This window comes from Achromobacter sp. T5-5 (assembly GCF_055397965.1).
This window is the reverse complement of sequence record NZ_AP027919.1, coordinates 3,272,779-3,329,689: the sequence shown is the minus strand read 5'-3', so window position 1 is coordinate 3,329,689 and position 56,911 is coordinate 3,272,779. Positions and strand designations below refer to the sequence as shown.

Annotated in this window: 46 protein-coding genes and 1 other annotated feature (2 of these 47 running past the window's edge); of the genes, 19 read left to right on the top strand and 27 right to left on the bottom strand. The window is 67.4% G+C overall.

Features of this window, described 5'->3' with window-relative positions; all coding sequences use genetic code 11:
* The 5 genes in view from glgX to glgA are tightly spaced (at most 15 nt apart) and all read right to left on the bottom strand, a layout consistent with a single transcriptional unit that may run on beyond the window.
* A protein-coding gene (gene glgX, locus ACZ50Q_RS15120) for a glycogen debranching protein GlgX (RefSeq protein ID WP_464078841.1) crosses the window boundary here: on the bottom strand, positions 1-1,654 show its 5' portion. The gene continues 458 nt to the left of window position 1, outside the view; 1,654 of the gene's 2,112 nt are visible here — the first part of the coding sequence; its start codon is at positions 1,652-1,654; its stop codon lies beyond the left edge, outside the window.
* A 4-nt stretch (positions 1,655-1,658) separates the two neighbouring features.
* A complete protein-coding gene (glgB, locus tag ACZ50Q_RS15115) occupies positions 1,659-3,857 on the bottom strand; it encodes a 1,4-alpha-glucan branching protein GlgB (protein WP_464078840.1) in 2,199 nt (732 codons plus the stop codon).
* Complete coding sequence (treS, locus tag ACZ50Q_RS15110; RefSeq protein ID WP_464078839.1) at positions 3,854-7,231, bottom strand: maltose alpha-D-glucosyltransferase; 3,378 nt, start codon at positions 7,229-7,231, stop codon at positions 3,854-3,856. The genes glgB and treS overlap by 4 nt, the downstream gene beginning before the upstream one ends.
* Positions 7,228-10,449 (bottom strand): maltotransferase domain-containing protein, encoded by a 3,222-nt coding sequence (locus ACZ50Q_RS15105; protein ID WP_464078838.1) that lies wholly within the window; start codon positions 10,447-10,449, stop codon positions 7,228-7,230. The genes treS and ACZ50Q_RS15105 overlap by 4 nt, the downstream gene beginning before the upstream one ends.
* Positions 10,450-10,464: 15 nt before the next feature.
* Positions 10,465-12,033 carry a glycogen synthase GlgA gene (glgA, locus tag ACZ50Q_RS15100; protein WP_464078837.1) on the bottom strand — a complete coding sequence of 523 codons (1,569 nt, stop codon included), beginning with the start codon at positions 12,031-12,033 and terminating at the stop codon, positions 10,465-10,467.
* A gap of 298 nt (positions 12,034-12,331) precedes the next feature.
* Between glgA and ACZ50Q_RS15095 the strand changes: the two genes are divergently transcribed.
* From ACZ50Q_RS15095 to ACZ50Q_RS15075, 5 genes are all read left to right on the top strand, one after another.
* Complete coding sequence (locus tag ACZ50Q_RS15095) at positions 12,332-12,532, top strand: hypothetical protein (RefSeq protein ID WP_076520922.1); 201 nt, start codon at positions 12,332-12,334, stop codon at positions 12,530-12,532.
* A gap of 103 nt (positions 12,533-12,635) precedes the next feature.
* Entirely contained in the window at positions 12,636-12,977 is a 342-nt protein-coding gene (locus tag ACZ50Q_RS15090) for an ElaB/YgaM/YqjD family protein (RefSeq protein WP_464078836.1), read from the top strand.
* Between the two features lie 164 nt (positions 12,978-13,141).
* The gene (locus ACZ50Q_RS15085; RefSeq protein ID WP_464078835.1) at positions 13,142-13,582 is read left to right on the top strand and encodes a PRC-barrel domain-containing protein; all 441 of its coding nucleotides are present in this window, start codon (positions 13,142-13,144) and stop codon (positions 13,580-13,582) included.
* Between the two features lie 22 nt (positions 13,583-13,604).
* On the top strand, positions 13,605-14,306 hold the full coding sequence (locus ACZ50Q_RS15080) for a PIG-L deacetylase family protein (protein ID WP_464078834.1): 702 nt from the start codon (positions 13,605-13,607) through the stop codon (positions 14,304-14,306).
* A gap of 180 nt (positions 14,307-14,486) precedes the next feature.
* Positions 14,487-15,632, top strand: coding sequence for a DUF748 domain-containing protein (locus tag ACZ50Q_RS15075; RefSeq protein WP_464078833.1), 1,146 nt, complete (start codon positions 14,487-14,489; stop codon positions 15,630-15,632).
* Positions 15,633-15,656: 24 nt separating this feature from the next.
* Here ACZ50Q_RS15075 and ACZ50Q_RS15070 read toward each other — a convergent pair whose 3' ends face one another.
* From ACZ50Q_RS15070 to ACZ50Q_RS15045, 6 genes are all read right to left on the bottom strand, one after another.
* Positions 15,657-16,415 carry an alpha/beta hydrolase family protein gene (locus tag ACZ50Q_RS15070; RefSeq protein WP_464078832.1) on the bottom strand — a complete coding sequence of 253 codons (759 nt, stop codon included), beginning with the start codon at positions 16,413-16,415 and terminating at the stop codon, positions 15,657-15,659.
* Entirely contained in the window at positions 16,402-17,532 is a 1,131-nt protein-coding gene (locus tag ACZ50Q_RS15065; protein ID WP_464078831.1) for a DUF3182 family protein, read from the bottom strand. The genes ACZ50Q_RS15070 and ACZ50Q_RS15065 overlap by 14 nt, the downstream gene beginning before the upstream one ends.
* A 7-nt stretch (positions 17,533-17,539) precedes the next feature.
* Positions 17,540-18,541, bottom strand: a complete 1,002-nt coding sequence (locus ACZ50Q_RS15060) for a lysylphosphatidylglycerol synthase domain-containing protein (RefSeq protein WP_464078830.1) — start codon at positions 18,539-18,541, stop codon at positions 17,540-17,542.
* Positions 18,538-19,728, bottom strand: coding sequence for a cardiolipin synthase ClsB (gene clsB, locus ACZ50Q_RS15055; protein WP_464078829.1), 1,191 nt, complete (start codon positions 19,726-19,728; stop codon positions 18,538-18,540). The genes ACZ50Q_RS15060 and clsB overlap by 4 nt, the downstream gene beginning before the upstream one ends.
* Positions 19,725-20,492, bottom strand: a complete 768-nt coding sequence (locus ACZ50Q_RS15050; protein WP_464078828.1) for an endonuclease/exonuclease/phosphatase family protein — start codon at positions 20,490-20,492, stop codon at positions 19,725-19,727. Before ACZ50Q_RS15050 ends, clsB begins: the two co-directional genes overlap by 4 nt.
* Before the next feature lie 119 nt (positions 20,493-20,611).
* Positions 20,612-22,078: a SulP family inorganic anion transporter gene (locus ACZ50Q_RS15045; RefSeq protein WP_464078827.1), complete on the bottom strand. Its 1,467-nt coding sequence runs from the start codon at positions 22,076-22,078 to the stop codon at positions 20,612-20,614.
* A 91-nt stretch (positions 22,079-22,169) separates the two neighbouring features.
* Positions 22,170-22,222: a sequence feature (sul1 is cis-regulatory element that is thought to sense ions involved in sulfur or methionine metabolism; They are found in Alphaproteobacteria), on the bottom strand.
* A gap of 265 nt (positions 22,223-22,487) precedes the next feature.
* Between ACZ50Q_RS15045 and ACZ50Q_RS15040 the strand changes: the two genes are divergently transcribed.
* Both ACZ50Q_RS15040 and ACZ50Q_RS15035 read left to right on the top strand, forming a co-directional pair.
* Entirely contained in the window at positions 22,488-22,697 is a 210-nt protein-coding gene (locus tag ACZ50Q_RS15040) for a hypothetical protein (RefSeq protein ID WP_092575900.1), read from the top strand.
* Positions 22,698-23,131: 434 nt separating this feature from the next.
* A complete protein-coding gene (locus tag ACZ50Q_RS15035) occupies positions 23,132-24,709 on the top strand; it encodes a TerC family protein (protein WP_464078826.1) in 1,578 nt (525 codons plus the stop codon).
* A gap of 3 nt (positions 24,710-24,712) precedes the next feature.
* On the opposite strand, the gene ACZ50Q_RS15030 is transcribed toward ACZ50Q_RS15035, so the two are convergent.
* From ACZ50Q_RS15030 to ACZ50Q_RS15020, 3 genes are all read right to left on the bottom strand, one after another.
* A complete protein-coding gene (locus tag ACZ50Q_RS15030; RefSeq protein ID WP_464078825.1) occupies positions 24,713-25,255 on the bottom strand; it encodes a hypothetical protein in 543 nt (180 codons plus the stop codon).
* Between the two features lie 213 nt (positions 25,256-25,468).
* On the bottom strand, positions 25,469-26,107 hold the full coding sequence (locus tag ACZ50Q_RS15025; protein ID WP_464078824.1) for an FMN-dependent NADH-azoreductase: 639 nt from the start codon (positions 26,105-26,107) through the stop codon (positions 25,469-25,471).
* The gene (locus ACZ50Q_RS15020) at positions 26,104-26,562 is read right to left on the bottom strand and encodes a GNAT family N-acetyltransferase (RefSeq protein WP_464078823.1); all 459 of its coding nucleotides are present in this window, start codon (positions 26,560-26,562) and stop codon (positions 26,104-26,106) included. The genes ACZ50Q_RS15025 and ACZ50Q_RS15020 overlap by 4 nt, the downstream gene beginning before the upstream one ends.
* A 110-nt stretch (positions 26,563-26,672) precedes the next feature.
* Between ACZ50Q_RS15020 and pdxR the strand changes: the two genes are divergently transcribed.
* Positions 26,673-28,097 carry a MocR-like pyridoxine biosynthesis transcription factor PdxR gene (pdxR, locus tag ACZ50Q_RS15015; RefSeq protein WP_464078822.1) on the top strand — a complete coding sequence of 475 codons (1,425 nt, stop codon included), beginning with the start codon at positions 26,673-26,675 and terminating at the stop codon, positions 28,095-28,097.
* 44 nt (positions 28,098-28,141) lie between these two features.
* Here the strand turns inward: pdxR and ACZ50Q_RS15010 are convergent, their stop codons facing one another.
* Positions 28,142-28,621 (bottom strand): carboxymuconolactone decarboxylase family protein, encoded by a 480-nt coding sequence (locus ACZ50Q_RS15010; protein WP_464082000.1) that lies wholly within the window; start codon positions 28,619-28,621, stop codon positions 28,142-28,144.
* A 237-nt stretch (positions 28,622-28,858) separates the two neighbouring features.
* Here ACZ50Q_RS15010 and chrA point away from each other — a divergent pair, with 237 nt between their 5' ends.
* Positions 28,859-30,115 carry a chromate efflux transporter gene (chrA, locus tag ACZ50Q_RS15005; protein WP_464078821.1) on the top strand — a complete coding sequence of 419 codons (1,257 nt, stop codon included), beginning with the start codon at positions 28,859-28,861 and terminating at the stop codon, positions 30,113-30,115.
* Positions 30,116-30,146: 31 nt separating this feature from the next.
* On the opposite strand, the gene ACZ50Q_RS15000 is transcribed toward chrA, so the two are convergent.
* Both ACZ50Q_RS15000 and ACZ50Q_RS14995 read right to left on the bottom strand, forming a co-directional pair.
* Positions 30,147-30,941 (bottom strand): enoyl-CoA hydratase, encoded by a 795-nt coding sequence (locus ACZ50Q_RS15000; protein WP_464078820.1) that lies wholly within the window; start codon positions 30,939-30,941, stop codon positions 30,147-30,149.
* A 60-nt stretch (positions 30,942-31,001) separates the two neighbouring features.
* On the bottom strand, positions 31,002-32,204 hold the full coding sequence (locus ACZ50Q_RS14995; RefSeq protein ID WP_464078819.1) for a multidrug effflux MFS transporter: 1,203 nt from the start codon (positions 32,202-32,204) through the stop codon (positions 31,002-31,004).
* Between the two features lie 86 nt (positions 32,205-32,290).
* Here ACZ50Q_RS14995 and ACZ50Q_RS14990 point away from each other — a divergent pair, with 86 nt between their 5' ends.
* Positions 32,291-32,611 (top strand): Rdx family protein, encoded by a 321-nt coding sequence (locus tag ACZ50Q_RS14990; protein ID WP_464078818.1) that lies wholly within the window; start codon positions 32,291-32,293, stop codon positions 32,609-32,611.
* 308 nt (positions 32,612-32,919) lie between these two features.
* Complete coding sequence (locus ACZ50Q_RS14985; RefSeq protein ID WP_172805886.1) at positions 32,920-33,075, top strand: hypothetical protein; 156 nt, start codon at positions 32,920-32,922, stop codon at positions 33,073-33,075.
* Between the two features lie 7 nt (positions 33,076-33,082).
* On the opposite strand, the gene ACZ50Q_RS14980 is transcribed toward ACZ50Q_RS14985, so the two are convergent.
* The 3 genes from ACZ50Q_RS14980 to ACZ50Q_RS14970 form a co-directional block, all read right to left on the bottom strand.
* Entirely contained in the window at positions 33,083-34,930 is a 1,848-nt protein-coding gene (locus ACZ50Q_RS14980; RefSeq protein ID WP_464078817.1) for a GGDEF domain-containing protein, read from the bottom strand.
* 110 nt (positions 34,931-35,040) lie between these two features.
* A complete protein-coding gene (locus ACZ50Q_RS14975) occupies positions 35,041-36,591 on the bottom strand; it encodes a sensor domain-containing diguanylate cyclase (RefSeq protein WP_464078816.1) in 1,551 nt (516 codons plus the stop codon).
* 111 nt (positions 36,592-36,702) lie between these two features.
* Positions 36,703-37,719 carry a site-specific integrase gene (locus ACZ50Q_RS14970; protein WP_464078815.1) on the bottom strand — a complete coding sequence of 339 codons (1,017 nt, stop codon included), beginning with the start codon at positions 37,717-37,719 and terminating at the stop codon, positions 36,703-36,705.
* A gap of 335 nt (positions 37,720-38,054) precedes the next feature.
* Between ACZ50Q_RS14970 and ACZ50Q_RS14965 the strand changes: the two genes are divergently transcribed.
* Positions 38,055-39,098, top strand: a complete 1,044-nt coding sequence (locus ACZ50Q_RS14965) for a DNA-binding protein (RefSeq protein WP_464078814.1) — start codon at positions 38,055-38,057, stop codon at positions 39,096-39,098.
* A gap of 163 nt (positions 39,099-39,261) precedes the next feature.
* Here ACZ50Q_RS14965 and ACZ50Q_RS14960 read toward each other — a convergent pair whose 3' ends face one another.
* From ACZ50Q_RS14960 to ACZ50Q_RS14945, 4 genes are all read right to left on the bottom strand, one after another.
* Positions 39,262-40,071, bottom strand: coding sequence for a response regulator (locus tag ACZ50Q_RS14960; RefSeq protein ID WP_254791906.1), 810 nt, complete (start codon positions 40,069-40,071; stop codon positions 39,262-39,264).
* Between the two features lie 228 nt (positions 40,072-40,299).
* The gene (locus tag ACZ50Q_RS14955; protein ID WP_464078813.1) at positions 40,300-43,569 is read right to left on the bottom strand and encodes a hybrid sensor histidine kinase/response regulator; all 3,270 of its coding nucleotides are present in this window, start codon (positions 43,567-43,569) and stop codon (positions 40,300-40,302) included.
* A gap of 10 nt (positions 43,570-43,579) precedes the next feature.
* The gene (locus ACZ50Q_RS14950; RefSeq protein ID WP_175493075.1) at positions 43,580-44,800 is read right to left on the bottom strand and encodes an EAL domain-containing response regulator; all 1,221 of its coding nucleotides are present in this window, start codon (positions 44,798-44,800) and stop codon (positions 43,580-43,582) included.
* Positions 44,800-47,622, bottom strand: a complete 2,823-nt coding sequence (locus ACZ50Q_RS14945; RefSeq protein WP_464078812.1) for an ATP-binding protein — start codon at positions 47,620-47,622, stop codon at positions 44,800-44,802. The genes ACZ50Q_RS14950 and ACZ50Q_RS14945 overlap by 1 nt, the downstream gene beginning before the upstream one ends.
* Before the next feature lie 282 nt (positions 47,623-47,904).
* Between ACZ50Q_RS14945 and ACZ50Q_RS14940 the strand changes: the two genes are divergently transcribed.
* The 7 genes from ACZ50Q_RS14940 (at position 47,905) to ACZ50Q_RS14910 (ending at position 54,670) form a co-directional block, all read left to right on the top strand.
* Positions 47,905-48,681 carry a hypothetical protein gene (locus ACZ50Q_RS14940; protein ID WP_139208467.1) on the top strand — a complete coding sequence of 259 codons (777 nt, stop codon included), beginning with the start codon at positions 47,905-47,907 and terminating at the stop codon, positions 48,679-48,681.
* A gap of 124 nt (positions 48,682-48,805) precedes the next feature.
* On the top strand, positions 48,806-49,162 hold the full coding sequence (locus tag ACZ50Q_RS14935; RefSeq protein WP_092575943.1) for a hypothetical protein: 357 nt from the start codon (positions 48,806-48,808) through the stop codon (positions 49,160-49,162).
* Positions 49,163-49,387: 225 nt separating this feature from the next.
* Positions 49,388-50,464 carry an AI-2E family transporter YdiK gene (gene ydiK / locus ACZ50Q_RS14930; RefSeq protein ID WP_092575946.1) on the top strand — a complete coding sequence of 359 codons (1,077 nt, stop codon included), beginning with the start codon at positions 49,388-49,390 and terminating at the stop codon, positions 50,462-50,464.
* Between the two features lie 422 nt (positions 50,465-50,886).
* Entirely contained in the window at positions 50,887-51,600 is a 714-nt protein-coding gene (locus ACZ50Q_RS14925) for an RNA pseudouridine synthase (protein WP_254791908.1), read from the top strand.
* Positions 51,601-51,845: 245 nt separating this feature from the next.
* Entirely contained in the window at positions 51,846-52,799 is a 954-nt protein-coding gene (locus ACZ50Q_RS14920) for a S66 peptidase family protein (RefSeq protein ID WP_464081999.1), read from the top strand.
* Positions 52,800-53,001: 202 nt separating this feature from the next.
* The gene (locus ACZ50Q_RS14915; RefSeq protein ID WP_076520892.1) at positions 53,002-53,346 is read left to right on the top strand and encodes a helix-turn-helix transcriptional regulator; all 345 of its coding nucleotides are present in this window, start codon (positions 53,002-53,004) and stop codon (positions 53,344-53,346) included.
* A gap of 16 nt (positions 53,347-53,362) precedes the next feature.
* On the top strand, positions 53,363-54,670 hold the full coding sequence (locus ACZ50Q_RS14910) for a type II toxin-antitoxin system HipA family toxin (protein WP_464078811.1): 1,308 nt from the start codon (positions 53,363-53,365) through the stop codon (positions 54,668-54,670).
* Positions 54,671-54,676: 6 nt separating this feature from the next.
* On the opposite strand, the gene ACZ50Q_RS14905 is transcribed toward ACZ50Q_RS14910, so the two are convergent.
* The 3 genes from ACZ50Q_RS14905 to ACZ50Q_RS14895 all read right to left on the bottom strand — a co-directional run.
* Positions 54,677-55,141 (bottom strand): RrF2 family transcriptional regulator, encoded by a 465-nt coding sequence (locus ACZ50Q_RS14905; RefSeq protein WP_464078810.1) that lies wholly within the window; start codon positions 55,139-55,141, stop codon positions 54,677-54,679.
* Positions 55,142-55,224: 83 nt separating this feature from the next.
* Positions 55,225-56,100: an SAM-dependent methyltransferase gene (locus tag ACZ50Q_RS14900; RefSeq protein ID WP_464078809.1), complete on the bottom strand. Its 876-nt coding sequence runs from the start codon at positions 56,098-56,100 to the stop codon at positions 55,225-55,227.
* A 44-nt stretch (positions 56,101-56,144) separates the two neighbouring features.
* Positions 56,145-56,911, bottom strand: the 3' portion of a protein-coding gene (locus ACZ50Q_RS14895; RefSeq protein WP_464078808.1) for an APC family permease. It continues 586 nt past the right edge of the window; only the last 767 of its 1,353 coding nucleotides appear in the window; its start codon lies beyond the right edge, outside the window; the stop codon is at positions 56,145-56,147.

Here is a 56,911-nt window from a genome sequence, read left to right as displayed (position 1 = left end):
ATGACGTGGCGTTGTCCTGGCAGTAGGCGTTGTTGTTGCCGTCCTGGCTGTTGCCGAATTCGTCGCCGGCCAGCAGCATCGGCGTGCCGTCCGACAGCATCACCGAGCCGAGCAGCGCGCGCTGGACGCGGCCGCGCGTCTCCAGGATCTGCGGGTCGTCGGTAGGGCCTTCCGCGCCCCAGTTGTGGCTGAAGTTCTCGGAATGGCCGTCGTTGCCGTCTTCGCCGTTGGCCTCGTTGTGGCGGTTGTCGTAGCTGACGATGTCCGCCAGCGTGAAGCCGTCGTGCGACGCGACGTAATTGACGCTGGACCAGGGACGGCGGTGGCGGCGGTCAAAGATGTCGCGCGAGCCGCACAGCCGGGCCGCCATGTCGCCCCGCATGCCTTCATCGCCGCGCCAGAAGCGGCGCGTGGTGTCGCGAAACTTGTCGTTCCATTCCGCGAACCCGGGAGGGTGGTTGCCCAGCTGGTAGCCGTCGGGCCCGATATCCCAGGGCTCCGAGATGAGTTTCAGCCGGGACAGCACCGGGTCCTGCAGGATCACGTCGAAAAAGCCCGAGCCGGGATCGTAGCCATTGCCTTCGCGTCCCAGCGTCACGCCCAGGTCGAAACGGAACCCGTCCACGCCGTAGGAGGTGGCCCAGTAGCGCAGCGAGTCGGTCACCATCTGCAGCACGCGCGGGTGCGACATGTTCACCGTGTTGCCGCAGCCGGTGTCGTTGATGTAGTAGCGCTCTTCGCCCGGCATCAGGCGGTAGTAGCTGGCGTTGTCCAGGCCGCGCCAGGATAGCGTGGGCCCCATCTCGTTGCCTTCGCAGGTGTGGTTGTAGACCACGTCCAGGATCACTTCGATGCCGGCCGCGTGCAGACGGCGCACTGCCTGGCGCAGCTCGTTGGGGTGCTGCATCAGGTAGGTCGGCTCGGGTGCGAAGTAGGACAGGGTGCTATAGCCCCAGTAGTTGCGCAGCCCGCGTTCGGTCAGGAAGTGGTCCTGCAGGAAGGCGTAGACCGGCAGCAGTTCCACGGCGGTCACGCCCAGCCGCTGCAGATGCTCGATGAAGCGCGGGTCGGCCAACGCCCCGCAGGTGCCCCGCAGCGGCTGGCGCAGGTCCTCGCGCTGCATGGAAGCGCCGCGCAGATGGACCTCGTAGATCGTGGTGTCGTTCCAGGAAGTCGCGGGCGCCTCGTGGTTGCCCCAGTTGAACGGGGTGGCGTCGGCCACGATCGCCTTGGGCATGGCGGGCGCGCTGTCGCGGCGGTCAAAGCTCAGGTCCAGCCGCGAATGGTTCATGCGGTAGCCGAACAGCGCGTTGCTCCAATGCAGCGGTCCGCTCAACTGGCGCGCGTAGGGGTCCAGGAGCAGCTTGTTCGGATTGAAGCGATGCCCATTGTGGGGATCGTAGGGACCATGGGCGCGGTAGCCGTACAGCAGGCCGGGCTCCGCGTCCGGCAGATAGCCATGCCAGATCTCGTCCGTGCATTCGGGCAGGTCGAAGCGGCGCAGTTCTTTGCGGCCCTTGGGGTCGAACAGGCACAGCTCCATCCGCGTGGCGTGCGCGGAGAAGACGGCGAAATTCACGCCCAGGCCGTCGCTGGTGGCCCCCAGCGGGTAGGGTTGTCCGGCGGTGATACGTGTCAGTTGGGACGGGTCCATGGATTCAGCCTTCATGCATCAGGTAGAGGGTCGCCAGGGGCGGCAGGGTGAGCGACAGGGCCTGGGGCTGCCCATGGGCAGCCATGTCGCCGGTGGTGGCCCCGCCCTGGTTGCCCAGGCCGGAACCGCCGTAGTGGGATGCATCGGTGTTCAGCAGTTCTGTCCACCGCCCGGCGCGCGGGACGCCGATGCGGTAGTCGTGCCGGGTGACCGGCGTGAAGTTCGACACCGCCAGCACGGGCCGCTGGCCGTCCGTGCGGATGAAGGCGACCACGCTGTTGTCCTGGTCGTCCATGATCGTCCAGGCAAACCCCGCGGGGTCCGCATCCAGCGCGTGCAGGGCCGGGACGTCGCGGTAGAGCCGGTTCAGGTCGGCCACCAGGCGCTGCATGCCCAGGTGGCCGGGATGGTCCAGCAGGTTCCAGTCCAGCGTGGCATCGTGGTTCCACTCGGCGGGCTGGGCGAGTTCTCCGCCCATGAAGAGCAGCTTCTTGCCGGGATGCGCCCACATGAACCCCAGGTAGGCGCGCAGATTGGCCAGCCGGGCAGGCGCATCGCCCGGCATCTTGCCCAGCAGCGAACCCTTGCCGTGCACGACTTCGTCGTGCGAGAGCGGCAGGATGAAGCGCTCGCTGTACGCATACACCATCCCGAAGGTGATGTCGTGGTGATGGTGGCGGCGATGGATGGGGTCCTGCGCCAGGTAGCGCAGGGTGTCGTGCATCCAGCCCATGTTCCATTTGTAGTGAAAGCCCAGGCCGCCCTCGGAAACGGGCGCGGTCACGCCGGGCCAGGCGGTGGATTCCTCGGCCACCATGATGGCGTCCGGCGCCTCGGCGCGCACGGTGTCGTTCAGTTCCTGCAGGAACTGCACCGCCTCCAGGTTTTCGCGGCCGCCATAGCGGTTGGGGATCCATTCGCCGGGCTGGCGGCTGTAGTCGCGGTAAAGCATCGACGCCACGGCGTCCACGCGCAATCCGTCGATGTGAAAACGCTGCAGCCAATGGATGGCGCTGGCGATCATGAACGCCTTCACTTCGTTGCGGCCCAGGTTGTAGACCATGGTGTGCCAGTCTGGGTGATAGCCCTCGCGCGGGTCCTCGTATTCGTACAGCGAGGTCCCGTCGAAGGCGGCCAGCCCGTGCGCATCGTCCGGAAAATGCGCGGGCACCCAGTCCAGGATGACCCCGATGCCGGCGGCGTGGCAGCGGTCCACGAAGCGGGCGAACGCCTCCGGCGGCCCGTAGCGCGCGGTCGGCGCGAACATGCCGAGCGGCTGGTAACCCCACGAGCCGCCGAAGGGATGCTCCATGATGGGCATCAGCTCCAGGTGCGTGAAGCCCATGGCGCGTGCGTAGGCGGGCAGTTTGTCGGCCATCTGGTCCCACACGCAGGGGGCCGCGTCGCAGGCCGACCACGATCCCACATGCACCTCGTAGATCGACACGGGCGCGGTAGGCGACTGGCGCGCCGCGCGTTCGCGCATCCAGGCGTCGTCGTTCCACGCGTAGGGCGCGGGATCGTCCACGATCGAGGCGGTGGCGGGCGCCAGTTCGCAGCGCCGCGCCATCGGATCGGCCTTCATGAACACGTTGCCCGAGCGGTCGGTGATGGCGAATTTGTAGCGGTCGCCGGGCTGGACACCGGGGATGAAGATTTCCCACACGCCCGCCGCATGGCGCAGCCGCATGCCGTGGCGCCGCGCATCCCAGCCGTTGAAGTCGCCAACCACCGCGACGCGCCGGGCGTTCGGCGCCCAGACCGCGCAGCGCAGGCCGTTCACCCCGTCCACTTCCACGAGATGCGCGCCCAGCGTGTCCCCGGCGTCGCGCCAGGAACCCTGCGCCAGCCGCTGCAGCGTGGCTTCGTCGATGAGCGGGCCGAAGGCGTAGGGGTCGGCGGTGACCTGTTCGGCCGCGGGCCAGCGGATCGCCAGGCGGTACGACGCGCCATCGCCGGGCCGGGCGTAAGGCGCCGAGCCCACATACAGGCCCTGGCCCTGCTCGCGCAGGGGCGTGCGGGCGTCGTCTTCGTCCAGCACCTCGACGGCCTGGGCGCCCGGCACGAAGACGCGGACCCATCCGTCGTGCGGTCCCAGCACGCCAAAGGGATTGTCGTGCAGCCCGTGGGCCAGGGCAGTCAACTCCTGCGCGTCGATGTGGCCGTCGTGGTCGGCGGCGGGGGCAGCGTAGGGTCCGCTCATTGGGTCTTTCCTTCGGCGTCGATGGCGGCGGACAGCAGGATGCTGCGCGCCAGTTCGGTCAGGGCGCACAGCGGGATGGAGATCCAGTCGGGCCGGTGGGCCGCCTCGTAGCTGACTTCATAGGCGGCCTTCTCCAGCTGCGCCAGGGCGAGCAGGGCATGTTCCTTGTCCCCGGCCGCGTCCAGACCGGCCCCGCGGGCGCCGCGATAGCCTTGCAGGAAGGCGTCGGAGGCCTGATGGCGAAAGCGCGCCAGCAGCGCGTCGCGCTGTTCGGCGGGCGCGACCGTCGGGGCGGGACTCTCGTCGGCGCCGGCATTGGCGTCCAGGTGTGCGCCGCCGATCAGGTCGGTGCGCGCAATCGACGCCGCCGCGTAGTCGAACGAGCGCAGCATGCCGGCCACGTCCTTGTAGGGCGAGGCCAGCGCGCGGCGCGTCTCCAGGCTGCTGATCGGTTCTCCCTCGAAGTCGATCAGGTAGGCATCGGTCTGCGCGACCAGCACCTGGCCCAGATGGAAGTCGCCGTGGATGCGCAGCCAGGGCGAGTCCGCCTCGGCCTGCGCCATGGCGCCCACCCGCGCCGCCAGGCGCGCGTGGTGTTCGAAGAACCATTCGGCGCAGGCGCGGGACGGTTCCTCAAGCTTGTCCAGGCTGGCGCGCAGGTGCTTTTCGGCGCGATCGAGCAGGCCGCGCACGTGGTCGGTGCGCGCTTGCAGATCTTCCTTGCTGGCCGGGCGCGACTGGAAGTTCGCATCGTCCGTGGGCGCGGCCAGCAGCGCGTGCATCTGTCCCAGGCGTTCGCCGATGGTGGTGGCCATGACGGCATAGCCCTGCAGGCTTTCCTCGAATTCCTCGGGCGTGTTGCCCACCAGCAGCGCGTTGGCCAGCGTGCGCTTCAGGTAGTCCAGCGTCCAGCTCCAGGCGTCGCCTTCGTTGGGCACGTAGCCATGGGCGACGGCCAGGGTGTGCACGACACCGTCCGCGTCCACGCGCTGCACTTCGCCCAGCAGCGGAGGAATGTTGCCGTAGCCCGCGCGCGTCAGGTAGCGGGTCATTTCCGCCTCGGGCGACACGCCCGGCTGCACGCTGCGGATGAGCTTCAGGATGACTTCGTTGCCCACGATGACCGAACTGTTGGACTGCTCGCCCGACAGCCACTGCAGCGCGACGTCGCCCTCGAAGCTCAGCTCCTTCAGGCCCGCTTCCGGCAGGAAGCGGATGACGCCCGGCTTGTCGCCGGGCTTGCCGGCGCTGCGGCCGTCCAGCTCCGCGCCGGCCTGCATGGCCTTGAGCGTGCTGAGCACGAACCCGGGCTGCAGGAAGGCGTCGGCCAGCACGCCGACCTCGGCGCCGCGGCGCACGCGGGCGATGGCGTACTGGATGACGGCGGTTTCGTCCCAGACCAGCACGAAGGGCGCCTGCGCCCGCATGCCGGTCACGCCGTCCTCGGGTTCGATCTCGGCCCAGTAGTATTCGCCGTCGGCCGACTCGAACGGGGTGGCGTAGGCCAGCCGCGCGCGCTTCGGCGGTTCGGAACCCGGATACCAGCGCTGGCGCGCCAGGTACTGCGGCAGGATCTCGCGTTCCAGCGTGGCGCGCGACGCGTCGGTCAGCGCCGCGCCGCCGCGCGCCTTGAGCACCAGCGTCACCAGTTCGGGCATCTGGGCCGGCGCGGTGGCGTGCCACTCGGGCGGCGCGGCGTCCTGGCTCAGGTCCATCCAGTAAAAGCCGTAGGGCGGCAGCGTCAGCAGGTAGGGCAATTCGCCGATCGCCGGAAAGGGCGTGCCGCCCAGCATCTCCACCGGCACCCGGCCCGCGAACTCCTGCATGGGGAGCTCCACGGGCTGCGCGGCGTTGGACAGGTTGGCCACGCACAGGATGGTCGTGTCTTCCCATTGCCGCAGGTAGGCCAGGATCTTGCGATTGCCGGCAAAAATGAACTGCAGCGTGCCGCGGCCGAAGGCATGGCTCTGGCCGCGCTGGGCCAGCAGGCGCCGGGTCCAGTTCAGCAGCGAATGCGGATCGCGCTGCTGCGCCTCCACATTGACCGCCTCGTAGCCATATAGCGGCCCCATCAGCACGGGCAGCGGCAGGCGCTCGGGGTCGGCCCGCGAAAAGCCGCCGTTGCGGTCCGGCGACCATTGCATGGGCGTGCGCACGCCGTCACGGTCGCCCAGGTGCACGTTGTCGCCCATACCCAGCTCATCGCCGTAATACAGCACCGGCGTGCCGGGCATGGACAGCAGCAAGCTGTTCATGAGCTCGACGCGGCGGCGATCCCGTTCCAGCAGCGGCGCCAGCCGGCGCCGGATGCCCAGATTGATGCGGGCGCGCGGCTCGGCGGCATAGACGTTCCACAGGTAATCGCGTTCGCGGCTCGTCACCATTTCCAGCGTCAATTCGTCGTGATTGCGCAGGAAGATGGCCCATTGGCAGGTGGGCGGGATATCGGGCGTCTGGCGGATGATGTCGGTGATCGGGAAGCGGTCTTCCTGCGCGATGGCCATGTACATGCGCGGCATCAGCGGAAAGTGGAAGGACATGTGGCACTCGTCCCCGGCGCCGAAATACTCCTGCGCGTCCTCGGGCCATTGATTGGCCTCGGCCAGCAGCAGGCGGCCCGGGTACTCGGCTTCGATCACGGCGCGGATCTGCTTGAGCACCTGGTGCGTCTCGGGCAGGTTCTCGTTGTTGGTGCCCTCGCGCTCGACCAGATACGGCACGGCGTCCAGGCGCAACCCGTCCACGCCCATGTCCAGCCAGTAGCGCATCACCGACAGCACTTCCTTGAGCACCTGCGGATTGTCGTAGTTCAGATCCGGCTGGTGCGAATAGAAGCGATGCCAGAAATAGGCGTTGGCCACCGGATCCCAGGTCCAGTTGGACTTCTCGGTATCGCAGAAAATGATCCGCGTGCCGGCATAGGCTTTGTCGTTGTCCGACCAGACATAGAAATTGCGCGCCGCCGACCCGGGCTTGGCGGCCCGTGCCCGCTGGAACCAGGGATGCTGGTCCGACGTGTGGTTGACGACCAGCTCGGTGATGATGCGCAGGCCGCGCGCGTGCGCCGCGCGGATCAGCTTGCGCACGTCGGCGACGGTGCCGTAGTCCGGATGCACGCCGCGGTAATCGGCGATGTCGTACCCGTCATCGCGCCGCGGCGACGGGTAGAAGGGCAGCAGCCAGATCGTGTTGACGCCCAGGCTGGCGATGTAGTCCAGCTTGGAGATCAGGCCCGGCAGGTCGCCGACCCCGTCGCCGTTCGAGTCAAAGAAGGACTTGACGTGCAACTGGTAGATGACCGCGTCCTTGTACCAGAGCAGATCGTCCTGAAGGGGTTGGGTTTTACTCATCATGGCTATGGGCGCGGGCGTCATCCATGCAGCGAAAGCCGCCACACGCGATAGGGTTGGTCGGGGGTCAGCGTGACGGCGCGGTGCTTCTCGTGCCAGGTCTCGCGGCCTTCGGTAAGCAGGTCTTCGGCGATCAGCGGTCCGGCGTCGGCCTGGCCGAACAGCCAGAAGGGCGCCTCGACGCGCGCCGGCTGCGTCTGGAACGGGTCCAAACTGATGACCGCCAGCACGACATTCCCATGGCCCGGCGTGGACTTGTAGAACGCCAGCACGCGGTCGTTGCCGCTGGTGGTGAGCGTCAGTCCGCGGTGGGTCTGCAGCGCGGGATTGGCGTGGCGAATCTGGTTCAGGCGCGTGATCTCGGCCCGGATGTTGCCGGGCGCGTGCCAGTCGCGCTGGCGCAGTTCGTACTTCTCGGAGTCCAGGTACTCTTCCTTGCCCGGCAGCGGCGCGCCTTCGCACAGTTCAAAGCCGCTGTACATGCCCCACAGGCCCGAACCCAGCGCCGCGAGGGCCGCGCGGATCAGAAAGCCCGGCCGCCCCGAGGTCTGCAGGAAGAACGGGTTGATGTCCGGCGTGTTCACGAAAAAGTGCGGACGGAAGAAGTCCGCCGCGGGCGGCGACGAGATCTCCTCCAGGTACTCCTCCAGTTCGGCCTTTTCGTTGCGCCAGGTGAAGTACGTGTAAGACTGCGTGAATCCGATCTTCGCCAGCCGGTACATCATCTTCGGGCGCGTAAAGGCTTCGGACAGGAATATGACGTCCGGATGCTGGGCGTGGACCTCGCCGATCAGCCACTGCCAGAAGGGCAGCGGCTTGGTGTGCGGGTTGTCGACGCGGAAGATGCGCACGCCGTGCCTGACCCAGAAAAGCACGATGTCGCGCAGCGCGCGCCACAGGCCCAGCTTGCGCGCGCGGCGGTTCTGGCCGCCATAGAACGCGACGTTGACGATGTCCTCGTACTTTTTGGGCGGGTTCTCGGCGTAGCGCAGCGACCCGTCCGGCCGCCACGAGAACCAGTCCGGATGCTGCGCCAGCCAGGGGTGGTCCGGCGAGCATTGGATGGCGAAGTCCAGCGCCAGCTCCATGCCATGCCGCGCCGCCGCTTCGACCAGGTCCAGAAAATCGGCCAAGGTGCCCAGTTGCGGCTCGATGGCGTCGTGGCCGCCGCTCTGCGCCCCGATCGCGTAAGGGCTGCCCACGTCGCCGGGCTCGGCGCGAAGGCTGTTATTGCGGCCTTTGCGGTTGCGCAGCCCGATCGGATGGATGGGCGGCAGGTACAGCACGTCAAAGCCCATCTCGCGCACGTCGGGCAGGCGGGCGATCACGTCGGCGAACGTGCCGTGCCGGCCGGGCTCGGCGGCCTGCGACCGGGGAAAGAGCTCGTACCAGGCCGAATGGACGGCCTGGCTGCGGTCCACCCAGATGGGGTAGGCGATGGCGGTCACGGCTTCGAACGGGCGGTCGTCCAGGTCGCGCATCGCCCGCGCCAGCGCCGGATCGAGCAGCAGCGCCACCTGTTCCGGGGTGGGCGGTTCAGGATGCGCCAGATCGGCGTGCGCAAATGCGGCCAGCGCATCGTGCACCGGCCCGGCATCGGCGCCCGCCGGCGTTCCGGCCTGCGCGCGCGCCTGCGCGTCGCGCAGCAGCGCCAGTCCTTCGTGTATCTCCAGGCTCAGGTCGCGGCCCGCCTGGTGCTTGACCTCGATGTCGTGGCAGAAGGTGTGCCAGGCGTCGAACCAGGCCGCGACGACGAACTCGTGGGCGCCGACGCGGCGCGGCCGGAAGTCTGCCTCCCAGCGGTCGTTCATGCCGCGGGTCATGGGCACGCTGTGCCAGCGCGCCTCGTCCTTGGCGCGCCAGCGCACTTCGGCCGCAAGCTGGTCGTGGCCATCCATGAAAATGTCCGCCTGCACCACGATGCGCGCATGCGGAATGCTCTTGACCGGGTAAGCACCGCCATCGACCGCCGGGCTGATGTTTTCCAGCGCGATGCGTTGCGTCGCCAGATCGTCGGCGCGGGTGCGGTGGTGGCGCACGGCCTCGCGGACCGGCTCGGTGGACTGGAACGACAGCATGGCGCACTCGCCGGCTTCCAGCGCCCGGGCCTGCGCCTGCAAGCCCGCCGGCGGGGTGAAGGGGACGAGATCCGCGGGGGGCAGCAGCGGCGCCAACGCATCCCAGTCCATGGCGGCCTCGCCGGTGTCGGACGGGTTGAGCGCGAGCGCGAGCGTCGCGCCGTCGCCCGCGTCCCGCAGCAGCGCGGTGCAGCTTCCGTCGCGTCCGCCCAGCATGCGCAGCGGGCCGCGCAGCCGCGAGTCGGCGAACCAGCGATTCGCGGCCTCCACGTCCGGCAGGTGGCGCTCGTCCTCGTCGGACAGCATGAGTCCGTCGCCCGTCACGGCGGCGCTCCACAGCGCGCGCCTGCCGTCTTCCGACGGCCGCAGGGCGCCCGCGTGCGGCGGCGCGGCAACCACCTCGCCGATGGCGCGCAGGCGTGCATCTTCCTCGGCCAGCCAGGAGGACTTGAAGTCCCACCACGGCAGGGACGAGAACGCGGCGTCGAACGCCGCATCGCGCAGGCCCGCCAGGCTTTCCGCCGGCAGTCCGGGCGTCCAGGCCAGCAGGCGCACGTCTGGGTGCTGCGCGCGCAGCGCGGCCCCCAGCTCCCGCCAGGCCGGCGCGGGCAGGCGGTGGGGTGCCTGGAAGACCAGGCCCTTGACGCCGCTGGCCGTCCAGGCAAGCAGCCGTTCGGTCCAGGACGCCAGGAAACCGGGAGGCAGCGGGCCATCGGGCAGATGCATGACGCCGCGCTCCTCGACGCTGACGCGGGGATCGCGCGCCGGCTCTTCATGCAGCGAGCGGTACCAGCCCGGCGCGGCGGTGGTTTCCACGGCGTCGCGCGCGCTGCGGTCCAGGACCACGTCCACGTACAGGGCCAGGCCGTGTTCGGCCAACTGCGCCGACACTTGCGTGAACCATTGCGTGATGGGTGTCTCGGCGCCGTCGACCCGTGTCTTGTCGGCGTCCTGCGCGGCCCGGGGGCCGGTAAGGGGCGCGGCTTGCGTTCCCGGTTCCGTCCCTGTCAGCCAGGGCGCCGGCAGCAGGACGGCGTTGAAGCCGCGCTGCGCAAGCCGCTTGCACAAGGCCTGGATGGCGGCGTGTGCGCCATCCAGGCCTTGGCGGGCGTGGTAGATGCGTGTGGGTGCGCGGGAGGGCGCGGGGACGGTGGGATGGGGCACCGGGCTCGCTCCTTTTTAGATGGCGGCTGGCATGGCGCCACTCGTGCGCTGCGGGCGGCGGTTGACCGCGGAGACGCTTGCCGGTTGCACGGCCGGCGCGGGCGCCGCGTCGCGGTATTCGGGCTCCACCAGCGAGCGGTAGAGGCTGGCGTAGAGGCTCACGGCCGAACGCCAGCCGAAGTCGGCGTTCATCGCATTGCGCTGCATCAGCCGCCAGAGGATGCCGTGGGCGCGCAGGTCGATCGCGCGTTCAATGGCGGCGCTCATGGCCTCGGGCGTATCGCCTTCGAACAGCAGGCCGTTGGCCGATGCCATGGCGGACAGCGGCGCGCGCGCGCCCGGGTCCTGGATGGTGTCGGCCATCCCGCCCACGCGCGATCCGATCGGCAAGGTGCCGTAGCGCATGGCGTAGAGCGGCGTCAGGCCGAAGGGCTCGAAGCGGCTGGCGTGCAGCAGGATGTCCGACCCGGCGTGCAGGCGATGCGCGATGCCTTCGTCGTAGCCGATGTGGACGCCGCAGCGGCCGGGGTAGCGGCGCGCGATGTCCTTCAGCGCTTCCTCCAGACGGTGGTCGCCCTGGCCCAGGATGACGATCTGCAATCCGGGGTGCCGATCCAGCGCGTCGGGCAGCGCATGCACCGCCACGTCGGCCATCTTCTGCTCGGTCAGCCGGTTGCCCATGCCCAGCACGGTGGCGCCCGGGTCCGGCCGCAGGCCGAATTCGCGCTGCAACGCCGCCTTGCAGTGGATCTTGTTCGTCATGTCGCGCACCGAATAGCGGTGGCTGCGCAGGTACGGGTCGCGCGCGGGGTTCCACAGCACGTCGTCGATGCCGTTGGGAATCGGCAGCAGGTCATCGGCGCGGCTGCGCAGCAGCGCGTCCAGGCCGCAGCCGAAGGCGGGCGTCATGATTTCGCGGGCGTAGGTGTGGCTGACCGTCGTGACGCGGTCGGCATAGCGGATGCCGGCCTTCAGGAAATTGATCTGGCCCCAGGCCTGGACGCCATCGTCGTTGCGCGCCCACTCGGGCACGCCGAACTCATCCGCGCACGACATCGGGAAAAAGCCCTGGAACGCCAGATTGTGGATCGTCACCACGCTCTTCACGTCGGGCAGGTTGGCCGCGCGCAGCAGCAGCGGCACCAGGCCGGCGTGCCAGTCGTGCGCATGCACCAGGGTGGGGCGCACCAGGCCGGGCAGGCCCGCGGCCACGCGCACCGCGGCATGCGACAGCGCGGCGAAGCGCAGGCCATTGTCCGGGTGTTCGCGCCCGTTCTCGTCGGCATACAGGCCGCCGCGGTCATACAGGGCGTCGTTTTCCAGGATCAGGTAATCCAGCCCCGATTGCGGGCACTTGCCCTCCAGAAGCACGGCGGGCCCGCCCGGCAGGTCCTGCAGGGTTGCCACGGTGCGCACACGATTGAGTTTGGCCCGCACGCCCCGATAGGCCGGCAACAGCACGGTCAGGGGCATCCGCGCTTCTACCAGTGCGCGCGCCATGCCGGTAATGGCATCTCCCAGGCCGCCTGTTTTGGCCAGGGGGAAGGCTTCTCCCGCCACGATCAGGGTTCTTGTCTTTGCCATGCCTTGCTCCAGGTGATTTGGCCGCGGTCGCGAGTACAGCGACTCGATCGCGATGACGCCGAGGCCTTTCCTTACGCAAGCCGCGTGCCCAAACCGCCCCGGAACGCAGAAATTGCGCAGTGCAGCAGAATGGCGCTCGTCCAAAGGGGGGAAGCGGCCCGTGTCCGCCTTTCAATGCCGTGCCGCTTTGTAATTTTTAGCCGCGGCCATGCACCCAATTTGCCACGCTCGGCGGGAACGGCGGTTGCTGCCGGGGTGTTGCAGCAATTCCAGGCCACCCACAAGTCAGGAGCACATCATGGCAAACCCCGCAGGGACGGACACCCCAACACCCGGGCAGGGCGGGCAGCGTGCCCCTGATCAGGCGCCTGCCGAGCAGCCCCAGCCCAAGCCCCCCGGATCGGGCAAGGACGACAAGGGCCGCTGGCCCCCCGACAGCATTCCCAACCCCATGCCGGGCGTGGACCCGCAGCAGACGCCGGGCATCGACCGGCTATGACCGGGCGTGACCGGTCCGGGCATGGCATGCGGCTTGCGGAGGCATCCCCCGAGCGCCTTGCCACCGGGCAACGGTCCGCCACTTTTTTTCAAAAGGAGAACATATGAACAAGCGAGATAGGCTGCGCGACATGTTTGACTCGTCGGACACGTCCTCACGGACGATGCGCGATCTGATATCGGGCACCGAGGATCTGCTGCGCAGCACCGCCAGCTACAGCGGCACGGAAATCGAGGCCGCGCGCGACAAGCTCAAGCAGCAGCTCGACGCGGCGCGCGACCATGCCCGCGGCTGGGAGCGCGCCGCCTGGACCCGTGCGCGCGAGGTGTCGCACGCCACGGACGAGTATGTCCATGAAAACGCGTGGAAAAGCATTGCCGGCGCGGCGCTGATCGGCGTGCTCGCGGGCATCTGCATGATGTCCGACCACGGCAGGCGTCGTTGACGCGCGCGGCGCGCGCAATCGGCCGGCCGGGGCCGGTCCCGTCAGCGCACGGGGCCGGCCCCGGCCTGTTTTGGGGGACGAGAAGCCAAACACGCTGCCCGCCGGCCACGGACACAGGCATGGCACATGGCTTGCGGGGAAGCGGTCATCCAAGGAGACACACCATGAACCAGACGATGAACCCGACAATGGCTGGCGCCGGTCAGGCGCAGGGCGAGACCCGGATCGTGGGCGGACCGAAGCGCGATCCGAGCGGCCCGGGTCCGCAGATCATGGCGGCCGGCACGCTGGAAGGCAATGACGTCTACAACCCCGCCGGCGAATCGCTGGGCAGCATCCAGGACATCATGCTGGACGTGCCGCACGGGCGCATCGCCTACGCGGTGCTGGCGCGCGGCGGCGTGCTGGGTATCGGCGACAAGCTCTACGCCATTCCGTGGAGCGCGCTGACGCTGGATACCGACCGCAAGTGCTTCGTGCTGAATGTGGCCAAGGAGGTGCTCAAGAACGCCGAGGGCTTTGACAAGGACAATTGGCCTAGCATGGCCGATGAGACCTGGGCGCGCGGCATTCATCAGTACTACAACCAGCCCCCTTACTGGTAGGCCCGGACACAGGGAGGTTGGCATGCTCCGTGAAGGCAGATTGATTGCGGTATCCCCTCATTTCAACGACGCCGCGGCCAGTTGCGCGGGCCTGCTCGCGGCACGCCCCGACAGCACCGTGCTCACGGTGTATTCGGGCATGCCGTTGCTGGCCGGGCATGTGAGCGATGCGGACCGCAGCCGCGGGTTCACGAGCGGCCGCCAGGCCGTGCAGGCCCGCCATGCGCTCAGCGATCGAGCCTTGTCCCTGCTGGGCGTGCGCAGTGCGCAGATGGATCTGCTGGACGGGCAGTACCTGGTCAGCGGGGAAGAGGGGCGGCTGACGGGCGCCCTGGCCGCGGCCCTTTCCGCGCTGCGGCCGCGCGTCATCCTGATGCCGCTGGGGCTGGGCCGCGCGGCACACGTGCGCGTATCCGACGCCTGCCTGACCATCCGGGCGCTGTTCCAGCGCGTCGAGTGGATTACTTATGAAGAGGTGGCCGACGGCGAACCCGGTGTCGTCCAGGAACGGCTGGCGTCGTTGCTGCGTCGGCATATCCTGGCATCGCCGATCGACGTCGCGGCGCAGGTCGACATGGCCCGCGCGCGAGACCGCGCGCGGGCGGCAAGGAACTGCCTGGCGGGCAATATCGACGAGGCGGCATTGCCGGCGGCCGCGGCGCAAGGGGCGCCCCATTCCGAGCGCTACTGGCGCCTGTCGTGGCGGAGAGACCAGATTGCATGACCCGGATCCTCCCGAACGCGGCGGCCGGCCTCATCCTTTTCGGCCATTGATGAAAGATTGCGCATCCCGGACGATGCTCGGGTTGCGCCGCGCGCCGCGCGTCGCTATGGTGCAGGGAAGGCGGCGCGCATCGTGCCGCTTACCTACCCAACGCTTTCCCACCCAACTTCGGAAGCCACAATGAGTTCGAATGCAGCCGCCGCGCGCGGCCGGTCGCGCTGGGGCACGGCCCTGGCCATCCTGCTCCTGATCGCCGCGGTGCTCGGGGTCCTGGCGCTGGCCGCGACCCGCGTGGTCGAGCAGCGCATCGCCAGCATCCTCGGGCCGCGCGGCCAGGTCGGCAATGTGCAGGTCGGGCTGCGGCAGGTCGTGCTGACCGATGTCGCCGTGACTGGCGCCTCCGGCCAGCCGGGCGCGCGCGCGCGCCGCGTCGAGCTTGAGCCGGAATGGACGGCCTTCCTGCGGCGCGAGGCCGTGTTCAAGCGCATCGTCGTCGAAGGCTTCGACTTTGCCGTCATGCGCAGTCCGGATGGCGTCATGCAGATCGCGCCGGCGTTGCAGGCCGCGCTTCGCGCGGGCGATGGCGGCGAAGGCAGGTCGCGGCGCGATGGTCCCGTCCACGTCGATGAATTGATCCTGCGCGACGGGCGCCTGGAATACCTGGACGGCGCGGTGTCAAAGCCCCCGCACCGCATTCCCTTCACTGCGGTGCAGGCGCGCCTGCAGCCGCTGGTGATTCCGGGCGACGGCTCGGCCAGCGACATGGCATTCAGCGGCACCGTCCAGGACAACCGAAACGGCGAGGCGACCGTGCGCGCGCAAGGCAAGGTCGTCGTGGGCGGCGCGGACGCCGACATGACCGTGGCGGCGCGCAATATGGATATCCGCTACGCCGCGCCGTACCTGGCCGAGAATGGCGCCGGATCGCTGTCGGGCGGCTCGATGGACCTGGACATGAAGACCTCCATCGTCGAGCGCGAGTTGAAGGCGTCGGGCACCGTCGCGCTGCACAACCTGAAATTCAGCGGGGACGGCAGCCTCTTCAGCCTGCCGCGCAAGGCGGTGTTGGCGGCGCTCAAGGACAAGAGCGGCACGGTGCGCTTCGAATTCGCGCTGTCGGGACGGCTGGATAATCCAAAGTTCTCGGTCACGCGCGGCTTCTCGGCCCAGGTCGCGCAAGGCTTCGGGCATGCCATCGGCGTGGGCGCGGAGGGTGCCGCCGAAGGCGTCGCGGGTGCGGTGAAAGAGCTGGGCAACGCGCTATCGGACCTGTTGACGCCCGAGAAGTCGACGCCCGAGAAGTCGACGCCAGAGAAAAAGCCGTGAGCCGCCTGCGCCGCGGCGCGCGGTTCAAGGCACCGGCCGGGGCCGCCCGACGCGCGCGCCCATGACCATCTCGGTCACCCAGTTCACCAGGATCGACGTGTAGGCCTGCTGCGAGGCCTTGTCGCTCAAGGCATGGTCCGCGCCGTCCAGAATGCGGTGGGTCAGCGAATGCGAGCGCCGGAACGCCGACCGATAGCTCATGATCGTGGAGTGCGGAATGTAGATGTCATGCTCGGCCTCCACGATCAGCACGTCGCCCGTGAACGTGGCGCAGGACGCCAGCGCGCGGTTGCTTTCGGGTTCGATGTGGGTATTGCGATAGGCGCGCAGCGTCTCGCGGTTGAGCTGGTTCTTGGGCAGCATCCATTCATCGTCGCGATACAGCGCGGGCACGTGCAGCGCCAGCCAGCGCACGCGGCGCAGCCCGCTCAGGATGGCGGCCAGGTAGCCGCCGTAGCTGCTGCCCACCACCGCCACCGAGCCGCTGTCGAGCGACGGGTGGGACGCCAGCCGGTCGTAGGCCGCCATGACATCGCGCAGGTTGTCGTCGCGCGAGACCTGCATCTGCTGGGCCTGTGTGGCGGCGTGGCCGCGCAGGTCAAACGTCAGGCACACGCAGCCCAGGGCCGCGATGCCCTTGGCCCGCGCCAGGTCGAATTTCTGGTCGCCGCCCCAGCCGTGTATGAACAGCACGCCGGGCACCTTGCTTTCCGGCGTGAGGAACGTGCCGGCCAGGCGCTGGTCCGCCACTTCGATGTCGATCGGGTCGCTAAATGCGGCCATGGGTTTCCTCCAGGATGCCCCCCGATTTGGTGATCATACCGACGGCGGAATCTTCGCCGCGATACACGTGGTGCTGCGAGGTCGGCGCGGGCTCGTCTGGCCCGTAGCGTTCCCGCGTGAACGCCGCGACATGTTTGAGCGAAGGCGACAGCATGAAGGCCTGCAGCCCGGCGATCTCGGCGATGCTGGCGCCGCCCGCGCGCCAGGATTGTTCGAGCACGCCCGCGCGGGGCGCGCCCTGCGCATTGCGGCCGATGGCGACGTCGTAATTGCGGCGCGACGCAAAAAATGCCGGATAGGCGGTGGACACCGCCGTGTCGTATCGGCAGGCCAGATCCACGGCTTGCCGTTGCTCGCCGGACAGGTCCAACGCCCGCAACTGGTCAAAACCGCCGCGGGCGAGCATCAGCGTCGAACCGCCATAGACCGGCACGCCGTTGTTGTCCGGGGTCAGGCACTGCGTTCCGACATACGACGCCTCCAGCCTGCCCACGCGCACCCAGCCGACGCTGTAGGTTTCGATCTGCGCCAGGTCTTCTTCCAGCACCAGGCCCAGCCGGCGCACCGACGCGGCGTCCTGACCGGCCAGCGCGGCCTGCAGTTCGCGCGTGTCGCGCACGACGATCTGGCCGCGGCCCGCGGTGGCGTCGGCGGGCTTCAGCCGCAACGCTCCATGCCTGAGCAGCCGTTCGCCGGCCCGATGGGCGTCGTCCAGCGTAAAGGCGCTGAATCCGGGCAGGACGACCTCGCTCAGCGTCTCGCCCAGGCTGCGGACCCAGCCCTGCGGCGCCTTGGCCTGGGCGTCCACCAGGCCATGGGTGATGGTCTTCGTGGCCACGAAGGCGTGCGGAGTCACGCCGCCGAACAGGTCGGCGGCGCGCGCGATGCCCAGCTTGCTGGCGCGGGCCAGGCTCGTGATGCTGCGGTCCGGCACGTAATAGGGCGGGGGCTCGCCGCGGTTGCGCGTCGGCCGAAAGCCTGGCGTGAAACGCCGGCCCAGCAGTGCCGCCAGCCGCAAGGCCAGGGCTTCCTGGGAAGCGATTTCGTGTTCGGATGCGCCAGCGCGCCGCGGATAGGCGGCGACCGTGCCGGATGCCTGGGTTTGCGGATGACTCATAGGGGCCTCAAAGCGAACGCCGCGCCTGCGTGGGGGGAGCGGCCTCGTCCTTGCGCCGCCGCAAGCCCAGCCGCAACTCGATCAGGGGATAGGCCGCCAGCGCCAGGCACAGCGGCGCCAACGCATACACCGCGCGGTACGCCAACGCGGCGCCCAGCACCTCGGTCGGCGGAATCTGCGAACCCAGCGCGGCCACGAAAATGGCTTCGGTCGTGCCCAGCCCGCCCGGCACGCGCGTGATGACCGACGCGAAACTGGTGCACAGCAGGATGCCCAGCACGGCGGGATAGCTCGCCTTGCCTTGCAGCAACACGTAGACGATGGCCCCCATGATGGACCAGGACAACGCCGCCACGGCGCACTGGGCCACCGCCATGCGCGCACGCGGCAGCGCGATGTGGTGCCCCATCCAGGTCACGCTGCGCTGCTTCGCCCGCGCGCAGGTCGCCACATAGCCGATACCCAGGGCAAGCAGTCCCACACCCAGTAGCCGCAGCATGCCCGAACCGATTTCCCAGCCTTCCGGCACCGGGACCACGCCCAGCGCGAACAGCGCCCCGGCCAGCCAGGCGTAGCCGATCCAGTTGGAGGCCGCCGCAAACAGGGCCACGCGGGTCGCGACGGACTTGCGGCAGCCCAGCCGCGTGTACAGGCGCAGGCGCGCACCCAGACCGCCGACCAGCACGCCCAGGTTCAGGTTCAGCGCGTAGCTCAGCATCGCCACGCCCAGCGCCTTGGGCGCGGGCAGGTTGTGGCGCGTGTACTTTTTGCCCAGCAGGTCCAGGCTGCCGTAGGCCAGGTAACCCGCGACGACCAGCCCGCCCGCGATCGCGATGGTCTGGCCCGGGATCTTGCGCATCGCGACCCAGACCTGGGGCCAGTCCACCGAGCGGCCGAAGTAATACAGCAGGGCGGCCACCACGATCAGCACCAGCACGGGCAGGACGCGCTTGATGCGGGGCCAACGACGGCGCAAGGCCCGCATGGGCGACGTATGGAGAATCTTCATGCCGTCTCCCGGCCCGTGTCTGGGGTGACCGTCTGCAGGTGCGGCTTGTGCGCGGGCAGGCTGCCGGCCCAGGCGGGGAAGCGCCGCAGGAAGTGGAACACCACCACGCCCAGCCACAGGCGGCGCAGCCGGCGCCGCGAGTTCTTGGGCATTTCCACCGGCCGGCAATCCTCCGCGATCAGCCGGTCCAGGCTTTGGCGCAGGTCGGCGTTCAGCGAGGCGTCGCGCACCACCACGTTCGCCTCCAGGTTCAGCGCGAGGCTCAGGGGGTCCAGGTTGCTGGAGCCTATCGTCGACCAGTCGTCGTCCACGCACGCCACCTTGCCGTGCAGCGGGCGCTTGCAGTATTCATAGATCTGCACGCCCGAGTCCATCAGGTAGTCGTAGAGCATCGACGCCGCCAGGCGGGCGACGAGCACGTCGGGTTCGCCCTGCAGCAGCAGCCGCACGCGCACGCCGCGCCGGGCCGCTTTGACCAGATCGCGCAGCAGGTGGTAGCCGGGAAAGAAATACGCATTGGCGATGAGCACGTCGGACCGCGCCGAGCGCACGCCCGCGCGGTAATAGCGTTCGATGTCGCTGCGATGGCTGTCGTTGTCGCGCACCACCAGCCGGCCGCCGCCATCTCCGGCGGGCAGGGGGTCCAGCCGCGCCGGGCGCCGCCGCAACCGTCGCCGGCCTTCGCCCAGCGCGGCGCGCGCATAGTCGGCGATGTCGGCCGCCAGCGGCCCTTCGACCAGGACGGCATAGTCCTGTTTGGCCTCGGGACCGTATTCGGGCAGGTGATCCGCCGAAAAATTGATGCCGCCGATGAAAGAGCGTTCCCGGTCCACCGCCACGATCTTGCGGTGCATGCGCCGGAAGACGTTCGTGCGCACACCCAGAAAGCGCGGCCGCGGGTCGAACACGTGAAAGCGCACGCCGGCCTCGGTCATGGCGCCGATGAAGGCGTCGCTGAGCTCGTCGGACCCGTAACCATCCACCAAGAGATCCACGCTGACGCCGCGCCGGGCGGCCCGGATCAGGGCTTGCTGGATTTCCTGGCCGACGGCGTCGTCGAACAGGATGAAGGTTTCCACCAGCACCTCGCTCTGCGCGGCGTCGACGGCCTCCACGACGGCAGGAAAGTACTCCGTGCCGTTTTCCAGCAAGGTATATCGGTTGTTTTCACGCCAGCCGAGGTTCATAGCGCAATCTCCGCGCAGATAGGCACATGATCGGAAAGGCGCGACCACACGCGAGACGCCAGCGGCACCGGCTGCCAGTCGCGCACGCCGCGCACATAGATGCGGTCCAGCCGCAGCAGGGGCCAGCGCGCCGGAAAGGTCCGGGCGGGGCGGCCCAGCCGCGAGGTGAACACCTCGCGCGTCCCGCAGTCGCGCATCAGCGTGTCCGCGCGCAGGCGCCAGTCGTTGAAGTCGCCCGCGATGAGCAGCGGCTCGTCTTCCGGCACTCCGTGAGTGACCAGTTCGCACAGCTGGCGCAGTTGCGCGCCCCGGTGGCGTTCCAGCAGGCCCAGATGCACGCAGATCGCGTGCACCGGCGAAGCGAGGGACGGCGGGCGCAGCACGCAGTGCAACAGCCCGCGGCCTTCGTGGCCATCAACGCTCACGTCGTGGTTCTGATGGGTTTCGATCGGATAGCGCGACAGGATGGCGTTGCCGTGGTGGCCTTCGGGATAGACGGCGTTGCGGCCGTAGGCGTAGTCCGTCCACAGCGTGTCGGCAAGGAATTCGTACTGCGACTGGTCCGGCCAGGACTCATGCCTTTCCGCGTGGGTCTGGTGTTCGCCCAGGACCTCCTGCAGGAAGACCACGTCCGGCGCGGCGGTGCGCAGCGCTTCACGCAGATCGTGCAGCATGAAGCGGCGGTTGAAGCTGGTGAAGCCCTTGTGGGTATTGACCGACAGCACCGTCAGCGTCGTGGCGTCGATGTAATGCGAAGCGGGCATGAAAACTCCGGCGGTTACGATCTGCCGGATGGAGCAAGCGGCGTGCCCGCCACGTAACAAACTATGTGCGCGATCGGCTGCGGCCGCGCGCGTGGATGCGCGGCCGGCCCGGATCCGGCCTAATGTCCCGCGCTGGCGCCCGGCTGCGCGTAGCGGCCGACCAGGGTCGCGCTGGCCTGATTCAGTCCCACCACGTCGACCTGCCGGCCGGCCCGGCGCAGCTTGAGCGACACTTTGTCCAGTTCACCCACGGCCGAAATGTCCCAGAAATGCGCATCCGTCAGGTCGATAACGACGCGGTCCACGGCCTCATGGAAGTCGATCGCCGCGGAAAACCGGGACGCCGACGCAAAGAAGACCTGCCCCGAGACCCGGTAGGTGCGGGTGCGGCCATCGTCGGACAGCGACGTGCCGATGGCGAGCAGTCCTTTCACCTTGCTGGCAAAGAACAGACCGCTCAGCACCACCCCGACCAGGACGCCGCGGGCCAGATCGTGGGTCCACACGACCACGGCCACGGTGGCCAGCATGACCACCGAGGACTGCCAGGGGTGCGAGCCCAGGTTGCGGATCGATCGCCAGTTGAACGTGCCGATCGACACCATGATCATCACGGCCACCAGCGCCGGCATGGGAATCTGCGCCACCAGCGGACCCAGCGCCACGATCAGGAACAGCAGGAACACGCCGGCCACAAAGGTGGACAGGCGGGTCCGGCCCCCGGAGCGGACATTGATGACGGACTGCCCGATCATGGCGCATCCGCCCATCCCGCCCAGAAAGCCCGTGACGATGTTGGCGATGCCCTGGCCCCTGCATTCGCGTCGCTTGTCGCTGGGCGTATCGGTCATGTCGTCGACGATCTGCGCCGTCATCATCGATTCCAGCAGCCCGACCGCCGCCATCGTCAGCGAGTACGGCAGGATGATGCGCAGCGTCTCCAGCGTGAAGGGCACGTCCGGAATCATGAACGCGGGCAGGGTGGAGGGCAGGGCGCCCATATCGCCCACCTTGTTGACGTCCAGGCCGGCATAGATGGACACGGCGGTCATCACGATGATGGCGACCAGCGGCGACGGCACCGCGGTGGTAAGCCTGGGCAGCAGGTAGATGACGGCCAGCGCGGCCGCGACCATGGCGTAGGTGATCCATGTCACGCCAATCAGCTGCGGAAGCTGCGCCATGAAGATCAGGATGGCCAGCGCGTTCACAAAGCCCGTCACCACGGAACGGGACACGTACTGCATCAGCAGGTCCAGCCGCAGGAAGCCGGCCACGATCTGCAACAGCCCCATGAGGACTGTGGCGGCAAACAGATAGCCGATGCCGTGCTCGCGCACCAGCGGCGCGACCAGGACGGCCACGGCCGCGGTCGCCGCCGAAATCATGCCGGGCCGTCCGCCCGTGAACGCAATGATGAGCGCGATGGAGAACGAGGCATACAGCCCCACGCCGGGGTCCACGCCCGCGATGATCGAAAAGCCGATGGCTTCCGGGATCAGGGCAAGCGCGACCAGCACGCCCGAAAGAATGTCCGCGCGCGGATTGGCCATCCATTCACGGCGCAATCTGGAAAGAACTGTCATGGATTTGGGTAAGTTGAATTGAGCAAGCGGGGCGTGGTCGCGCTGCGCGGCGTGCGCGTCAGGGTTGGGCGAGCGCCCTGGAGTGCTTGAGGGTTGTCCGAGGGATAGGCGCCCGGCCGAGCCACCCGGCAAGCCGGGTCCATCCAACACCGCGACGGCGTCGCGGCCGCGCATCCGTTGCGGATGCGGCGACCGGGATTGTACCTGCGTCGTATTTGCCTTGTGCCAGCCAAGGCGCCGCCGCGCCGGGAGCGTCCGCGTGACCGGCGGCCGGTCCTGCAGGATCCCCTAGCCAGGGCTCAGGCACGCGACTTGCCCCTGGGTGCCTGCCGATCCCGCGTCAGGGCGACGCGCCAGGTTCTCCTGGCGTGGCCGCCGCCGGGCCACCGTTGCCGATGAAGGAGCCATCATGAAGAACCGAAAGATGTATCTTTGCGCCGCTGCGCTGACCTGCCTGCTCGCCACGTCCGTGTCGGCGCAAACCGTCGAGAAAACGCTGGTCGCCCAGACCAAGACGGCCGAGGCGGATGTCCGCAAGACCAGCCAGCCCAAACCGGACCATCCGGCCGGGCAGCGCGAAAAAGTGGCGAAGGGCAAAGAGGGATGCGCCGTAACCTGACGCCCCTGTCCGCCACCGCGCGCGACGGGCCCGGGGCCGTCCCTTCGGGCGGCGATCCGGCCGGGTCCGCGCGGCCGGGTTTTGATTTCAGGTAGTATTCAGTTTCCTGTAAGCAAGAGAGCACGGCGGAGTGTCCGGACTTGTGCTGCCCCGGCAGCCCGGCGCCATCCGCCATTTATGAACGACGACCCCCCTCCTAGCAGGGCGCCGCATCCTGACTGCCGGCGCCCGACGTCCCCTCCCGATTTTGCCGCGGCAAGCGATGCCTGGCCGCGCGCCGTTCCCCTCACCGCCATGACGGCCACCCCGCGCCTGGGCGGCCGCGCGCCGCCGCGCCCGCTGGCGCCGCCGCCTGCGCGGCACGCATTCGACATTTCCCTTCTCCGCCGTCGCGCCCCCGTTGCGCGCGGCCTTACGTTTTCCGTGGAAACCTGATGATTTTCGACTGGATGTCCGACCCCACCGCCTGGCTTGGCCTGGCGACGCTGGTCGTGCTTGAGATTGTGCTGGGTATCGACAACCTGGTGTTCATCGCCATCCTGGCGGACAAGCTGCCGCCCGAACAGCGCAACCGCGCGCGCCTGATCGGCCTGACGCTGGCGCTGGTGATGCGCCTGGGACTGCTCGCCAGCATCGCCTGGGTGGTGACCCTGACGGCGCCGCTCTTTACGGTATTGGGCGCGGAAATTTCCGGACGGGACCTGATATTGATCCTGGGCGGGGCTTTTCTGCTCTTCAAGGGCACGATGGAGCTGCACGAGCGCGTCGAAGGCAGCGCCAGCCATGACTCGGCGCAAAAGCCCCAGCACGCCGTCTTCTGGCAGGTCATTCTGCAGATCGTGGTGCTGGACGCCGTGTTCTCGCTGGACTCGGTCATTACCGCCGTGGGCATGGTGCAGGACCTGAGCATCATGATGATCGCCGTGGTCGTCGCGATGGCCGTCATGATGGTCGCCAGCCGCCCCTTGATGGCCTTCGTCGGCCGGCACCCGACGGTGGTAATCCTGTGCCTCGGCCTTCTGCTGATGATCGGCTTCAGTCTGGTGGCCGAGGGCCTGGGCTTCCATGTGCCCAAGGGTTATCTGTACGCGGCCATCGGCTTCTCCATCCTGATCGAGCTTTGCAACCAGCTCGCTCGCCGCAACCGTGCCCGCGGCACGCACGCCCTGGGCCGCCGCCAGCGCACGGCGCAGGCGGTGCTGCGCCTGTTGCGCGGCGGACGCGCCGGCCAGCCGATGTCGCAGGTGGATGATGTCGTGGCCCTGGTCGACGGGGCGGGCGACGAGCCCGCGTTCGCGCCGGAGGAAAGCTCGATGATCGAGCGCGTGCTGTCCATCGGCGCCCGCGACGTGCGCGCCATCATGGTCCCTCGCGGCGACGTGATCTGGCTCGACGTGACCGACACGCCGGACCGCATCGTCCGCAAATTCTCCAGCGGGCACTCGCGCCTGCCGCTGTGCGCGGGCGATCCGGCCAACGTGCTGGGCGTGCTGCACTTCAAGGACGTGCTGCCGCTGCTGCAGAACCCGGGGCCGATCGACCTCGTCGAACTGGCGCGCGAGCCGCGCTACGTGCTGGAGACCACGCCCGTGCTCAAGGTGCTGGACGAACTGCGCGCCTCGCGCGACCACATGCTGATCGTGGTGGATGAACACGGCGTGTGCGAGGGCCTGGTCACGCCCCTGGACGTGCTGACGGCGGTGGCGGGCGACCTGCCCGAACACAGGGAAGACCTGCCCGAGGCCTTGCAGCTGTCGGACGGTTCCTGGCTGCTGGGCGGGCGCCTGTCGGTGGACGAAGCCGCGCGCCTGCTCGCTGCGCCGGCGCTTGCCGACGACTATCCCGATGCCACGCTTGCCGGTTGCCTGCTACGAGCGGGCGGCCGGATTCCGGACGCGGGCGACATCGTGATGCTGCGCGATTGGGGCTTTGAAGTGACGCGGCGCGATGGCCTGCGCATCGACCAGGTGCATGCGCGCCCGCGCCAGCCGGAGCCCAGCGCGGCCGATTGATGCTCAGCTGCAGATGCGCCGCCACGGCGACCGGTTCACCGGGCAATACCCCGGGCACCGCGTTGCCACGGCCTTGCCGCTCAGGCATTGCGCATTCGACTCGGTAAAGCCGTACTGCATGTTGCCGTAACACCCGCACAGTTCCAGCACGGTGCCGGGCGGATGGGGCTGGGGTTCTGGCGCAAGCTTGGCGGCCGGCTTTGCGGACGGGTTTGCGGACGGGTTTGCTGTCGGTTTTGCGGCGGGTTTGGAGCCGCTGGCGGACGAGGCCGCGGGCGACGGCGGCGCCTCGGCGGCAGGCGGGGTGCGGGCGGGCGGCGGGGTCTCGGGCTGCGCCCGCTTGGACTTCGCCTCGCCCGTTTCCAGGCGGTCCTTCACGGCCGCAACCGTCATGCCGCAGCGCTTGGCGATCGTCGCCACGCTGCGCCCCGCGTCCGCCATCCCGCGCAGGGTCTTGTCGCTGCATGCCGCCTGCGATGCCGCCGGGACCAGCAAACCCAGCCACAGCAGCGCGCACGCGATGGTTCCTGACCTGCACAGCGTCATGACACGCCTCCCGCACCGTGGTGCGCCGGGGCAGGACGACACCCCTGTTGGACCGCAAGTGCGGCCTAGCGTAGAGCGGCTAAATCGTGGGTGTCAATGCGGCGCGATCGTATCGCCAGAATGGGTTGCGCCTGCCCCCGGCGGCAGGGCAGGCGGCCGCCATCCGGCTGGTATCCGCGGACAGCCGGACTGCGCGGTGCGGCCGCAACGCGCTCAGGCGGTCATTTCCGGCACGGCGGCCGCGAACGGAATGCGGTCCAGCGCAAGCGCCGCCTCCCGGCGAGCCTGCGCGAGCCACTCGGGACCGCGCGCGGTGCCTTCCACGGCCAGGAACGTCACCTGCGTCAGGCCGATGGTGGCCAGCACGTGCCGCAGATAGGGCGTCAGGAAGTCGGGTTGCCGCGCCTCGTCGCCACGGAACGCGCCACCGGAGGCAATCGCCACGTAGACGGGCCGGTCCGCCAGCAGGCCCACCTTGCCCTGCGGCGTGATGTGGAACGTGTTGCGCACGCGGACGACATGGTCCAGCCAGGCCTTCAGCGCCGAAGGCACGGTGAAGTTGTGCATGGGCGTGGCGATCACGATATGGCTGGCGTCTTCCAGCATCCGGATCATGTCGTCGGACGCCTTCAGCGACCCGCGTCCGAGCACGTCGGCGCCGGGGTCCGCGGGCGCGGCCAGGGCGCTTGCATAGTCGCTGTCCGCATGGGCGAGGGCAGTGGCATCGACCTCGACCACGTCCAGGCCGCCGGCCGGGCGGGCCTGCAGCAGGCGCTCGACGATGCGCTGCGACAGCCGATAGCTTTCCGAGTCCAGCCCCCGCGGGCTGCAACGGATGCGAAGAATGCTCATGAAGTGGTTCCTTTCAAGGGTTTGCTGAACCGGATGGCGCTGGTCAACAGGCCCTGCCGGAAGTAAAAGCGCTGCGCCAGCGCGTTGCCCAGCCCGGTATCGAGCACGAGCCGGGTGCAGTCCGTGGCCCGCGCCAGATCGTCCAGTGCGCCGAGCAACTGGGCGCCCCAGCGGCTGCCGCGCGCGGAGGACTCGACCACCAGGTCGTCGACATACAGGAAGCGGCCGTAGATCAGGTTTTCCTGGTAGCGGTAGCCGGCCAGCGCCACCGCGCGCCCGTCGTTTACCGCGGCCAGCAAGCGATAGTTTTCGCGGTGCATGCGGGCCAGGCGCTGGACGAATTCGTCCGCGTCGGCCAGATGGGGCCGCAGTTCCTGCATCAGCGGCAGGCAGGCCCGCCATTCGTCCGGGGATTCCAGGTGGCGCAAGGCCGGATGTGGGGTGGGCGTGGTCATGGATCAGTACCGATAGTCGGGGCAGCGAGGAAGCGCTGCAGCAGATGTACGAATCTTAAAAAGCGCATGCCATAATTTGAAGGGCCATAAATATGCTTTTGGACTATGCCATGATCGCTGCCACGCCCGACGGGCTGCACTCGGTTTCCGAAACCGCCGCCCACCCGCTCTACCGCCAGGTCTACGAGCGCTTTCGCGGCGCCATCGCCGAAGGCACGCTCAAGCCCGGCGACCGCATTCCGTCGGCGCGCGCCCTCGCCAAGGAAATCGGCGTGGCGCGCGGCACCATCGAGGTCGCCTATTCGCTGCTCGCGGCCGAAGGCTATATCCAGGCGCGCGGCCAGGCCGGCACCATCGTGTCGCCCAACCTGCAACCGGTGGCGCACGCCGCGCCCGCGCCCAGGGCCCGGCCCGCCGAGGTCCAGGAGGACAACTGGCAGCAGCCCGCCGCGCTGATGCCCTTTCAGATGGGGCTGCCCGCGCTGGACGCCTTTCCGCGCAAGATCTGGGCGCGGCTGGGCGCGCGGCACCTGCGCGCGATGCAGCCGCCGGAGCTGGGCTATCCCGATCCCGCAGGCCTGCTGGCGCTCAGGACGGCGACCGCCGCCTACCTGCAGGTGGCGCGCGGCATCCAGTGCAGCCCGATGCAGGTGTTCATCACGTCCGGCTACCACCACACCATGCAGCTCATCATGCAGGCGCTGTTCAAGCCCGGCGATGCGGTCTGGGTCGAAGACCCGGGCTATCCGCCCACGCGGGCGCTGCTGGCGCAGGCCGGCATGCAGGCGGTGCCGGTGCGCGTGGACGCCGAGGGTCTGGTGGTGGAGGCGGGCATCGCCCTGGAGCCGCGCGCCAGGGCGGCGGTCGTGACGCCCGCGCACCAGAGCCCGCTTTGCCTGTCGCTGTCGCTGCCCCGGCGCCAGGCGCTTCTGGATTGGGCCGAGCGCAGCAGCGCGTGGATCGTCGAGGACGACTACGACGGCGAGTACCGCTACGTCGGCCGTCCATTGCCCGCCTTGAAAAGCCTGGATCGCCAGGGCCGCGTGCTGTATTCGGGGACGTTCAGCAAAGTGCTGTTTCCCGGCCTGCGCCTGGCCTACCTGGTCGTGCCCGAAGAGCAGGCGCCGCGATTCGATCGCCTCTGCCGGCTGCTGGCCGGCGGCGCGCCCGCACTGACGCAGGCGATCCTGGCTTCATTCATCAACGAGGGCCATTTTGGGCGCCATATCCAGCGCATGCGGCGGCTGTACGGCGAACGGCGCAACGCGACGGCGGCGGCCCTGTCCGCCGTGCTGGGCAACCGGCTGCGCATCGATCCCCAGCCGGGCGGCATGCATCTGGTGGCGCGCCTGGAGGGCTATCACACCGACCGCGCGCTGGCGGCGCGCATGCTCGAAAACGGCCTGTACGCGCACGCCTTGTCGCGCTGGTCGGCGGCCCCCGATGCCCGCTCCGGCCTGCTCATGAGCTTCACCAATATCGCGTCGGCGCAGCAGGCGCAGGACCTGGCCCGGCGCATCCTGCCGCTCATGTGAGCGGACAGGGGTGAACGGAAAGGGTGAACGCCGGGCGGCGGGGCTCAGTTCAGGCCGGCCTTGTCCAGCCCATAGGCCTGGTCCGCCGATCCGGGCACGGTGCGAAAGCCCACATTCAGGCGATTCCAGCCGTTGATGGCCACGACCAGGAAGCTCAGGTCCGACAACTCGCTTTCCGAGAAGTGGGCGCGGACGGATTCGTAGATCTCGTCGGGCACGCCGTGCGGGGCCAAGGCGGTCAGCGCCTCGGTCCATTCCAGCGCGGCGCGTTCGCGCGGCGAAAAGAGCGTCGATTCGCGCCAGATCGCGACATGATGCAGGCGCAGCGCCCGTTCGCCCTTGATCGTGGCTTCCTTTACATGCATGTCCAGGCAGAATCCGCAGCCGTTGATCTGCGAGGCGCGGATGTCGACCAGATGGCCGAGCTCCTGGACCACAGCCGTCTTCTTGAGCGCCATGCTGAAGTCCAGATATTTCTTGGACAGCACTTCGGATACCTGGAAATAATTCACGCGCTGGGTCATGGTCATGCCTTTCTGAAAGGTCGGTGATAGGGGAGACAGGCGCATGATGCGGCCCGTTGGCCCAAGCCGGAAGTGCCATGAAGCGGCTTTCGATATGGGCCATGTTGCGACCGGGCAAACACGCCTTGGGCGCGCGCCGTTGACATTTATCCGATTGAATCCCCGGCGCGGCCCGGCTATAAGCTTGGATCTGGGGCCTGAAAATCGTCACCCCGCCTGTCCAAGACGCCCGAGCCGATGCCGCATCCATCCCCCCATGACGAACACGTCGACAGCAAACCGGCGACAGGCGCCCGCGTCCATGGCGGACGCGGATCCTGTCTCGAAGTCTTCCTGGTGTTCCTGCGCCTGGGCTTCACGTCCTTCGGCGGCCCGGTCGCCCACCTGGGCTACTTCCGCGCCGAGTTCGTCGACCGCCGCCGATGGCTGGACGACTACGCCTTCTCGGATCTCGTGGCCTTGTGCCAATTTCTGCCGGGGCCGGCCAGCAGCCAGGTCGGCATGGCGATCGGACTGCGCCGGGCCGGCTGGTCCGGCATGCTGGCCGCCTGGGTGGCGTTCACGCTGCCGTCCGCGCTGGCGCTGATCGGCTTTGCGATGGGCCTTTCCCACTATGGCTGGCTATCGGGATCGGCGGCGATACAGGGGCTGAAGGTGGCCGCCGTGGCCATCGTCGCCCAGGCAGTCTGGGGCATGGGGCGCTCCCTGTGTCCAGACCGGTCCCGCGCCGCCCTCGCGGTGGGCGCGGCGCTGCTCACCGTGGTGCTGCCCAACGCGTTTGCCCAGATGGCGGCCGTTCTGCTGGGCGCGGTGCTGGGCGCGGTCTTCCTGCAATTGCCGCCGCGGCCCATCCTGTCCCAGGGCGCTTCGGGCGTGCCGCGCGGCGCGGCCCTGGCCGCGCTGGGCATCTTCGCGGCGCTGATGGCGGGCCTGCCGCTTTGGGCATTGATGTCGGACAGCGCGCTGGCTGGCCAGATCGCGGACTTCTACCGTGCCGGCGCGCTGGTCTTCGGCGGCGGGCACGTGGTGCTGCCGCTGCTGGAGACCGCGTCGGTCTCGTCGGGCATGGTGTCCAGCGCGGATTTCCTGGCGGGTTATGGCGCGGCGCAGGCCGTGCCCGGCCCGTTGTTCACCTTCGCGGCGTTCCTGGGCGCGCTGTCGGCGGGCCCCTTGTCTGGCTGGGCGGGCGGGCTGACGCTGCTGTGCGTCATCTTCCTGCCGGGCGCCTTGCTGCTGACCGCGGCCCTGCCGTTCTGGGACACGCTGCGGCGCCGGCCCGGCGTGCGCAACATGGTGGCGGGCGTGAACGCCAGCGTGGTCGGCATCCTGCTGGGCGCGCTGTACGACCCCGTCTGGACCAGCGCCATCCTCGGCAAGGCCGACTTCGCCCTTGCGCTGCTCCTGTTCGCGCTGCTGGTCTACGCCCGTTGGTCGCCCCTGTGGGTGGTGCTGCTGGCCGCGGCCAGCGGCTGGACACTGGGATGGCTGGTCTAGCCCTGGCCGCGCGGCCGCTCCCGGCGTGGCCTCATGCGCCCCAGCGGGCGGGGCGCTTTTGCAGGAAGGCGTCGATGCCTTCGCACGCGTCGGCCTCCATCATGTTGCGGGCCATGACGTCGCCCGCATAGTCGTAGGCGTCGGCCAGCGCCATCTGACGCTGCTGGTAGAACATGCGCTTGCCGTAACGCACCGCCGTCGGGCTCTTGGACAGGATGTCGTCCACCAGCGCACGCACCCGTGCGTCCAGCTCGCTCTCGGGCACCGCATCGTTGATCAGCCCCCAGTCCGCCGCCTGGCCGGCATCGATGAAACGCGCCGTCATCAGCATCTCGAAGGCGCGCTTGGCCGATACATTGCGCGTCAACGCGACGGCTGGCGTCGCGCAGAACAGGCCCACGTTGATGCCGGACACGGCGAACTTCGCGGTATCGGCGGCGACCGCCAGATCGCAGCTCGCGACCAACTGGCAACCCGCCGCCGTCGCGATGCCGTGCACTTTGGCGATTACGGGCACCGGCAGCGCCTGCAAGCCCTGCATGACGCGTCCGCATTGGCGAAACAGCGCGCGGTAGTAATCCAGGTCGGGCTGGCTGCGCATCTCGCGCAGGTCATGGCCCGCGCAAAACGCACGCCCGGCAGATTCCAGCACCACGCAGCGCAGGTCCGGGTCCCTCGCCAGCCTGTCGATCTCCTGTTGCAGGGCCGCCAGCAGCGCCTCGGACAAGGCATTGAACTGGGATGGCCGGTTCAGGCGCAGCGTGACCACGCCGGCTTGGGCGGTGGACAGCAGCAGCGGTTCGTCCGCGGATTTTTCGATGGACATGTCGCCTCCAGAAAGGGTGTTCCTGGATACTAGCGCACCCTGCGGGCCGCGCCCCGGCGTTCAGGAACCGGCCGCCAGGCGCCGTCCCAGCGCGGGGGCCAGCAACAGCAGCGGCGCCACGATCACGGCGCCGATCAGGGCCATGGCCGCCTGCGGCGCCATGCCGCTGTCCAGCAGCACGGTCGCAATGACCGCCGAACCGCTCATCTGGAACAGCCCGTAGACCGCCGCGGCAGTGCCCGCCCGGTCTGCAAAGGGCTCCAGCGCCAGGCTCAGGCCCGACCCCAGCGCGAGCGAGAATCCCACGGTCAGCACGCACACGGGCAGCATGAAGATCCACGCGGAAACCGGCGCCCACAGCCATGCGCAGACATGCATGGCCGACGCCAGCAGCAGGGCGGCCATGCCGACGCGCACCATGGTGTAGCGGCCGTAGCGCGCGATAAAGGCGGGCGCCACGAAGAACGCCGCGATATTGATCGCCGCATTGCCCCCGAACCAGGCGGAAAACCCCAGCTCGGAATAGCCGAGCTGCTGCACCAGCACCACTGGCGCAGCCGACACGAACACCAGGATCATCGCCATGCCCGCCATGCCGAACAGGGCGAAATACAGAAACCGGCCGCTCGCCACGATGGGCGCATAGCGGGGCAGGCTGTAGAGCGCGCCGGGCCGGTGCGCCGGCTTGGCGCGGGTCTCCTCGAACCGCAGGGCGAGCAGCGCCGCCAGCGCCAGCGAGAACAGCGCCATAAACACGAACGTGCTGCGCCACCCGGCATGCACCGCCAGCACGCCGCCCACCATCGGAGCCAGCGCCGGCACCGAGCACAGCGCCCCGTTCAGATAGCTGTACACGCGCGCGCCGACCGCCGGGCTGAAGCAATCGCGCACGGCGGCAAACGCCACCAGCGACGCCGAACATGCGCCCAGTCCCTGGATGACGCGCGCCGCGTAAAAGACATCGAGCGAATTCGCGACCGCGCCCAGCGCGGAGCCCAGCAGATAGGCCAGCGCGCCGCACAGGGCCACCGGCCGCCTGCCATAGCGGTCGGCCAGCGGTCCGATCAGCACTTGTCCCACGCCCACCGCAAAGATGAATAGCGTGATGCTGGCCTGCAGTGCGCCGATCGGCTCGCCAAAAGCGAGCGCCATGGCGGGCAGGGAGGGCAGGTAGATGTCGATGGCCATCGGCGTGAGCGTGACCAGTCCCATCAGCAGACCGATCAGCCAGCGCTGGCCTCGGGGCGTCAAGGCAGACTTCATTGCAGGCTCTGGGTCATTGCAGACCCGGGAAAACCCGACATTATCCATGATCGCCCGCGCGCGGGCTGGCGTAGAATGCCTGTCCCATGAGCCCGCCCGCCTTGCGCCCTCGCATCGTCATCCTGTATTGCACACAGTGCCAGTGGCTGTTGCGCGCCGCCTGGATGGCGCAGGAACTGCTCTCCACGTTTTCGACCGACCTGGGCGAAGTCGCGCTGCAGGCCGGCACCGGCGGCATTTTCCAGATCACCTACAACGGCGATCTCATCTGGGACCGCAAGCGCGACGGCGGCTTTCCCGACGCCAAGGTCCTGAAACAGCGCGTGCGCGACCGGCTCGACCCGGGCCGCTCGCTGGGCCACATCGACGCCCACGGTGCCGCTCCGGCCCCCGAGGCCGACCTCTGAACCGCCGCGCGGCTTTCCATTGCTGACCCTCGGGGGCAGCGGCTCGTTCTGCCTTCAATCTCGCAGGTCAATCCCGGGTTCCACGCGGGCCACGATTAAAGCTGGCTATTTTCACCATCATTGTGCTAAAATCTTTTATCTATCGGCAAAATTATAAGAACAAGCTTTTTGCAAACCAGCCGATGGCAATCTTTCCCGGCGCCGCCACGTTCCTGAATGCTCCCCCGCGTCCGCGGCATTCATGGCCCGCCTGAATCTGTGCGCAATGCTCGGCGGGGGAAGCCATGCGCCTGTCCAGGAGCATGCTTATGTCTCATCAATTGACTGCCAAGAAGGGAAGCTTCGAGATCCCCCCGCTGAATTGGAAGGCGCCCGACGCCAACAAGCAGTCTGACCGCCGCGACACCACGTCCCGCGACGCCGACACATCCAAGAAGGCGCAAGCCTCGCACGACAAGGCATAAGCCTCGCTCAACCCAGGGTGCGCTGCTGGACCTGGTTGCGCCCATTCAACTTCGCCAGATACAGGAGTTCGTCCGCGGCCCGGAACAGGCCGCTGGCGGATTCCGCCTGGCTCCACGATACGCAGGCCACGCCAAAGCTGGCCGTCAGGTTGAACGTGACGCCGTTCTCCGACGTGACGGCGCAAGCGCAGATGCGGGCGCGCAGGCGCTCAGCCATCTCCACCGCTTGCTGCGCGCTGCGTGTGCGGCACAGCAGCGCAAATTCCTCCCCGCCCACACGCGCCACGACGTCCTGCTGCCGCCAGGTCGTGCGGCATAGCTCGGCGACGGCCTTCAACGCCAGATCGCCGCTTGCGTGGCCATGGGTGTCATTGATGGATTTGAAGTGGTCGATGTCGAACAGGACCAACGCCAGCATTGGCCGGTTTTCGTCCCACAGGGCACGTATCGCCTGAAAGCGCGTCTCGAAGGCGCGCCGGTTCAGCAGCCCCGTCAGGTAGTCTGTTTCCGCCATGTGGGCCAGGTCCTCTATCAGCCGGTCCCGTTCAGCCTGCAGGCGCATTTGCGCGGCGGCGTTCCGCTTGAGCACCCGCAAGGCATTGAATACCTCTTGCACTTCGCCATGGTGCCCGCCGGAGGGGATCCGGGCCGGCGCCAGGCCGTTCGCAATCGCGCTGATGATGCGCGTGGCCAGTGCGAAGGGCTGGATCACCCGCGTCCTGAACTGCACCAGCGCTACCGCCAGGGCAGCCGCCAGCAGGGCGGTCGCCGCCAGGGTCACCGCCAACAGCCGCGCCGCGCCCGCACGATGCGCGTCGATGTGGCGTTCCATCTCGTCCAGCAGCACATCCCGGAACTCGGTGATCGCCCCCATCAGCGGCACATACGTCGTGGCGACTGCCTGCGTCGTGACGGACGCCTCCGATTGCCGCGACGCCTCCTCACGCACCCACGCCAGATACGCCAGTCCCTCCCCGAAATAACGCCGTTCCATCCGCGCCTGTGCGTCGGACGCCCGCGCATCCCGGTAGCTGGCCATGCGGCCATCGATCAGCGCGCGCAACTCGTCGATCCGGCCCAGCACGCGCTCAATGCGGAACTGTTCCTCGGCAGTCAGTTTCCGGTGCCTGCCCAATGCGGGCGTGAAGGTGGACCCCAGCAGGCCCGCTTGTTCGCGCAGCTCGCTGGCCAGGAGTGCCAGCGACAGCAGGCTAGGTGCATTGGCTTCGCTGCGCATGACCAGCCCGGCATTGGCGGCCAGACTCGCCTGCCACATCGGAACGATGCGCACCATGGCGCTGACCGACTCCCAAAGCATCTGACTCGACAACGCGTCGCGCGGCGTGGCGATGCGTATATCGATCTCCCGCCGTGCGTCGGCCAGCGCCCGGCGTATCCGCTCGATCTCCGCGCGCTTGCCTTCATCATCGGGCGCGGAATGCAGCGCCAGCAGCGCGTCGACCAGCCTGTCGGTGCCAGCGCGCGCCGCGCCCAGGTTTGCCAGCACCGAATCCGGCACGGGCAGGGGCGAGCCCAGGGCGGCGTTCATCGGTCCGCGTTCGGCCGACGTAAACTCCATGACCCGGATGGTGGCGCGCACCGATCCGAATGCCTGCCGCGCCTCCGACGCCGCGCTGTAAGAGCGCCAGCTCTGGAACAGAAGGATGCCGGCCAGCACCCCCACCAACAACAGCACGCCTGCGGCCAGCGCGACGAAATGACGTTCCAGGGATTTGGGCGCGACGGCGGGGCGCAACATACTCGGCAAGCAGATCCATGCGAAGTCGAAGCCGCGCAGGATACTGTAAATGCCGACGCGACGAACGCTGTTTGAGCAATTCGTGCGGCATTTCAATCTATTCCAGCAATACTATGTCGCTGAAACTCGGTTAATTGCAATTTCCTGCGCAAATTTGCATCGACGCCGCTTTGCTGATGTGACTGGCGCACCTGCGCCAGCCCCGCTCATGCGCCGTGCATCACCACGCGATTGCGCCCCTGCTGCTTGGCCGCATACAGCGCCGCATCGGCGGCCCGGAACGTTTCGTCCACGTCGGGCCCGCTCGATGTCCAATGGGCCACGCCGGCCGAGATCGTGACGCGGCTGGCCCCGCGCAATTCCCGCGAGGCGATATGCACCCGCAGCCTGTCGGCGACATTGGCCGCTTCGCGGGGGCCGACGCCCGGCAGCAGGATCAGGAACTCCTCGCCCCCGCTGCGGCAAAGCACGTCCGAGGGCCGCGAGCACTCGCGCATGATCTGCGCCATGTCGCGGATCACCTCATCGCCGGCATTGTGGCCATAGGTGTCGTTGATCTGCTTGAAATGGTCGATGTCCAGCGCCACGACCGAAAACGGCGTGGCGCGGGCCTGCATCAGCTCCACGGCGTCCTGCGTGCCGCGGCGATTGCGCAGCCCCGTCAGCGGATCCGTAATGCTGGCGAGATTCAGCTTGCCGATCTTGTCCTGCAGGCTGGTGAAACTGGCGATCACCGCGCGCTTGAGCCGTTCTGCCTCGAAATACCAGGCCCTCACCGATTGCACCCGCTGCATCGCAACGTCCACGTCCTGGTGTTCCACCGTCGTGGCCAGTTGCGACAGGGGCAGCGAGATCATGCGGGCGCACCACCAGATGGCCAGCAGGAACGCCACGGCCAGCGGCGCTGCATAACCCAGCAGCGCCCAGATCAGATCATGGATCGGCTCCAGCGTGACCTTCGCGGGGCGTTGCGCCACCACGCCCCAGCCGCTCGTCGGCACCGGCGCATAGCCCGCCAGCATGTCCACGCCCTTGGTATTGACCACGCGCATCGCGCCGGCCTCGCCCTTGACCACGGCGGCGACGACCGGATTGGACAGCACCGTTTCTCCCACGCGCTCGCTGTCGGTGTGATAGATGAGCCGCCCATCTCCGTCCACCACATACAGATAAGAGCCGTCATGGTAGTGATGCTTGCCCAGCAGCTCGTGCAGGGCGCTTTCGTTGCGCAGGTAGAGCGAGCCGGCGACGTAGCCCAGGTACGCGCCATCGCCCGAGTAGATGGGGTGGGAGACATTGATCATCAGGTTGCCGGCGATGGACACATAGGGCTTGCTGATCAGGGGCTGCCGGGTGCGCAGCGCCTCGCGGCTGCCCGGCGTATCAATCTGGGTGCCCAGGAAGCTGCGGAACGTCTGTGTCGTCGCCAGAATCGTGCCATCCGCGCTGACGACGCCCACCGAATTGAAGCTGTCTGTCTGCTGCTGAACGCGCATGACCTCGGCGGCAAGCCGATCGGGCGACCCGATCCGTTCCGGCATGTGCCGTGCGCTGTATGCCAACTGCTGCTGCGCCGATCTCAGGAAGCCGCCCGCGCTTTCCGCCAGCTTCACCGCATACACGCGGTTCGATTCAAGCGTGTTCTCGATCAACTGCTCGCGCTGCACGAGGTAGCTGGCATACAGGGCATTGGCCGTGGCCGCGATGGCGCTGAAGACGGTAAGCGCAAGCACTAGCCCGCGGAGATTGATTTGCATGGGATCGGAACGGGCAGGGGACGAGCCGGCGCCCCGCCGTGGCAACACGATCCGACGGCGTCAGACGGGCCGGAAGTCCGGGGCGCAGTGATTTTAATGTCACCGCCACCATTACGGCAGGTCCCGGTCATCCTGTAGGTCCGGCGCCTGCGGTTCGTCCAGCAGGCGGGCAGCGGGCGACAGCGCGGCCGCGCCAGCCCGGAAATACCCCATCACCGTGGCCACGCTGGCGTGGCCGGTCATCGCCATCGTGTCGCCCAACGGCACGTTGCGCCGCCCGGCCTCCGTGACAAAGCCGGAGCGCAGGCTGTGCGCCGAAAAATCGCCCTCCAATCCCGCCAGCCGGCTGCGCGCCAGCACGATCTCGCGCACGGCGGCGGCGGCCAGGGGCTCGCCGATCACATCGCCGCGCCGCACCCGCCGGAAGATCGGCCCCTGGCGGATCGCGCTGGCCGCCAGCCAATCGTCCAGCGCCTGCGCGGCCTTGCCCAGAATGGGTTTCTGGTCCTGAGCCCGGCTGGCGCCGGTCTGATTGGTCTTGGAGTGCGCCATCGTATAGAGGTAGCCGTCCGCCGTGCGCTGCGTGTTTTCCATGGTGGCGCGCACCACCTCGGATCGCCGGCGGCCGCCGCTGGCCCAGGCAAAGAGCAGCACCGCGCGATCGCGCATGCCGCGCAAGGAATCGTCGCAGGTGTCTAGCATGGCCTGCAGCGGCTCGCGCGTCAGCGCCTCTTTCTTGGCGGGCGCAATGCCGCGCCGGGCATAGGCGCGCCGCGTCTTCGACAGCAGTTCTCGGACCGTGGCCGCGCGGCAAGGATTTGGGTGCCCCAGCAGTTCATGTGCCTTTGACAGCACCGACAACCGCTGCAGCAGCGTGTTCAGGCTGGGCGCTCCCAGCCTGCCCTTGGCTTTCAGCCGCACCAGCTCCTGATCCAGGGCCAGCGGCAATTCCCACGCCAGTCCGTCCTCGGTCGAGCGCTGCGCGTGATCCACGACGAACTGAATGACGACGGTCTCGGGCAAGGGCAGGGCGAACGCACGGCCATAGCGCAGTTCGAACCAGGCCGTCCAGTAGCGCATCGCCGCCCGATAGCTTGCAGCCGTGTTGGCGGAACTGCCTTCCCGCATGAGTCCGCGCACCGCGGCATCGGCTCGTGCATCGAGCGCCTGGGGGTCCAGGGGGCGGAGCGAGGCCGGGGCGGGGAGGGTGGCCGGTAAAGGTCGGGGGTTTGGCAAGGGGAGTTCTGGCATCAAGGGAAAAGGAACCACGGGCGTGGCCGCGACGTAGCTGCGGGCGGCCGTAGCGGGGTACATGGGGCGCGATCCGCCGCCCTAAGGCCGAAATGCGATGAAATTATATGTTTACTACATATGCTGTATGATATCTTACATAAAAAGCTTTTTACCCGCGATAAGGTTCCATTATCGTGGGTAATTCTACGCACGGCGACAGGAAATCAATCATGGCCACGGGTATTACTGAATCAGACGTCTGGACTGCCGCCGACGCGCTCCTGCTGGAAGGCGCCCGGCCGACCATCGAGCGGGTACGCCAGAAAATCGGCCGCGGCTCGCCCAATACCGTCAGCCCCCACCTGGAAACCTGGTTCCGCGCGCTGGGCGCCCGCATCAAGGACCCTCGTGCCTTCGCCGCGCCACCCGAGGTGCCCGATCCCATCGCCCAGGCGGCCGCGCATTTCTGGGACGCCGCGTTGGCGGCGGCGCGTGCCGAACAGGCCCAGGCCTACCAGGAACGCCGCGACGCCCTCGAAAGGGAAGCGGAACGCCACCAGGCCCTGGCCGAACGGCTCCAGCAGCGCGAGGCCCAACTGATCAACCGGGAGCGCGACCTGCAAGAAGGGTTGAAGGTCGCCACCGCGCAATTGGCCGCCACCGAAGAGCGCCTGCAAGCCGCCGAAGCGCAACTGCGCCAGCGCGACAAGGCGCTGGCCGTCGCCCAGGAAAGCCTGGCGGATGCGCGCAGCGCCAACAAGGCACTGCTGGTCGACGCCGATCTGGCCCGCGACCGTCACACGCAGGCCTTGGCTGCACTGGATGCGCGCCACGCCGCGCACGAACGCCGCTGGTTGAACGAGCTGGATACCGAACGCAGTTCCGTCAAGCGCCTGCAGGCGCGTCTGGAAGCCCTGCAGGCGGCAAGTCAGCAGCAGGCCGACCAATTGCGCGAGGCCCTGGCAGAAGCCCAACAGCAGCAGCGCGCGGCCGAACAGGACGCGCAGCTTGTGCGGGCACAGGCGCTCGCGGACGCGCGCCAGCGTGACATCGAGTCCGCCGTCGCCGCCCAGGCGCTTCAGGCCGTCCAATCACGCGAAGCGGATCTGATGCGCAGACTCGCCGCGGCGACCGCGCAGTCCGATGAGCTGCTGGCCCAGTTGAAATCGCGGGACGCCCAATTCGGCGACCTGGCACGCCGCCTCCTGGCCAGCCAGGAGGCCGCCTCCGCTTCCACGGACAAGCCGCCTTCCAGAAGCAGCCCGGCGCCCTGATCCCGAAGGGCATCGTGGACGCGTGAGACGCGCGTCTATTTATTCGTAATCCTATGATTTTTCGGGGTTTCCCCGCTGCCGGCAATGAGGCTTCATTTTTCATTCCTCATGTTCGGTGGCTGAGTCTTCGCAGGGAAATCCTTGACTGCCGCAGGGAGCAGGCTCAGGAAAAGCCCTGCTCATCGGCGTACCTGAGCAGTTCGGCGTTGGTTTCGATGTTCAGCTTGCGCATGGCGGATTGTTTTTGCGTGCCGATGGTAGCGACCGATCGGTTGAGGCGGCGCGCGATTTCAGTCACCGAAAGCCCCTGCGAAAACATCCGCACCACTTCCAGCTCTTTCGGGGACAACCCCTTCGTGCGGCTGGCACGCCCCATCGTCACATCATTGTGGCTGAGGCGCGCGCTGATGCTATCGGACAGGATAGGCCCTTTTTCCGTCAGCGCTCGTACGCATATGGCGACCAGCGCTTCAATGGGTTCTTCCTTGCTGACGATGCCAGCCACGCCGATCTGGCGCAGCTGGCTCAGAATGCCGCTGTTCGACAGCATCGTGAACACCACGATGGGAATATCCGGAAACAGGCGCTGTAATCGCTGAATCAGGCGCAAGCCGTCCTCGTCCGCGGACTTTGAACTCATGGAAAAGTCGGTGACGATGAGATGGCACGGATCCTCTTGCACCGCCGTGATCAGTTCAAGCCCGGACCGCGCCGTGGCGATCACGGTGAATCCGGGGATTTCGTTCAGGGAGTCAGCAAGCGCGAGGGAGATGACGGGATGGTCATCGGCGAGGATAATCCGCACGTTTTGGCCGGCCGGAAGCTTACTCATGGATTCGCCGTCCGATTGGCAATCGATCGAGCCTGGTTGTCCGTCCTGCTCGACGAGCGCGCCCGTCTTGGGAAGTAGGTTCGTGGCTGGCCCTACCAGGCCGGGGGCGCCAGGATTCTCAGTACTTCCGTCGTTGTCCATTTTATGTCCAAATTCTACTGAAAAGGCTAGAAGTGACGGTTGGGTCTCCGGGCACACCAGACGCAATCCGGCTCGCCAGGAAAGGGGGAACCGTTCAATCTAACTGTCGGGCATTCAAAAAAATATAGAAAGTTTTCGATAATTAGAGTTACATAAGACGCACAGTACGGCGTCAGCTACTGCTCGCTTGTCCGTGACCGCCGACGCAAAGTCGTTGCGACCAGGGCTTCAAATGTCAGCCAGCGTATCGCGAAGTAGCTTGGCCACGACCCGGCCTTCGGCTTGCGCGGCGGAATCCAATCCCCCATTGCGCAGCATGGCCTCCAAGGCTTCCAATCGCTCGGTCAGCGCCGTCATCTGCATCACGCTAAGCGCGCCACGCATTCGGTGCAGGGTCCGTCCGAGCAGCCGCTGGTCGTTGATGTCCAGGGCGCGTTCCATTTCGGAAACGTCCGCTTCCATCGTGCTGACAAACAACGCCCGGTATTTTTCGGGCACGATCGGCGCGGGCTCGGCGTCCCAGGACGGACGAGGCTGGGTGTCCGGGTCCGCCTGGCTGGGGGACGTCGCGCCGTCGCCCTGCAGGTGCCAGCGCAGGGTGGCCAGGCCGATGGGCTTGACGAGCCAAGCCGTCATTCCCGCGGCCAGGCAACGCTGCTCCTCTTCGCGCATGGCGTTGGCCGTAACGCCAATGATGGGAATGGTGGCGCCGCGCAGCCGAAGTTCCCTGGCGAGCTCGTAACCGTTCATGCGCGGCATGTTGACGTCGGTCAGGACGACGTCGTAGTGCGCAAGCCCCCACAGCATCAGTGCCTCGGCGCCGTCGGACGCCAGCGTGACCTCGCATCCGAGCTGTTCGAGCTGATGCTGGAGCGTGGCCTGGTTGATGGGGTTGTCTTCGGCAGCAAGTATCGACAGGCCAAGCGGAGCAAAGGCGCCGATGTCGGTCGGGGGCATCAATGCGCGCTCCCCGCGCACGGCGGCCAGTATGCCCGCGGCAATGTGCTCCACGCTGTTGATGACCTTGATGGTCCGTGCGGATGGGGGCTTGGCGGTGGCGCTGGCCAGCACATGATGTCCCGTCCATTCCATCGCGTCGAAGTTGCCCGGGTACAGGACGTCGACCAAGACGTCGTCCGGGCCGCCGGCCGGCAGGATCTGGGGCGCGGGAACCGCCTGCGCGCCCCAGCGCTTTAGCCATTGGCAGATGTTGTCGGACAGTTCGTGATGCGGGCTGCGGACATACACGCTGATATTGCTCAGGTCGGGCGGGCTGGCGGGCTGGCCGGAAGCGACCTGCAGGGGAAGCTCCAGCGAAAAGCTGCTGCCCAGTCCCAACTCGCTGGTCACGCGGATTTCGGTGCCCATCAGGCCGGCCAGGCGCGCGCAGATCGAAAGGCCGATGCCGGTGCCTCGCACCGTGTGGGAACCGCTGTTGATCTGGTAGAAGGGAACGAAGAGCTGCGACTGTTCCTCCTTGGCGATGCCGATCCCTGTGTCGACCACCTGCAGCATCAGGTGCGTGGTGTCGGGCTCGACCTTGGCCACCGTCAGGCGGGCGATCACATGCCCGGAATCGCTGAACTTGATGGCGTTGCTGAGCAGGTTGCTCAGGATCTGACGGATACGCACCGCATCGCCCGTCATCCATTCGGGCACGGCAAGGTCCACGCAGGAAAAGAGCAGCAGGCCCTTCTGGCTGGCCATCGCGGCGTAGGCGTTGGTGCAGCCTTGCACAAGTTCGCGCGGATTGAACTCCGAGGATTCCAGGACGAGCTGGCCGGTCTCGATCTTGGTGATGTCCAGGATGTCGCTGATGAGCTGCAACAGGATGGCCGACGAGCTTTGCATGCGTTCCAGGTGTTGCCGCTGTTCGGCGTCCAGGGAGGTCAGGCTCATCAGCTCCAGCGTGCCCAGCACGCCATAGAGCGGCGTGCGGATTTCGTGGCTCATCGTGGCCAGGAAGGTCGATTTGGCTTCGCTCGCCTTGTCGGCTTCGCGCTTGGCCTGCGCCAGGGTCTGTTCGATGACGGCGCGGGCGCTGATGTCGGAAAACGCGCAAAGCACGACGTCCTGGTGGTTGTAGCGCGTGGGGGCGTAGGCGACATAGAGCGGACGCCCGTCGGTGGCCTGGAAGCTGGGAATGGTGCCGGGACCGGTGGCGCCAAGGACGTGGCGCAGGAACAGGTTGGTTTCCGGTGAATTGTCCAGTTCGCGCCCAGCTTCGGCCCCCAACCATTGCAGCGCCAGGCTGTTGCCGAATACGACTGCGCCCACCGGCCGCGCCAGCACGCACAGCGCCACCGGCGCGGTTTCGATCAGCGTGCGGCTGAATTCCTCTTTTTCGATGATGTCGCGCTGCGCGTCCAGCGCGGGCGCGATCACCCGCCGGCTGTACCAGCGCGACGACACGATGCCGGTTCCGAGGCTGAGCAGGAGCAACAGGCCGGCGATGACGGGAAGCCAGAGATTGTCCTGGAAGAATGCGCCATAGCTGACCCGGTATGTCCCGGCCCACACCCCGGTTGGATCCGTTATGCGCAACACGATGCCGTCGGCCGTGTAGCGCATCCCGTCCTCGGTTGGCGCGGGACCCTGTCGGTCGCCGAGCAGCAGGCCTTCCTCGCGATGGGTCAGCCAGAATCCGCCGTGCAGCGGCTTGCGCAGGGTCTTCTCGAAGATGTTGATCCGCTGGTGGTTGAACTGGGTCACCGCATAGACGGCAGACGGCTTGCCCTGGCCGCTGGTCCAGACCGCTTGCGGCATGTCCGCGTAGATCAGGCCCAGCATGTTGCCGGGAAGCCCGTCGGTCCTGAACCAATGGACGCGGTTGGCCCCGGGGGACTCCGCGTGGCCGGGCACGTCGTGATCGATGAGACGCTGTTGGACCGTCTGCAGGCGGCGCAGCTCGGCCCGCACGGCGTCCGTCACCGCCAGGAACGTGGTGGGGCTGAGGCGTTCATACCCCGATGCGGCGCCCACGGCGGGCACGCTCAGACTGATGCTGTCGGCCTGGTTGATCAGGAATATCGTGGATGCGGGAAAGTACGACGCGGCCCAGAAGCTGGAATAAAAATCGGCCAGGAAGCCCCCCAGGTTCGCAAGCCGGCGGCCTGCGGTGGGGCAGTCCGAGGCGTCTTCGCACGCCAGCGAAAATGGCATCTCCGCGTAGGTGTTTTGTCCCTCGAAGACCTGCATTCCGAAGCGCTCCGGCACGTCGGCCGCATGCAGGTCGATGGTGCTGGCCAGGCTTTCCACGGGCAGGGAAGAGTGCTGCGCGCGCAGTCTGCCCAGGAACTGCTCTTGGGCATGGATGTAGCCGACCAGGATGGAAAAGTCGAGCTTCAGGCGGTCACGTTCCTGCTCGACGATGCGGTTCAATCCCCAATAGAGCGCCCCGACCAGCACCAGCGCAAAAGGCAGGATGCCGAACAGGGCGAAGTTCAGCCAGCGCGAGGTTCGCGTAATCCTGGCAAAAGGCGTGTCCTGCTTGCGCATGGGCGGCTTCTTACTGCTGCAAGGGGTCCATGGCCTGCCTCTCCATGGCAAGCAACTGGCTGAATCCGTCGATGTCCACGGCGGCCGAAATGAGGAAGCCTTGCGCGCAGTCGCAGCCGATGCGCCGCAGGAATTCGAGGTCCTTGCTGGTTTCGACACCTTCGGCGGTGACCTGGAGCCCGAGCTGGCGGCCAAGCTGCACGGATGAGACGAGCGCCGCGGCGCGTCCTTCATCATTGGCCGCGCCACTGACGAAAGCGCGATCGATCTTCAACTCGGTGAATGGCGTGGAAATCAGGCTGTACATGGAGCTGTATCCTCTGCCAAAGTCGTCTTGCGCCAGCCCGAAGCCCTTCAGACGCAGCCTGCTGGCCCCCATATAGTATTGGCCTTGTATGGTGGTTGTCTCGTCTTCGAGCAGTTCGAACGAGATTTCTTGCGTCGCCACCCCCTTGGCCACCACTATCTGCTCCAGCTCGTCGGGGAGATCCGGGTCGTCCAGGAGCTGCGTGGGCAGGTTGACCGACACCGGCATCCGGTATCCCTGCTGCCGCCAATGCAGGTGAGCGTCAAGGGCGTCTTCGAGCATGCGCCGCAGCAGGGCCTTGTCCAGGCCATGCCGCCGCACCGCGGAAAGAAAGGATCCCGGGAGCATGAAGCCGAATTCCGGATGCTGCCAGCGGACCAGCGCCTCGGCGCTCACGATCCGGCCGCTGGCGAGCGCTTTCTTGGGCTGAAACCAGGCCCGCAGATGGCCGTGGCTCAGGGCGTGTTCCAGGGACCCCCGGTCAAATACCGTGCCGGCCTCGGTCGGGAATTGGGGCTTTGAGGGTTCAGGGCGGCTTTGGCGGAGTTGGTTGGACAAATGCCGGGCGTGTTCAGGAGTCAAGGGCTTGGAGAACGTGCCCAGCACCGCCAGGCCCTTTTCCTTGGCCATCAGGGCAACGCTGTTCATGATGCGCCGGGGGCATGCCGACACGATCGCCAGCATCGGGTTGTGATGCAGCTTGGCGAGCTGGTCTATGAATTGCACGCCGTCCATGCCCGCCATGTTCAGGTCCATCAGCACAAGGTGATAGGCCTGCAGACCCATCATTTCCAGGGCAGCCTCGGCGCTAGGGGCGACATCGGCGTGGCTGAACCCTGCCGACTCCAGCAAATCCGCGAGGTGGACGCATTGAAACGGATGATCGTCCACGATCAGAATTCTGTAGTCGGACAACTTCTTCATCATATGACTTCCTTAAGCGCAATTAAGGCCTGACGCAACGCGGATATAGGCAGCGGCTTGAGCAGCACGGTCGTCATGCCCGCTTCGGTGCTGCGCCGTAAGTCGTCCGTGAATGCGCTGGCGGTGATTCCCACGATGGGGCGCGTATAGCCCTGACCGCGCAGCGCACGGGTGAGGGCGTAGCCGTCCATTTCGGGCATCTGCAGGTCGGTCAAGATGGCATCGAAGCCGGGTATGTCCGGCACCTCCAGTGCCTCCTTGCCATTGGCGGCCGGGACAATCGTGCATCCCAGGTGCTCCAGTTGCTCCCGCAATATCTGCCGGCTGATCGGGTTGTCCTCCACGACCAGCACATGCATGTCGAGCGCGTCCCGAGACGCCTTGAGTTCGAGCGTGACCTTGGCCGCCACGCCGTCCTGGGCGAGGCGGACCGCCGCGACGATGCTGGCCAGGCTATGCGCATTGGCCATCCAGCTGTTGCGTCCTCCCTCCAGCCGCGGCCGGACGCCGGGAGGTTGCGCGATCACCCGGGCGCCGGTCCACGGCGCAGGCGTCAAGTCGCGGGGCCAGGTTTCAACCAGCACGCCGCCCTCCAGCCGGCCATGAAGCGACGTCTTGTAGGGCATGGCCATGGCGCCGCAGTGGCGCAGCCACTGGCAAAGGTTGTTCACCACGTCGTTGACGGCGCCCCGCACGAATACCGGCCGGGGATCCAGCCGTATTCCCATTTCCGAATGCGCGTCGCCCGCCAACGGCAAGGTGAGCTCCAGGGACATGCTGGTGCCCAGGCCGGGTTCGCTGACCGCGCTGAGGGTGCCGCCCATCATGTCGGCCAGCCGCCGGCAGATGGCAAGTCCCAGGCCCGTGCCGGGAACGGTCTGGGTGGAGCCGCTTTCAGCCTGGAAGTAGGGTTCGAACAATTGGGCGTGATGCTCCGCGGAGATGCCCATGCCGGTGTCCGCCACCTGGAATTTCATGGTCGCGGAGTGCGCGTCCTGGCTGAGGGCCTGCAGGCGCAGCACCACCTGGCCGGAACTGGTGTACTTGATGGCGTTGCTGACCAGGTTGTTCAGGATCTGGCGCACGCGCGTGACATCGCCCACGACGACCGGCGGAGACGCGACGTCGGCCAGCGCGTAGATGTGCAGGCCCTTGGCCTCGGCGCGCGCGGCGTAGCTGCTGACTACGCCGTCCAGCATTTCCGCGGGCGAGAATTCGGCCGTTTCGAGCGTCAGGTAACCCGCTTCGATGCGAGACAGGTCCAGCGTATCGTTGATGGTGCGCAGCAAGGTGGCGGAGGACTGCTGCATGGTTTCGAGGTATTGCTGCTGCTGGCTGTCCATGGCGGTCAGGCTCAGCATTTCCAGCGTGCCGAGAATGCCGAACAAGGGCGTGCGGATCTCGTGGCTCATGGTGGTCAGGAAGACCGTCTTGGCGTGGTTGGCGGCGTCGGCGTGCAGCTTGGCCTGGGTAATGGATTGCTCGACCCGCTTGAATGCGGTGATGTCGTTGATGCCGCAAAGGACGACGTCCTCGGCATGAAAGGTGATCGGGGCGAAGGTGAGGTAGACGCACCGTCCGTCGCTCAGGACGTATTCACGTTCAGCGCAGAAGTCGTCCTCTGCCAGCAGCTTGGCTAGCAGTTCGGAGTCACCCAGCAGCCATTGCCGCGCAAGTTCATTTAAAAGCAGCGGGGTGCCATCGGCGCGACGCAGGAGGCACAGGCCGACCGGCGCGACCTCGACCAGCTTGCGATTCAGGGCCACGCTGTCGGCCAGGGCTTCGTACTGGCGCAGGGCCGGCGCGACGAGTTTTTTCTTGATGTGGCGTATGCCCAAGATCACCATGGCGAACAGCAGCGCGGCGCCGCCGAGCGCCGCCTGGATGGCAGGGGCGGTATCGCCCAGGATCCGGCTGATCGGTGTGTAGTACACCAGCCGCCACCCGGCCTCGCCCACGGATTTGTTCAGCACGACAAAACGGGGCAGCAGCCCGGGTCCCCACCAACCGAACGAATCCTCCTTGCCGGCGTAATTGCCCAGCCCTGCAACGACTTTTGCCTCGGCCGGGCTGTGCAGGACCGGCGCGTCGTTCTGGTCGTACAGGGCGTAGTTGCCGCCGCGCATGGAAGACAGGTCGATCGCCGCATCGATGTCGCTGACTTCAAGACCGATCCAGCCGGCGCGGGGTGTGGCGGGATCCACGGGTGTGTACAGGTACAGCGCGCTGGCAACGTCCATGGGCGGTTTTAGCCAGACGATGGGGCTGTAGCCGCCTTGCGAGACGCTGGGATCCGCCACGGCCAGCGAGCGTGCGATCCAGGATTGCTTGGCGGCGTCGATGGCGGGCGCCTGCGAGGGACGCGGCGCGATGTAGGCAGTCTGGCCATTGCGGGCCGAACTGAAGAGCAACTGGGTACGCGCGAGGGCAATGTCGTTGAGGTCGCGCGGCGTGAGGATCAGGGCCCAGTCGTAGGCGTTTTGCTCTTCGTGCAGGGGGAAGACCTCGATCTGGCGGGTGTTGCCGAAGTAGGGGGGCGTTTCGGAAGCCGCGGCGGCATCGGCATTGCGGACCGAGGAAGAGGCCAGCGAACGGACCAGCGACTCGCGCTGGTCGAAGAAGATCTGCGCGTTGTACGCGGCGGCGTTCATTTGCCGGCGGTACGCGGAAACGGTGTCGGTGAACGACCAGTACACATAAAAACCGGCCGCCGCCGCGATGCAGGCAAGCAGCGCGGCGGCGAACAGATGCAAAAGCAGCGTCGGAGCGCGGGGGACTGGCTGGACGTCGCGCGCGAGAGTGATGGGTTCCTGAACGGGCATGCGCCCATCGTAGGTAGAGCCCCGGGCAGTGGATATAAGAATATTCTGAAATTTCGCTGACAGCCCGGCGGGCGCCCAGGCCCGTAAATACAGGCTTATCCGGGCGTTTTCGCAAATCAAATTTTTATTATTGGAGTGCGGGATAGCCGTTCCTATACTGCGTAGCCATCGCTAGACCATGGCCACTTTCCGGCCATAGATTCGCCCCGCCGCGCCCGCTGTATCCGGGTTCTTCACGGTATCCGGTTTCTTCACGACTGGCGAGTCCACAACACAACTCATATGAACGCTATCAATTTGGTCGAATCCGCCTCGCTCTTGAGCGAGCCGCTAAAAATTCAACCAGTGCTGGACGCCAAAGGAGTCGTGCGCGAAATGGCGCTGGTAGGCGGGTGGACGAACCGAACCCCGCACTTCATCACCAACGAAGCCTCGGCGGACGCCTTGCGCCGGGCAGGGCGCGTCTTTCGGGCGGCGGGCTGCATGGCGCCGCTCACGATGGACCATCCCCTCAACGTCAACTCCGATATCCGCCTACCCGAACAGTTGTGCCAGGATCTGCGCATTGGCGCCGTGGAAGGCGATCTGCTGCGCGAGACCACCCCTGAAGATCGCAGCCTGCCCATCTATCCCTGCGCCAAGGTCACCTACAACGTGCCCCTCAGCGACCGCCTCGCGGAGGGCTCCAGTCTTTTCCATCTCTATAACGAACTGCGGCCCGCGCTGCGCGTGCGGCTGCTGCCCTGTTCGCAGGCCGGCGAATCCATGCCGTTCGGCACGCTGCGCGCCACGGGCATCCGGGTCGGCATCCCCGAGGGCATCAACAGGCAGCGCGGCTTGCAGGAGCGGTTTTTCAGCCTGCTGGGCCAGGCGTCGCGCCAGGGCCTCAGAGTGCTGGCCTGCGACATCCGCGGAATCGAAGACTTCAACTGGCTGCGCGCGCAGCCTGACGTGCTGTTCCAGGGAGAGGTCCTGTCGATCGCCCTGAGCCTGGAATACGTGCAGGAATGGCTGACCGCCGCGGGTTCGGGCTGGCGTGCATTCCAGTTGGGGGCCTAGGACTAGTGCGGCGCGTTACTGCGCTTTGACGGCGCGACGCGGATGCGGGCTCGCCGCTTGGGCCCCATCCAGGTCGCATTCGGGCCGCACCCGGGCCGTTGGACGGATCCGATAAAATCCGCCCATGCTTCCTACTCAAGTCATTCTGGCGCTGCTGGTGCTGCAGTGCGCGCTTCTTATTCCCTTGGTGGCCGTGGGCATCCAGCTTGCACGCTGGGTGCACTGGCGCTTTCTTGCCGATCCCCAGGCGCGGGGAGAGCGCCCGCACTTTACCGGCCCCGTCCTGGCCCTGATTTTCAGCACGCTGGCGGCCACCGATTTTCTGGGGTTCGAGCCTTTTGTCACGTTATCCCGCCTGAATCCCATACCGGAGAGCGCGCGCGCTTACTTTACGGTGGCCATGCTGGCGCTCGGGGTCTGGTGCTGGGCGTATGCCGGTGCGATCCGGGGCCGGCTTCGCGCGATGCTGGGCGCCGCGTAAGGGGCGCCGGCGGGCGACGCGGGACGTCGCCGCTGCCGCGACGCAAAGCGTGACCTTCCCATTCAGGTTCACGCGGATTTCGGATACATTCGACTGATCGCGTTGGCTTGCAGGGCGGGCGCCGCCGGTCCGCATCCATCGCAACGAGGGCGGCAGCCCTGCCAGGAGCATCGGGTGATACCACGCCAGTCAGTCGACATAGCCCGGGTCCTGCTTGTCATCGTGATGCTTTTGGCGCTGATGATCGGCAGTCTGTACATCCTCCGGCCGTTCCTGCCCGGGCTGATCTGGGCGACGACCATCGTCGTGGCCACCTGGCCGGTCCTGCTGGGCATCCAGCGGCGATGCGGCGGGCGGCGGTGGATCGCCACCGTGGCAATGCTCCTCATCCTGCTGTTCGTGATCGTGCTGCCGCTGTACCAGGCGATCTCCACCCTGGCGCAGCACGGCGGCACTATCGTGGCCGCGGTCAAGAGCCTGCCTGACTATGCCTTGCTTGCGCCGCCTGCGTGGATAGGCGGCCTTCCGCTGGTGGGGCCGAGAATCGCCCAGGAGTGGCAGACGCTGTCGGACGCGGGCGCCGGTGGCCTGCTGGCTCGGATCGAACCGTACCTGACCACGGCCGCCACCTGGCTGCTGGGCCATGCCGCCATCGTCGGGGTGTTCGTGATGCACATGCTGATCACCGTGATCATTGCGGGCATCCTGTACACCAAGGGCGACATGGCTGCGGAATTTGTCCGGCGGTTTGCGAATCGGCTCGCCGGGCAACGCGGCGTGGCGGCGATCATGCTGGCCGCGTCGGCGATCCGCGCCGTGGCGCTGGGGATCGTGGTCACGGCGGTGGTGCAGTCGGCGCTGGGCGGTATCGGACTGTGGATGGCCGGCGTGCCAGCCGCCGGCATTCTCACCGCCCTGATGCTGATGCTTTGCCTGGCCCAGCTCGGGCCGATCCTGCCGCTGCTTGGCGGCGTGGCCTGGTTGTTCCAACACGACATGAAGCTGGCGGCGGCAGTCCTGCTGGTGTGGGCGATCGTGGTTGGCATGCTGGACAACCTGCTGCGGCCGCTACTCATCAAGCGCGGCGTGAACCTGTCGATGCTGCTCATCCTGTCCGGCGTCCTGGGAGGCATGATCGCGTTCGGCATCGTCGGGCTGTTCATCGGACCGGTGATCCTGGCGGTGACCTCGACGCTGTTGAACGCGTGGGTGGACGAGGTGCCGCCGCCCGCACGGGTCGATCCGGACGCGCTGGCCCTGCAGCGAGAGCCGCCGCCTGGAACGCACCGGAAAAGGGCGTAACATCCGTTCCAAGGCGCGGGCCATGTGGCCCGCTTTTCGCAATACCCGGCACCACCCATGACGATGCATTTCTTCGCGCCGCCCGCGAGCGCGCCCGATCTTTCCCTTTTTCTCCCCAAGTCCTTGCGCCGCGAGGTGGCCGGATGAGCACTCCTGTGCGGCCCACCAAACCTGGCACGCTGACCGTTGCGCGTCGCCCCGCCAAGCGCAGCGCAGACAGCGGCAGCGCAGACACCGGTCGCGCCCGGGCGCCCCGCGCCGCGGCGCCTGGACGCGGCCCTCGTCCGTCTGAATCGCCCAAAGCGTCCAAGTCGCCCAAATCGCCGAGACCGCCCACCCCGTCCAGACCGCCGAAACCCTCGCAAGGCCGAGAGGCTGGCGGACCGGTGCGCCCGGCCAGACCCCGCGCAGCGGACGATACCGTGCGTCTGGCCAAGCGGCTTGCGGCCGAGCAGTCGTGTTCGCGCGGCGATGCCGAGCGCTACATCGAAGGCGGCTGGGTTGCGGTGGACGGCAAGGTGCAGGAGGAACCGGGAATGCGGGTGGGCCCATCCCAGACCGTCGCGCTCCTGCCCGGGGCACGGCTCGAAGAGGGGCGCCCCGTGACGATATTGATCCACAAGCCGGCCGGCATGTACGCCGACGACCAGCCTGGCTCGGCGCGCGATCTCATCCTGCCCGAGAACCTGATGCCGGGCGACCGGTCCGGACAGCGATTCCTCAAGCGCATATTCAACGGCCTGAAACTGGTGACCCCCCTGGAGCGCGCGGCAAGCGGGCTGGTGGTCTACACGCAGGAGTACCCGGTGGCCCGCAAGCTCGTGGAGGAGGGCCGCCACGTGGAGCAGGAGTATGTCGCGCAGGTCGAAGGGCAGTTGAGCGATGCGGATCTTGCGCGGATGCAGCGAGGCATGGCGTACGAAGGAATGCCCGCCACGCCCCTGAAGGTGAGCTGGCAAAGCGAGGGTCACCTGCGGTTTGCCTTGAAGACGCCGGCGCCCGGCTTCATCGAAGCCCTGTGCGCGGCGGCAGGCTTGCGCCTGCTGGCGCTGCGGCGCCTGCGGATCGGCCGTCTGCCGATGGCCGGTCTTGCCGTGGGCCAATGGCGGTATCGGCTTGAGTACGAGCGATTCTGATGTCCGGGCCGTCCAGATCCCCGATTGCTGACGCCCAGTCCTGGCGGGCGACGGACGGCATGGCGAGTGGCAAGCTCGGCTATCCCGACGCTGGCCGGCGCCGGCTGTTGCTGAACGCGGGCGCGTTGTGCCTGTCGGGCCTGGCCCTGGGCGGATGCGCAGGGGGCCGGCAAGTTTCGCCCCGGGGCGCGCCGTCCGGCCAACCGGCGCCGCCGCCCTCGAATGCCAAGGCGGCGGCCGCACCCGTGCCGGCGCTCAAGCCTGGCGCGAAGGTTGCCATCGTGGCGCCTGCGTCCGCCGCCCCAAATGCGAGCGATCTTGCGGCGCAATGGCTGGAGGATCGCGGCTTTCTGCCGCAGGTCATGCCGGCATCGCGCACACGGCTCGAGGCGCCGTACGAGTACCTGGCGGGCACGGACGCCGAACGGCTGGACGACCTGCACGCCGCATTTGCCGCCCCGGACGTCGGCGCGGTCTGGTGCCTGCAGGGCGGCTTTGGGTCGTGGCGGCTGCTGGACAAGCTCGATTACGGCCTGCTGCGCCAGCATCCCAAACCCTTCATCGGCTATAGCGACATCACTGCGCTGCACCTGGCCATGCAGCGGCATGCGGGCTTTGTGACGTTCCATGGGCCGATGCTGGCGCAGGATCTGCTGGCGGGCAAGCGCGAGCCCACCGAGTCGCATCTGTTGGCGATGATCGGCGGCCAAATCGGGGAGGGCGCCTGGATTCAGGCGCCGCCCGACAGCTGGCCGGTGGAGGTGGTCGCGGGCACGGCCAGCGGCCGTCTGGTCGGCGGCAACCTGGCGCTCATCGCCGCGCTGACGGGTTCCAGGCACGAGATCGACACTCGTGACGCCATTCTGTTTTTCGAAGACGTCAACGAGGCATTGCCAAGGGTGGACCGGATGCTCAGTCAGTTGGCGGCTGCGGGCAAGTTCGACGGCGTCAAAGGGGTGGTGGTGGGCACGTTCACCCGCATTCTGGGCACGAACATGGACGACGCGCAGGCGCAGAGCCTGCTGTACCCGCTATTGCTGGAGCAGTTTGGCGCCCGGGAAATCCCGGTCCTGGCCGGCTGGCCCAGCGGGCATGGCGAGCCCAATCTGACGCTGCCGCTGGGTGCGCGCGTGACGCTGGACACCCGGCGCGCCGCATTGCGGTTGGATCAGGCGGTGACCACGTCACGCGTCGGCTAAGAGATTCGAGGCGGATTCGACGCGGATTCGATGCGGATTTGATACGGATGTCATGTGGATTTAATGCGCTATTAATGGTGCATAAAATTGATTTGTGATCGATAAACAGATCGATGAATGAATAGTTTCTTGGGCTTCCAGCGTCCCTACCAAATGACTCATTAATGGTGCATTAAACGGCTTTACGCGCTATTATCGATTCATGAAAAAGAAGATCGAACCCAGCTTCGAAGCGGCCGAGGCCCTGGCCCGTCTGGGCGCCAACGTCCGCACGGCGCGCCTGCGCCGTAACGAGACCGAGGCCACGCTGGCCAGCCGCATGGGTGTCTCGCGCGCCACCATCAACCGCCTGGAGCGCGGCGACGGCGGCGTTTCGCTTGCGCTTGCCATCGAGGCGCTGTTGCTCTACGGCTTTGGCGATCAGGTGTTCGCCTTGGGCGACCCGGACGCGGACGGGGTGGGCAAACGCCTGGATGCGCTGCGCCGGCCCAGCCGCGGCAGCCGCAAAGCGCCGCATTCGCACCGCACCGACCCTGCCAGCCTGTAACCCTGCGTCCCACATCGTGGTTGCCAAAAAACACAAAACCGTCGAAAGCGAACTGTTCGTCTACGTGGACATACGGGGCGAAGCGGTGCTGGCGGGCATCCTGACCCTGGACGACACCGACGAGAATCACTTTTTCGCCGAGTTCACCTACGTGCAGTCGTATGTGAACGACCCGCGCGCGTTTTCGCTGGACCCGCTCAACCTGCCGCTCTCGGACGCCATCACCACGTTCCGCACCGAAAGCCGCTATCAAACCCTGGGCGCCATCTTTGACGCCGCGCCGGATGCCTGGGGCCGCAACGTGATGCGCATCGACAACGCCGGCGCCCGCGTGACCGAAAACGAGGTGCTGCTCAAGGGACGGGGCATGGGCGTGGGCGCGCTTTTTTTCAGCGCCCGGCAACTGACGCCCAACATGCGCAAGACGTACCGGTTGCCCGAAGTCAGCCAGCTCGAGTCGCTGGCGGACCTGCTTGCCGACATCGACCAGGGCATCAAGCCCAAGGGGCTGTACCGGGACATCCTGGGAAGCTCGTGGGACATCGGAGGCGCGCGCCCCAAGACGATCGTGCGGGACGCGGAAGGCGAGATGTGGATCGCGAAGTTCCCGCGCAAGGGCGATTCCTATGACCGGCAGCGCGTGGAGTTCGCCAATCTGCAGATGGCCAAGGCCATCGGCCTGTCGGTCCCAGAGATCCGCCTGGCGCAGACACATCTGGGCGCCGTGCTGCTGACGCACCGGTTCGACCGGCAATTGTTGCCCGCCGAGCATGGCGCGGACCCCATCATCGCGCGGCGGCACTTTTTGAGCGGCGCGTCGCTGATCAGCCCCTCCGTGCAGATCGGCAAACGCGAGCTGGACGGTCCGCGCGGCAAGGCCACGTATTCCTATGCGCGCCTGGCGGACGTCGCGCGCCGGATTTCATCCCATCCCGTCCAGGACCTGCTGGAGCTATATGCGCGCATGATCCTGAACGTCGCGGTGCACAACACGGACGATCATCTGAAGAACGTGGGCTTCCTGAAGGACGAAGCGGCGCAGACCTACCGGCTGGCGCCGCTGTTCGACGTGGTCACGCAGGAGGGCTCGGCCAAGCACTATCTGCACATCGGCGCGGCGGGCCGCGAAAGCACGTTCGCCAATTGCCTGACCGAGTACCGGCGCTTCGGGCTGCGGTCGGAAGCGGCGGCGCAGTCCATCATCGACCGCGTGCGGGACGTCGTGCGCGACCGGCGGCGCTATTACGAAGCGGCGGGCATGTCCGACGACGAGATCGCCCACGTGGAGGCGTCATTGATGGCGTGGCGCCAGCCCGGCGGGTAGGGGCGTTCAGGCCTGGTGCGCCGCCAGGGGGTCGAAGGCCTGCCCGCGCGCCGACATGCGCCGGTGGAAATCCTGGCTCAGCGCGGCCAGCGTCACCTTGCCAAAACGGTCCAGCAGCAGCGCCTGGGCTTGCACGAAGGCGTCGTCCAGCGAGGCGTTGACCGCTTCTTCCACCAGGCATCCCGGCGATTCGCTGCGGTTGCCCATGGCGAAGATCTCCGGCGCACCGAGCGCGTCGTAGATGTCGCGCAGCGTCACCGCGTTGAAATCGCAGGAAATCGACCACCCGCCGCCGTGGCCCTTTTCGGAACGGACCAGGCCTTGTTCGCGCAGACCGGCCATGATGCGGCGGATGACGACGGGATTGGTCTGCATGACGCGGCCCAGGTCGTCCGACGTCATGGGGCCAGCGTGTTCGGCCATGTGCAGCAGGACGTGCAGGACCCCGGATAGCTTGCTGTCTCTTCTCATGCAACAGATGCTATTGCATGAGGACGCGGCGGGTCAACGGCGCACAGTTGGTGCGGCCCGCGCCGACGCGGGCCGCGAGGCGGTTACATGCGCTTGGCCTGCCATTGCCCCTTGCCCGCCGCGTTGCCAGTCATGTTGCGGCCATTGACCACCCCTGCATAGCGCACGCCGTCCGCCGTGAACGTGATGGACGTCCCATCGAGCCGCGCGTCGGAAATCGGCGTGGCGCCCAGCTTGCCGGACAGCATCTGGTAGCGCTGTTCCAGCTGCAAGGTCTGGCCGTCCAGGTCCCATTTGCCCTGGACCTTGGCGGGCACGATCCAGAGCAGGGCCGTGCAGTAGGTCTGGCAATTCTGGGTCAAGGTCTCCGAGGCGTCCGGCTCCCAGTCGCCCATGCGGAAGGTGTTCGACACGATCCGCGTGCCGGGCCGCAGATCCAGGATCTTCGGCCGCAGCTTTTCGTTAATGGTCGACAGCAGGAACATCGTGATCACGTCAGCCTGGGACAGGTCGGTGGTGAAGAGATCCGCGGCGACGAAGGTGGCGCGGTCGGCCACCCCCGCGCGCTTGGCGTTCTCGCGGGACAGCTCGACCATGTCGGGGTTGTATTCGATGCCTTGCGCGGTCAGCCCGCGCTGGGCCGCGGTGATGACGGTGCGGCCGTCGCCGGAACCCAGGTCCATCAGCCGGTCCTTGGGCGTCACCTTGGCCATGTCGAGCATCTTGTCGACGAGAGCCTGGGGCGTCGGCACCCAGATGACGTCCTTGCCCTGCTGGCCCACGTCGGGCACATAGGCCTTCTGTTCAGCCGCCTTGGCGGGCGGGGCGGCGGTGGTCTGGGCCATGGCCGCAGCCGCGCCCAGCAGCGTGAACGCCAATGCCGAAGCCAGCATCGCGGCTTGTAGGCGGGAGGCGGGTACCCGCGTTGCGGCTTTCGGTAGCAGGGGAGAGCGTTGCATGGTGAGGGTTCCTTGGACGGGGGAGGACGGGGAAATGAACCGTGTCAGCTGGCGGCCGAGGCGGGCTTGAGCAGGCGCATCAAAGGCACGCCGGCGGCCAGGACGACCAGGCCGATCAGGGCGCCCGCGCCGGCGTACATGGCGCTGGAGACCACCAATCCGGCGCAGGTCAGCGCCAGCAGCAGCGGCGGCAACGGAAAGAGCGGCACCCGGAACGGCCGCGGGCGGTCGGGGTCCATGCGGCGCAGGCGCCACACGGATGCCGCCACCAGCAGCATGAAGATCCAGAACACCGGCGCGGTGTACGCCACCATGGTTTGCACGCTGTTTTCGCTGAATGCGCCCAGGGCCACCAGCGCCAGCGTGATCAGCCCCTGGATCAGCAGCGCGCTGACCGGGGCCTCGTTGCGCGCGTTCCATCCGGCCAGCGCATGCAGCCGCGGGAGGTCGCGGCCCAGTGCGTAGTACACCCGCGCGCCCGTGATGATCGTGCCATTGATCGTGCTCAGCGCCGAGGCGCAGATGGTCAGGCTGAGCAACGCCGCCGCGTAGGGGCCGGCGGCCAGTTGCATGACTTCGGCCCCCAGCGCGGGCGTGTCGCGCAGTTTCTGCAGGCCGAATATTTCGAGCAGCGCGATGTTGGTCAGCACGTATGCGCCGGTCACCACGGCGGTGCCGATCAGCAGCACCCGGCTCATGTTGCGGGCGGGGTCGCGCAACTCGCCGCTGAGGTAGGCGGCCTCGTTCCAGCCGCCGTACGTCAGCAGCACGAAAACCATGCCCATCCCCAGCAGGCCGGCCGCATTGCCCG

Bases quoted from the DNA above. Each gene is read 5' to 3' on its own strand.
- ACZ50Q_RS14900 (WP_464078809.1), bottom strand. From the start codon at position 56,100: ATGCAACGCTCTCCCCTGCTACCGAAAGCCGCAACGCGGGTACCCGCC.
- ACZ50Q_RS15030 (WP_464078825.1), bottom strand. From the start codon at position 25,255: ATGACGCTGTGCAGGTCAGGAACCATCGCGTGCGCGCTGCTGTGGCTG.
- ACZ50Q_RS14940 (WP_139208467.1), top strand. From the start codon at position 47,905: ATGAACGCTATCAATTTGGTCGAATCCGCCTCGCTCTTGAGCGAGCCG.
- ACZ50Q_RS14955 (WP_464078813.1), bottom strand. From the start codon at position 43,569: ATGCGCAAGCAGGACACGCCTTTTGCCAGGATTACGCGAACCTCGCGC.
- ACZ50Q_RS14990 (WP_464078818.1), top strand. From the start codon at position 32,291: ATGAGCCCGCCCGCCTTGCGCCCTCGCATCGTCATCCTGTATTGCACA.
- ydiK (WP_092575946.1), top strand. From the start codon at position 49,388: ATGCTTTTGGCGCTGATGATCGGCAGTCTGTACATCCTCCGGCCGTTC.
- ACZ50Q_RS15060 (WP_464078830.1), bottom strand. From the start codon at position 18,541: ATGAAGATTCTCCATACGTCGCCCATGCGGGCCTTGCGCCGTCGTTGG.
- ACZ50Q_RS15025 (WP_464078824.1), bottom strand. From the start codon at position 26,107: ATGAGCATTCTTCGCATCCGTTGCAGCCCGCGGGGGCTGGACTCGGAA.
- ACZ50Q_RS15010 (WP_464082000.1), bottom strand. From the start codon at position 28,621: ATGACCCAGCGCGTGAATTATTTCCAGGTATCCGAAGTGCTGTCCAAG.
- ACZ50Q_RS15050 (WP_464078828.1), bottom strand. From the start codon at position 20,492: ATGCCCGCTTCGCATTACATCGACGCCACGACGCTGACGGTGCTGTCG.
- ACZ50Q_RS15080 (WP_464078834.1), top strand. From the start codon at position 13,605: ATGCTCCGTGAAGGCAGATTGATTGCGGTATCCCCTCATTTCAACGAC.
- clsB (WP_464078829.1), bottom strand. From the start codon at position 19,728: ATGAACCTCGGCTGGCGTGAAAACAACCGATATACCTTGCTGGAAAAC.
- ACZ50Q_RS14995 (WP_464078819.1), bottom strand. From the start codon at position 32,204: ATGAAGTCTGCCTTGACGCCCCGAGGCCAGCGCTGGCTGATCGGTCTG.
- ACZ50Q_RS15020 (WP_464078823.1), bottom strand. From the start codon at position 26,562: ATGACCACGCCCACCCCACATCCGGCCTTGCGCCACCTGGAATCCCCG.
- ACZ50Q_RS14945 (WP_464078812.1), bottom strand. From the start codon at position 47,622: ATGCCCGTTCAGGAACCCATCACTCTCGCGCGCGACGTCCAGCCAGTC.
- ACZ50Q_RS15075 (WP_464078833.1), top strand. From the start codon at position 14,487: ATGAGTTCGAATGCAGCCGCCGCGCGCGGCCGGTCGCGCTGGGGCACG.
- pdxR (WP_464078822.1), top strand. From the start codon at position 26,673: ATGATCGCTGCCACGCCCGACGGGCTGCACTCGGTTTCCGAAACCGCC.
- treS (WP_464078839.1), bottom strand. From the start codon at position 7,231: ATGACGCCCGCGCCCATAGCCATGATGAGTAAAACCCAACCCCTTCAG.
- glgA (WP_464078837.1), bottom strand. From the start codon at position 12,033: ATGGCAAAGACAAGAACCCTGATCGTGGCGGGAGAAGCCTTCCCCCTG.
- ACZ50Q_RS15070 (WP_464078832.1), bottom strand. From the start codon at position 16,415: ATGGCCGCATTTAGCGACCCGATCGACATCGAAGTGGCGGACCAGCGC.
- ACZ50Q_RS14905 (WP_464078810.1), bottom strand. From the start codon at position 55,141: ATGAGAAGAGACAGCAAGCTATCCGGGGTCCTGCACGTCCTGCTGCAC.
- ACZ50Q_RS14950 (WP_175493075.1), bottom strand. From the start codon at position 44,800: ATGAAGAAGTTGTCCGACTACAGAATTCTGATCGTGGACGATCATCCG.
- glgB (WP_464078840.1), bottom strand. From the start codon at position 3,857: ATGAGCGGACCCTACGCTGCCCCCGCCGCCGACCACGACGGCCACATC.
- chrA (WP_464078821.1), top strand. From the start codon at position 28,859: ATGCCGCATCCATCCCCCCATGACGAACACGTCGACAGCAAACCGGCG.
- ACZ50Q_RS15045 (WP_464078827.1), bottom strand. From the start codon at position 22,078: ATGACAGTTCTTTCCAGATTGCGCCGTGAATGGATGGCCAATCCGCGC.
- ACZ50Q_RS15065 (WP_464078831.1), bottom strand. From the start codon at position 17,532: ATGAGTCATCCGCAAACCCAGGCATCCGGCACGGTCGCCGCCTATCCG.
- ACZ50Q_RS14985 (WP_172805886.1), top strand. From the start codon at position 32,920: ATGTCTCATCAATTGACTGCCAAGAAGGGAAGCTTCGAGATCCCCCCG.
- ACZ50Q_RS15035 (WP_464078826.1), top strand. From the start codon at position 23,132: ATGATTTTCGACTGGATGTCCGACCCCACCGCCTGGCTTGGCCTGGCG.
- ACZ50Q_RS14975 (WP_464078816.1), bottom strand. From the start codon at position 36,591: ATGCAAATCAATCTCCGCGGGCTAGTGCTTGCGCTTACCGTCTTCAGC.
- ACZ50Q_RS14935 (WP_092575943.1), top strand. From the start codon at position 48,806: ATGCTTCCTACTCAAGTCATTCTGGCGCTGCTGGTGCTGCAGTGCGCG.
- ACZ50Q_RS14960 (WP_254791906.1), bottom strand. From the start codon at position 40,071: ATGGACAACGACGGAAGTACTGAGAATCCTGGCGCCCCCGGCCTGGTA.
- ACZ50Q_RS15095 (WP_076520922.1), top strand. From the start codon at position 12,332: ATGGCAAACCCCGCAGGGACGGACACCCCAACACCCGGGCAGGGCGGG.
- ACZ50Q_RS15040 (WP_092575900.1), top strand. From the start codon at position 22,488: ATGAAGAACCGAAAGATGTATCTTTGCGCCGCTGCGCTGACCTGCCTG.
- ACZ50Q_RS15000 (WP_464078820.1), bottom strand. From the start codon at position 30,941: ATGTCCATCGAAAAATCCGCGGACGAACCGCTGCTGCTGTCCACCGCC.
- ACZ50Q_RS14965 (WP_464078814.1), top strand. From the start codon at position 38,055: ATGGCCACGGGTATTACTGAATCAGACGTCTGGACTGCCGCCGACGCG.
- ACZ50Q_RS15085 (WP_464078835.1), top strand. From the start codon at position 13,142: ATGAACCAGACGATGAACCCGACAATGGCTGGCGCCGGTCAGGCGCAG.
- ACZ50Q_RS15090 (WP_464078836.1), top strand. From the start codon at position 12,636: ATGAACAAGCGAGATAGGCTGCGCGACATGTTTGACTCGTCGGACACG.
- ACZ50Q_RS14915 (WP_076520892.1), top strand. From the start codon at position 53,002: ATGAAAAAGAAGATCGAACCCAGCTTCGAAGCGGCCGAGGCCCTGGCC.
- ACZ50Q_RS14970 (WP_464078815.1), bottom strand. From the start codon at position 37,719: ATGCGGGAAGGCAGTTCCGCCAACACGGCTGCAAGCTATCGGGCGGCG.